A 56890-nucleotide genomic window follows, 5' to 3' on the forward strand; every position below is an offset into this window, starting at 1 on the left:
GCCCTCCCGCATGGCCAGGCCGACCGACAGCAGGTCGAACAGGCCGGTGCCGGAGTCGACCTCGACCGAGTCGGCCGCGCTCAGCCCGAGCGGCACCGAGGTGAACGGGTTCAGCAGCGTGCCGGGGGACGCGGCCTTCTGCACCACGGCGGAGAAGAACTGGCGCTGGCGCTGGGTGCGGTCGAAGTCGGGGATGGCCCCCGTCGCCCGCGTCCGGACGTAGCCGAGCGCGGTGCCGCCGTCCATGTCCTGGCAGCCCTTCTTCAGGTTGATGCCGGCCTTCGGGTCCTTGATGTTCTGCTTCACGCAGATGTTGACCCCGCCGATGGCGTCGACGATGCCGACGAAGCCCCCGAAGCCGATCTCCATGTAGTGGTCGATCCGGATGCCGGTGACCCGTTCGACGGTCCTCGTCAGCAGCTCCGGCCCGCCGAAGGCGTACGCCGCGTTGAGCTTGTCGCTGCCGTGACCCTCGATGGGGACGTACGAGTCGCGGGGCAGGCTGACCAGGGTCGGCCGGCCGCTCTCCGGGATGTGGAGCAGCATCATCGTGTCGGTCCGCTTGCCGACGGCCTTGCCGGTGGCGAGCTTCCTGCGCTGCGCCTTCGTCAGACCGGCCCGGCTGTCGGAGCCGACCAGCAGCCAGTCCTGCCCGGGGGTCTCGGCGGGCCGCCCGCTGTAGTCGGTGAGCGCCTCGGTGTGCTTGAGCCGGCCGCCGATCCAGAAGTACAGGCCGATGGCGGCGACGATCAGGAGGACGAGCAGGGCGGCCACGATCCTGAAGATGATCTTCCCTATCGGCCGGCGCCGTCCGCCGTCACGCGCACGCTGATCGTCGTGACCGCCACCTCCACGGCCACCGCCACCGCCACCGCTACCACCGCCACCGTCGCCACCGTCGCCACCGAGTGGCCGTACCGGTGCCTGGCCGGACCGGGGCTTGCCGTACACCTTGGACCTGATCCTCGGGATCGTGTTGTCCCGGCGCTCCTGGCGGTCGTGACGGAGATCACCCGGTGGTCCCGGCGCGGGAAACGCCGAACGCGCGGGGGGCGTCGGCGCGGGGGACGGCTGCCAGGCGGGCGGCCGACCGGCCGCCGCGGGCGGGGGCGTCCCCGGCTGCCGCCGGATCGCCCGGGTCGCCTCGTCGTCCTCGGCCAATGTGACTCCCACGCTCGCACCCGAACGGCATCGTGCCGCCCGCCCCCGGCTTTGTCCTGCCTTTACGGTAACGCCATCGCCCGCAAAGTAGGTGCGTCGTCGTCAGCGGCCGATAAAACCACGATGGTCTTGACGATCCGCCACGAGCGCGAATGAATATGGGCAGATTGGACAGACCGGTTTCCTCGAACAGGCTCTGCGATTCGCCCCGGGCACGGGGCCGCGGCAGCGCCGACCGGTCCGTGCACACCGCCGATCCCGGTTCCGATCGGGATCTCGCCCCTCCCTTCTTCGATGTCGGCTCCCCGGCGAATGGACATGAGACATCACCGGCAAAGAAACAGAGGAGTTCCAACGTGCCGCAGACGACCAATACCGCCGCCTTCCGCGACGCCCGTGACCTGCTGCTGCGGCTCGGCGGCGACCATCACGGGGCCGTGACGGAGTTCGCCTGGCCCGTCTTCGAGGGAGAGACGTTCAACTGGGCCGTGGACTGGTTCGACGCGATCGCCAGGGGCAACGACCGGACGGCGCTGTGGATCGTCGAGGAGGACGGCGCCGAGCGGAGATACTCCTTCGACGAGATGGCCCACCGCTCCGACCAGGTGGCGGCCTGGCTGGCCGGTCTCGGAGTGGGCAGGGGCGACAGGGTGCTGCTGATGCTCGGCAACCAGGTCGAGCTGTGGGAGTCGATGCTGGCCATCATGAAGCTCGGCGCGGTCATCATGCCGACGACCACCGCCAGCGGCGGCGCCGATCTCGCCGACCGGGTCCACCGGGGCGAGGCGCGGTACGTCATCGCCAACGCGGCCGACGCCGGGAAGTTCGAGTCCGTCGCCGGCGACTACGTCCGCATCCGCGTCGGCGGCGAAGGCCCGGCGGGCTGGCACCGCTATCGGGGCGCGTACGCGATCGACGCCCCGGGCGCGTTCGAGGCGCGTACGGCACCGGACGACACGCTGCTGCTCTACTTCACCTCGGGCACGACGAGCAGGCCCAAGCTCGTACGGCACACGCAGGTGTCCTATCCGGTCGGGCACCTGACCACGATGTACTTCCTCGGCCTGCGTCCCGGGGACGTACACCTCAACATCAGCTCGCCCGGCTGGGCCAAACACGCGTGGAGCTCCTTCTTCGCGCCGTGGAACGCCGAGGCGACGATCTTCATTTACAACTACTCGCGGTTCGACGCCGCCGCGCTGCTCGAACGGATCCGCCAGGCGGAGATCACATCGGTCTGCGCTCCGCCGACGGTGTGGCGGATGCTGATCCAGACCGACCTGTCGGGCGGACCGGGCAAGCTGCGGGAGGCGCTCGCCGCCGGCGAGCCGCTGAACCCCGAGGTGATCTCGCAGGTGGAGCGGGCCTGGGGGCTGACCATCCGCGACGGGTACGGCCAGACCGAGACGACGGCCCTGGTCGGCAACACGCCCGGTTCGCCGATCAAGCCGGGTTCGATGGGCCGCCCGCTGCCCGGCGTCCCCGTCGTGCTCGTCGATCCGGTCACCGGGCGGCCCGCCGACGAGGGCGAGATCTGCCTGGACCTGTCCCGGCGCCCGACCAACCTGATGACCGGCTATCTCGGCGACCCGGAGCGCCAGGCCGAGGTGACGTCCGGCGGCTACTACCACACCGGCGACGTGGCCACCCGTGACGCCGACGGTCACATCACCTTCATCGGCCGTACGGACGACGTCTTCAAGGCGTCCGACTACAAGATCTCGCCGTTCGAACTGGAAAGCGTGCTCATAGAGCATCCGGCGGTGGCCGAGGCCGCCGTCGTGCCGGCCCCCGACCCGATCCGCCTCGCGGTGCCGAAGGCGTACGTGGCCCTGGCCTCCGGCTGGGAGCCCGATCGCGAGACCGCGCTGGCGATCCTGCGTCACGCCAGGGAGAACCTCGCCCCCTACCAGCGGGTACGGCGGCTCGAGTTCTACGCGCTGCCCAAGACGATCTCCGGCAAGATCCGCCGCGTCGAGCTGCGCACCAGGGAGGAGGCCGCGGCGGCCGCCGGCGCGGCAGTGCCGGGCCGCGAATGGCGGGACGACCAGTTCCCCGAGCTGAGGGGGTGATCGATGATCGGAATGCCATGACCGGTGACGGGGAAACCAACCGGGGGTGCCGAGCCGTTACGGTTATGTACCACCACACGAAAGGAATGACGTGTCCGCTCCGGACTCCTGGAGTACCGGCCCGTGCCTCGGCACGGGATCACGACTCCACCCGGCGGGTGCTCGATGAGCGCCGCCGCGGGCCTATTGGCCGTACTTCTTCTGACCGTCGCCACCGGATTCTTCGTCGCGCAGGAGTTCGCCTTCGTCGCGGCGGACCGTACGGCACTGCGCGAGCAGACCGCGGCCGGTGACACCGCTGCCAGGCGCGCTCTCGACGTCACCGGCCGTCTGTCGTTCATGCTCTCCGGCGCCCAGCTCGGCATCACCGTCACCACGCTGCTGGTGGGCTTCATCGCCGAGCCGGCCATCGCCGACCTGCTGCGCGACCCGCTGGAGCGCATGGGAGTGCCCGCCGCCGCCGTGCCCGGCATCGCCGTGGCCCTGGGCATCGTGATCGCCACGGTGGTCCAGATGATCCTCGGCGAGCTGGCCCCCAAGAACCTGGGCATCGCCCGCCCGGAATCCGTCGCCCGATTCCTGGCCGGCCCGACGCTCGTCTACCTCAAGGTCGCCGGGCCGTTGATCCGCCTGTTCGACTCCGCCGCGACCCGGCTGGTCCGGCTGGTGGGCATCGAGCCCGTCGAGGAGCTCGAACACGGCGCGACCCCCGAGGAGCTGTCCCGCATCGTGGCGGAGTCGGCCGCGGCGGGCGAGTTGCCGCCCCGGCTGGCCGACCTGCTGGAGCGTGCGCTGGAGTTCGGCGACCGCACCGCCGAGGACGTGATGGTCCCGCGCCCCCGCGTGGTGTCGCTGCGCGCCGGGCAGCCCGTCGGGGAGTTCCTCGAGGCCCTGCGCACCCACGGCCACTCGCGTTACCCCGTGCTCGGCGCCGACACCGGCGAGGTCGTCGGCATCACCGGCATTCCCGAGTATCTGCACGCGGGCTCGCCCCGCGAGGGGATGATCGGCGGCATCACCCGGGCCCCCGTGCTCGTCCCGGCCATGCTGCCGCTGCCCGCGCTGCTGAAGCGGATGGCCGAGTCGGGCGAGACGTTCGCCTGCGTCATCGACGAGTACGGCGGGCTGGCCGGCGTGGTCACGATCGAGGACCTCGCCGAAGAACTGGTCGGCGAGCTGGTGGACGAGAACGACCCCGAGCCCCTCGGCGTGGTCGCACGCGACGACGGGAGCTGGGAGGTGCCGGGCACCCTCCGCCTCGACGAGGTCGAGCGGGCCACCGGCGTACGCCTTCCGGAGAGCGACGACTACGAGACGATCGCCGGGCTGGTGCTCGCCGTCCTGGGCCGCATGGCCGAGCCCGGCGACGAGGTGGGCACCGAGGTGCTGCCGGAGGCCGACCCGTTCGCCGACGACGAGGCCGGCGCGCGGCGGGCCGTGCTCACGGTCCTGGGCGTGCGCCGCCGGGTCCCCGAATGGGTACGGCTGACGCTGCGCGACAGTGGCCACGGCGAGTCCGACGAGCCCGGAGAGGCCGGGAAGGCGGAGGAGTTCCGTACGGGCGACGAGCCCGGAAGGCGGGATTTCTCCCGGAAGCGACAGGCCTCCCGTAGGAGCCTGCTGCGGGAGAGCACGGCATGAGCGGCAATCTGAGCGCGATCCTGCTCGGGGTGTTCCTGCTGATCGCCAACGGGCTCTTCGTCGCCGCGGAGTTCGCCCTCGTCTCGACCAAGCGGCACCGGCTGGAGGAGCTCGCCCTCTCCGGGGGACGGCTGGCCCGGGCCGCCGCACGCGCGGCGGCGCGCGGCAGCCGTGAGCTGTCGCTCATGCTCGCGGGCGCCCAGCTCGGCATCACGCTGTGTTCGCTGGGGCTCGGCATGGTCGCGGAGCCCGCCCTCGAGCATCTGCTCGAGCCGGTGCTCGTGCTGCTGCCCGAGTCGCTGCGCACCCCCACGGCGTTCGTCGCGGCGCTCGCACTCGTGACGTTCCTGCACATGGTCGTCGGCGAGATGGCGCCGAAGTCGCTCGCGCTGACCCACCCCGAGCGGGCGGCGATGGGGCTGGCCCTGCCGTTCCGCGGGTTCACGTGGGTCGTGCGGCCCATCCTCGCCGTGCTGAACGGCCTGACCAACGAGACGCTGCGACTGTTCGGCGTACGGCCACGCGACGAGCTCGCCACCACCCGCACCCCGCACCAGCTCGCCCTGCTGGTGGCGGAATCCGGCCGGATGGGCATGCTGGACCGGGACGAGCACGACCTGCTCACCCGTGCGCTGCGGGTCCAGTCACAGCCGGTCGAACGGCTCATGCTGCCGCTCGACCAGGTCCCCTCGGTGCCCGCGGGCGCCGACGACCGGATGGTGCGGGAGACCGCGGTCCGCGGTGACACACGCCGCATGCTGGTGGTCTCCGGCGAGGACGTGCTCGGCGTGCTGCACGTGCGGGACGTGCTCCTCCGGCCGGACCGCCGCCCGGAGGAGATGGCGACCTCGGCGCCCCGCGTGGCGGAGGGCACCACGCTCCCCGACGCGGTGACCGTGCTCCAGGAGGCGCACGCGCAGCTGGGCCTGGTCACCGATGCGTCGGGCCGGGTCGTCGGGGTGATCGATCTCACGACCCTGCTCGGGGAGCTTCTGGCCGTGTGAGCGTCTCTCCGGTCCGATCGGCGGACCCGCGGTCGGCCGGAGCGGCGGCACGTGCAGTGGCGCATGTGGCGGCACGCGTGGCGGCCGGCGTGACGGCCGAGGCGGCGAGGGCGATCACGCCGGCCAGGGCGAACGCCGTACCGAACCCGGTGTGGGTGATGAGCGCGCCGAGCGCGGGCGGCGTGCCCGCCGCCACGAGGTTCTGGACGGTGTTCTGCACGCCCATCGCCCGACCGGCCCACGACGAGCCGGCGAGCTCGGAGACGGCCGTGAAGGCCAGCCCGTTGCCGCTCATCGAGATCACCAGCGCGGCGATCAACAGTGCCGGGGCCACCACGCCGCCCAACCGGGTGGCCTGGGCGTGTACGGCCAGCGCCAGGCAGATCATGGCCGCGGCGTTGACCAGCGCGAGCTGTCGCATGGGCCGGACCCGGCTGCCCACCCGGTCGGACCAGCGACCGCACAGCAGCCGTCCACCGGCCCCGGCGAACTGGGCGACCGTGATCAGGCCGCTCGCGGTGGCGGCCGGCCAGTTCCGCTCGGCGACCAGGTAGGTCAGCGCGAACGCCGCCGTGGCGAACTGCGGGACGACGAGCAGCATGCTCGCCGCGTGCACCCGCCACAGCGCCGGATTTCCGTACGGCGACGCGTTCCCCGGTCTCCTGCCGGGCGTGCCGGCGGACCGGGCGACCGCGACCGGGCGGGGCGGATCGACGATCAGGAAGCCCGCGCAGAGGGTCATGACGAGGCAGATGGCGGCCATCGCGAGCAGCGCGCCACGAACGCCTCCGATGTGGACGGCGAGCGGAGTGACCACCCCGGCGACGGCGACGCCGAGCGGCTGGGAGCACTGCCGCCATCCCATCGCCACCCCGCGCCGCTCCTTCGGGAACCAGCCGAGGACGACCCGGCCGCTCGCCACGTTCGTCGCGGCGCCCGCGGCGCCGGCCACGCCGAGCAGCGCCGCCAGCGCGCCGGGGCCGGTCGAGAACGCCGCGGGCACGAGCAGCACCGTGGCCAGGCCGAGGCCCACGGTCATCACGAGGCGTTCGCCGTACCTGTCGGCGATCCACCCCCACGCGACGAGCGTGAACAGCATGCCGGCAGAGGGCGCCCCGACGACGACGCCGGCCTGGGCGAGGGACAGGCCCTGCTCCGACTGGAACGTGGGCAGCAGGAACGGCAGGCCGTACATGAAGACGCACGCGGAGCCCTGGCCGGCCACGCCGAGGGCGAGCATCAGCCATGGATTCGGTCGTGCACCGGAAATCACGCCCCGCCGTGCGCGGCCGGACTTCGCGAAGGACTCCCCGACTCGATCCATATCCCGCACCATACGCCCATCTCTCATTTCAAGACAGATAATTCCGAATGGCGAGACAGTTGGGCATCGTGACAGTCGGCGGCAGAAATCCCCCGCGACCAACCCCATGTGGTGATCTTGCGAATACTCGCAGGTTCGGGTGCTGGTCAGGGAGGACACCTCTCGTGATCTTGGAGAAACTCGCATCCATGGGCGCTGACCTGGGTGGACCGTCTTGGTGATCTTGCAATGGAGTTCCAACTGCAAGATGGTCATCGGTATTTCCGCGGTTCAGCCGCCCGAACCACGAATCTGCAAGATCACGAAGGGTGAGAGGGCAGGTCAGAGGCCATCTCTGCGAGAAACTGCAAGATCACGGCGGGGGGAGGGGGGATGTCGCGGGAGAACACGCGTGGGTGGGACCTCCTCGCCCACGCCGCGTCAGCCGGGGCGTCCCCCGAGGGGACCGAAATCGATCCAGGGAGCGGTGCCGATTCCCGGAGGAGAAAAAGAGAAAGCCTCGTGGGGGAAGCTCTGCTTCCGACCGTACGAGGCTGCCTTCTGGTGGGCAAGGGGGGAGTTGAACCCCCACGTCCTCTCGGACACACGGACCTGAACCGTGCGCGTCTGCCATTCCGCCACTTGCCCGTCGCGGTTGCCCCCCAGTTGCTGGGTTGCGTGGAAAGGTTAGCACGTAACCGCCCGTGGTACCGAACCCGGATACGATCCTTCCTAAGGGACGTCGGCGACGGGCAGCATTTGTCAGAACATGACCTACGCAGCACCGGAGCGGTCGCGACCAACAGTGAGTGGAGGGAGGTATCCGGTGGGAGTCCTTCAGCGCTTCGAGCGAAGGCTCGAAGGGTTGGTTGAAGGGGCCTTTGCGCGCGCGTTCAAGTCCGATCTCCAGCCGGTCGAGGTGGCCAGCGCCGTACAGAGGGAGATGGACGAGCGGGCCGCGATCGTCGCTCAGGGTCGCACGCTCGTGCCTAACGACTTCGTGGTGGAGCTCTCGATCACCGACAGTGAGCGGCTGGAGGTGTACGCCGACAGCCTGAGTCACGAGTTGGCGAACCTTGCCCGGGAGTACGCGAAGGAGCAGGGATACTCGTTCGTGGGACCGGTCCGAGTGCGGTTCGAAACCGCCGACGATCTCGCGGTCGGACTGTTCCGGATCAGGTCGGGCGTCATCCGGGGGGCGACGGTCGAGCAGGACGAGATCCGCCAGCCGGTGAGCGACCTGCCCGCGAGTCGGCCGAGCGCGTTCGTGGGGCGCCCTCGCCTGCTGGTCTCCACCCAGGATGATCCGCAGGGGCAGCGGTCCTACGAGCTGACCACGCCGGTGACCCTGCTCGGGCGCGGCACCGATTGCGATCTTCGGCTCGTGGATCCGGGCGTGTCACGGCATCATGCGGAGTTAAGGGTGGAGGGGCAGCAGGTTGTGCTCGTCGACCTGGGGTCCACGAACGGTACCTTCGTCAACGGCCAGCCGATCCGCAGGATCGAAATGCAGGACGGGACGAGGGTGACACTGGGTCGAACGACTCTGGTGTTCCGGCGAGATTAGAGGTAGACAAGCGGTCCATGTCCGAGCTAACGCTGCTGCTGATCCGGCTCGCCTTCCTGGCGTTGCTGTGGTTCTTCGTGATTGCCGCGGTCGGCGTCATCCGGACAGACCTGTTCGGCCCGCGTACGGCTCCCGCGTCCGCACGGAAGCCGGCCAAGCAGGCCAGGCCCATGCCGAAGCCCAAGCAGAAGAAGGGCGAACCCCGCCAACTGATCGTCACTGGTGGCCCCCTGCAAGGGACCATCATCAACCTTACGGAGATGCCCATCACCATAGGCCGGGCGAACGACGCCACGCTGGTCCTCAGCGACGACTACGCCTCCAGCCGGCACGCCCGGTTGTTTCCCCAGGACGGCCAGTGGATCCTTGAAGATCTCGGATCGACCAACGGCACGTACCTTGAACGCTCTAAAGTGACCCGCCCGACCCCGGTGCCCCTCGGAGTTCCGATCCGCATCGGCAAAACCGTCATCGAATTGCGCAAATGACAATCGCACTCCGCTACGCCGCTCGCTCGGACGTCGGTCTCCTCCGTGAGGGGAACGAGGACTCGGCGTATGCCAGCGGCCGCCTGCTCGCCGTCGCCGACGGCATGGGCGGGCATGCCCACGGTGAGGTGGCCAGTTCGGTCGCCATCGCCGCAATATCGTCCCTGGACCGCGGCGCGGATCACGGGGACGCCTTCGGCGGTGACCTGCTCGGCGACATCGAGGCGGCGGTCCGGGACGCCAACCATCAGCTACACGCGATGGTGGCCCGGGACCCGACCCTCAAGGGCATGGGCACCACCCTTACCGCGATGCTCTGGCAGGGTTCCCGCTTCGCGCTCGTCCACGTGGGGGACTCCCGCGCGTACATGCTGCGTGGTGACGAGCTCTTCCAGATCACGCACGACCACACGCTCGTCCAGTCCCTGGTGGACGACGGCCGCATCACCCAGGAGGAGGCGGCCAACCACCCGCAGCGCTCGATTCTCCTCCGGGCGCTCGACGGGAGCGGTGAGGTCGACCCCGACCTGCAGGACCGGGAGGCCCAGGTGGGCGACCGGTACCTGCTCTGCTCCGACGGCCTGTCCACGGTCGTGAGCGCCGAGACCCTGCACCACACGCTCACGACGGTCGAAGACCCAGAAGACGTCGTGCGGCAGCTCATCGACCTCGCCAACCGGGGCGGCGGACCGGACAACATCACCTGCGTGGTCGCGGATGTGATCGACGTGGGCGACGCGCCGCCGCCCGCAGCCGCCGCCGCGATCGTGGGCGCGGCCGGTTCCGGCCGGGGGTTCGGACCGGCTTCGACGGGAGGTGAACCCGCCCCGGGGGCGATGGCCGCCACCGCGCCGCAACCCGTGATCACGGACGAGGACCTCGACGACGAACCCGTGCGGGGGAGCAGATCCTCCGCACGGCGGTCCAGGGGAGGGGGCTCGGGGAAGCGCAGATCCTGGCTGCGGCCGGCCACGGCGGTCGTGGTCGTCGCCGCGGTGGTGGGCGGCGGTGGCTACTTCGGCTACCAGTGGACCCAGAGTCAGTACTACGTCGGCGCCAGCGGAGACGAGCTGGTGGTCTTCCAGGGCGTCGACGTCGAACTCGGGTCGGTCTCGTTCAAGAAGGTCGCCTACACCGAGCAGGACGCCCGCGTCTCCGCCCTCGCCCCCGTGCTCCAGGACCAGGTGCGCAGCGGCATCCCCGTGGACGACCTCCAGGCGGGCATCGCCCGGATAAAGAGCTTCAACTCCGCTGACGGCGCCAAGCAGAACGCCGAGAAGCAGGACACCCCCGGACAGGACGAGACCCCCGGACAGGACGACACCCCCGGACAGGACACCGTCAACCAGGACGTCGCGACGACCCCGACCTCCGCGAGGTCCGGTCCGTGAGTGCTGTCGAAGCCACGCCCGTACCGATGACCGCGAAACGGCGCGGCGCCCAGCTCGGGATGCTCGCCTTCGCCGTACTCATCGTGATGGGCGCCTACGCGAGCGTCGGTCTCGGACTCGACGGCGAGATCCCGTCGGGCATGCTCACGTACGGCCTCGGCCTCGGCGGGCTGATGCTCGCCGCCTACCTGGTGCTCGCGAAGTTCGCGCCGTGGGCCGACCCCCTTCTGCTTCCCCTCGTGACGCTGGTCAACGGCCTCGGGCTGGTCATGATCTACCGGATCGAGCAGACCGGTCAGGACGGGGCGAACGCCACCAACCAGCTCATGTGGACGGCGCTCGGCGTCGTGATGTTCGCCGCGACCGTGATCGTGCTGAAGGACCATCGCATCCTTCAGCGCTTCACGTACACCGCCGGCTTCGCCGGCCTCGTGCTGCTCGTGCTGCCGGTGCTGCCGCTCCTCGGCACGGAGATCAACGGCTCCCGCATCTGGATCCACATCGGCGGCTTCTCCATCCAGCCAGGTGAGTTCGCCAAGCTCGCCCTCGTGGTCTTCTTCGCCGGCTACCTCGTCGCCAAGCGAGACGTGCTGGCCCTGGCCGGGCGCCGGCTGCTGTTCATCGACCTCCCGCGCGCCCGCGACCTCGGCCCAGTGCTCATCACCTGGGCGGTGAGCATCGTCGTCCTCATCCTGGAGAAGGACCTCGGGACGTCGCTGCTGCTGTTCGGCACGTTCATCGCGATGCTCTACATCGCGACCCAGCGCACCTCGTGGGTGCTCATCGGGATCCTGCTCTTCGTCGGCGGCGCCCTCCTGGCCGGGCAGGTCTTCAGCCACGTCCAGGTCCGCTTCCGCGGCTGGCTGGACGCCGAGTCGAACGACCTCTACTTCGACGGGGTCAGCTACCAGCTCATGGAGGGCCTGTTCGCCATGGGCTCCGGTGGCATCCTCGGCACCGGGCTCGGCATGGGGCATCCGCGCCGGATCCCGTTCTCCTTCTCGGACTTCATCTTCGCGGCCACGGGGGAGGAGCTGGGCCTCACCGGTCTGATGGCCCTGCTCATGGTGTACGCGCTGATCGTCGAGCGAGGGCTGCGTACGGCCCTGGCCTCCCGTGACCCGTTCTCCAAGCTGCTGGCGGGCGGGCTGTCGTTCATCCTGGCCTGGCAGCTGTTCATCATCGTCGGCGGTGTGACGCGGCTGATCCCGCTGACCGGCCTGGTGACGCCGTTCATGTCGGCCGGCGGGTCGGCGCTGCTGGCCAACTGGATACTGATCGCGTTGCTGGTACGGATGTCCGACGCGGCCAGACGCCCCCCACCGCAGGCGATCCAGGACGAGGGACTCACCCAGGTGATGCAGCGATGAACGGCACGCTCAAGCGGATCGCGGTGGCCTGCCTGCTCATGTTCGGCCTGCTCATGGCCAACGTGACCTACCTGGGCGCGGTGAAGGCCGAGGGGTTGCGGAAGGATCCGCGCAACGTCCGGGCCTTCTTGGCCCGCTACAACGTCGACCGCGGGTGGATCACCGCGAACGACGGGAAGGTCACGCTGGCCAAGACCGTCGACACCGGGAGCAAGGATTTCCGGTTCGCCAGGGAGTATCCGGAAGGAAAGGCGTTCGCGCACGTCGTCGGGTTCTTCGCGCCGGAGAGCTCGTCCGGCATCGAGGGCGCCGAGGGCCGCTATCTCGACGGCAGTCACCCGGACATGGTCGTACGCCGCGCCGTCGACATGATCAGCGGCAAACCGGCCAAGGGCGCCAGCGTCGACCTGACCCTGAACGCCGAGGCACAGAAGATCGCCTACAAGGATCTGGCGGGCACCGGCAAACGGGGCGCCGTCGTGGCGCTGAACCCGCAGACCGGGGCGATCCTCACCATGGTCTCCGTGCCGTCCTACGACCCGAACCCGCTCGCCCTGGCGGACAAGTCGAAGGTCAACGACGCCTACCGGAAGCTGGACAAGGACAAGGACAAGCCGCTGCTCAACCGGGCCATCGATCTGACCTACGCGCCCGGCTCCACCTTCAAGGCCATCACGGCCGCCGCCTACCTGGAGGACGACAGCTCCCGGGACGAGAACACGATGCTCGACGCGCCGGACGCGCTGCCGCTGCCGGGGACCAATCTCCAGCTGCGCAACTACCACGGCGAGTCCTGCGGCGGACGCGCGACGCTGCTCGCGGCGCTGACGATCTCGTGCAACACGCCCTTCGCCCAGATGGGCATGGATCTCGGCTACGACAAGATGAAGGAGCAGGCCGAGAGGTTCGGCATCGGCAAGCCCCTGGAGATCCCGCTGATGGTGCAGCCGAGCGACATCGGCCCTGAGGAGGACAAGGCCGCGCTGGCCATGACCTCGATCGGCCAGCGCAGCAACCAGATGACGCCGCTGCAGATGGCCATGGTGGCCGCCGGCATCGCCAACGGGGGCACGGTCATGAAGCCGTACCTGGTGAACAAGATCCTCGGACCGGACGGCAGCGAGATCGACGTCACCCGGCCCAAGGAGCTGAGCGAGGCCGTCAGCCCCGAGGTCGCCGCCGAGCTGACCAAGATGATGATCAACGTGGTCCAGAGCGGCACCGGAAACAGGGCCCAGGTTCCCGGCGTCACCATCGCGGGCAAGACGGGCACGGCGGAGACCGAGAAGAACAAGCCCTCCCACGCCTGGTTCATCGCGTTCGACGCCGACGAGGACCCGCAGGTCGCCGTGGCGGTCTTCATCGAGGCCGGCAGCGCGGGGAACGACGCCACCGGCGGTGTGATCGCGGCGCCCATCGCGCGTGACGTCATGCAGGCGGTGCTCGGCCGGTGACCTCAGCGGACTCGATGCTCAGCGGACGTTACCGCCTGACCTCTCCGATCGCCGCCGGGGGGATGGGAGAGGTCTGGCGGGCCGTCGACGAGTTGCTGGGCCGTGAGGTCGCGGTGAAGCTGCTGCGCAGCCATGTCGCGGCCGACCCGTCGTTTCGCGACAGGTTCCGCGCCGAGGCGCGGATCACGGCGGGGCTGGCCGACCCCGGCATCGCCCAGGTCTTCGACTACGGCGAGTCGAACGGCGACGCCTACCTCGTCATGGAGCTGGTGATAGGTGAGCCGCTGTCGGCGATCCTGGCCAGGCACGGGGCGCTCGACCCGCAGGTCGCGCTCGACGTGGTCGAGCAGACCGCCAGGGGGCTTTACGCGGCGCACCGGGCCGGGGTCATCCACCGCGACATCAAGCCGGGGAACCTGCTCGTCACCGAGGACGGGCAGGTGAAGATCACCGACTTCGGCATCGCCCGCGCCCTGGAGGCGGCGCCGCTGACCCGGACCGGGATCGTGCTCGGCACGGCGCAGTACGTCAGCCCCGAGCAGGCGTCGGGCAGCTCGCTCACGCCGGCCTCCGACATCTACTCGCTGGGCGTCGTCGCCTACGAGTGCCTGGCGGGACGCCCCCCGTTCGCCGCCGAGACCCAGGTCGCACTCGCGATCAAGCACATCAACGAACCGCCGCCGCCGCTGCCCGCCGCCGTGCCGCACCCGGTGCGCGCGCTCGTCCTCGACATGCTGGCCAAGCAGCCCGGCCTGCGGCCCGCCAGCGGTCCAGACCTGATGAACCGCGTGGCGGCCCTGCGTGAGGCGCCGGCGGGTACGGTCACCGCCCTCCACACGCTGACCGACCCGGACGGCTTCCCCATGCGGGGCGTCCGTACGGCGACGGCCCCGACACCGGTCATGCCGGGCAGGCCGGCCGAGATGGCGCCGACGGCCCCGCACACGGCGTCCATGGCCGGTCGTACGCGCCCGGCGGCGGGGCGAGCGGTGCGGAACGGGGCCGGACGTCGCCGCCGGGTGACGGCGATCGGGGCCGCGGCGGGCTGTGCGGCGGCCGTTGCGGTGGGCGGAGTGCTGGCGCTCAGCACGACCGGGTCCGAGACGCCGACGGTGCCGGTGGGAACGCCGAGCCGGTCCCCGGTCGCGCCCTCGCCCTCGTTCTCGCCCTCGGCACGGGCGACCATTCCGGCCACCCGTCCGACGACACCGAAGACGACCCATCCGGTTACTCCGGTGGCGTCGGCCGAGCCGAGCGCCGTTCCGTCAGCTACCGTAAGCACGTCGGCACCACCCACCCAGCAGCCCTCGCCGGCTCCGTCTTCGTCCCCTACCCCTTCTCCGACGCCCACCCCGACCCCCGCGCCCAGTGAGTCTCCGGCCCCCTCGGTCAGCCCGACCGACACGGGACCTCCGGATGAGGTGGGCACGTGAGAATAAGGGCCGATGATGGACACCGGCGGCACCCCAAGATGAACGGCAAGGGACAGTGCAGGAAATGACTCAGCCACGACTGCTCGGCGGACGCTACGAACTCGACGGCGTCGTCGGACGTGGCGGCATGGCCGAGGTGTATCGAGCCCGGGACATCCGGCTGGACCGAATTGTCGCGATTAAGACGCTTCGCTCGGATCTCGCCCGGGATCACACCTTCCAGGCACGTTTCCGCCGAGAGGCCCAGTCGGCGGCCTCGCTGAACCATCCCTCGATCATCGCGGTCTACGACACCGGCGAGGACATGATGGACGGCACGCCGGTGCCGTACATCGTGATGGAGTTCGTGGACGGGCGGACGCTGCGCGACCTGCTGCGGTCGGACCGGCGGCTGCTGCCGGAGCGGGCGATGGAGTTGACCGACGGCATCCTGCGGGCGCTCGACTACAGCCATCGCGGTGGCATCGTCCACCGGGACATCAAACCCGCCAACATCATGCTCACCGTGAACGGTGAGGTCAAAGTCATGGACTTCGGCATCGCCCGGGCCATGGCCGACTCCGCGGCGACGATGACGCAGACCGCCCAGGTGATCGGTACGGCGCAGTACCTGTCGCCCGAGCAGGCGCGTGGTGAGCGCGTCGACGCGCGCAGCGACATCTACTCGACCGGCTGCGTGCTGTACGAGCTGCTCACCGGCCAGCCGCCGTTCACCGGTGACTCTCCCGTCGCGATCGCCTACCAGCATGTCCGGGAGGACCCGATCCCGCCGTCGCGGATCGACCCCGAGATCCCCAGGTGGGCCGACGCGATCGTGCTCAAGGCCATGGCCAAGGACCCGCTCCAGCGCTACCAGAGCGCGGCCGAGATGCGGGCGGACATCCAGCGGGTGATGTCCGGCATGCCGGTCGACCCGCAGACGATGGCCATGGCCAACAACTTCAACTCGTACGGCGGGCCGGCCGACCGGACGCAGACGATGACCTCCGCCGGGGGCCCGCCTGCCCAGGGCACCCGGGCCATCCCCGCCTACGAGTACGGCGACGAGGAGCGGGGCAACGGCCGCTACGACGGGCGGCGGCGCAGCGGCGGGCGGAAGGGCAACACGGCGCTGAAGACCGCCGCCTGGATCCTGATCCCGCTGCTCGTCATCGGCGGCTTCATCGGCGCGGGCTACGCCCTGCTCAGCTCGGGGGGTTCCTCCGCGGCCGACAAGGTCAAGGTGCCGGAGGTCCTCAACCTGACGAAGGAGGCGGCCGAGAAGGCGATCAAGGCGGCGGACCTCCAGGTCGCGTACGGCGAGCCCGAGTTCAACAGCGACGTGCCCAAGAACTCGGTGGTCAGCACCGATCCGCCCCCCGGCGACGAGGTCGACCCGAAGAGCACGGTCACCGTCGTCCTGTCCAAGGGTGAGGAGACCGTCACCATCCCCGACGGGCTCGTCGGTCTGTCACCCGACGAGGCCAGGGCGCAACTGGAGAACATGGGCCTCAAGGTCAGCATCGTGTCGAAGGTCGCCCCCGGTAAGCCGGAGAACGTGGTCTACGACACCAACCCCAAGGCCGGCAAGGAGGTCTCCAAGGGCTCGGCGGTCCGCCTCTACGTGCCCAAGGCGATGCAGGAGGTCCCGAGCGTGCTCGGCCTGACCGCCGACGACGCGAAGAGCCAGCTCGAAGGGGCCGGATTCAAGGTCAAGACCGTGGAGCGGGCGAGCAACGAGGTCGCGAAGGGCAACGTGATCGACCAGAGCCCGACGCCGGGCAGCAAGGTCCAGCCGGGCACCACGATCACGCTGACCGTCTCCACCGGACCGGAGCAGCAGCAGACGCCGAACGATCAGCCGAGCGACTGGTTCCCGACCGATGACCCGGGCAACGGCGGCGACCCGGGCGGCGACATGGGCGACCCCGGCGGCGACGACGGTGGCATCGAGCTCCCGGACGGCGACAACCCGTTCGGCAACTGACCGGGCCCGTTGGGCGGCAGGACGAGTGTCACGGGAGCCGTGACCGGCAGCGGCGTAACGCCGCCGGTCACGGCTCTCGCCGTACGACGATCCCGTTCTCGAACATGCGGATCACGGCGGCGGTGACGCCGTGCCGGGGCAGCAGCCCCTTCTCCGCGGCCTCCCACCCGGTGTAGGTGAGCGCCCACAGCATCTCCTGGATCCACTCCGCGCTCACCTGCGAATCGAACACACCCTGCGCCTGACCCCGCTTGATGAGGTCGATGGTGGTCGGCACCGACAGGTCCGGTTCGAAGCAGTCGGTGTACTCCTCCAGCACCCGTGCGTCGCCGAACAGGAACGCGAGCCGGTCGCCGACGTCGACCATGGCCGCGATCAGCCTGCGCAGGGCCTCCAGCGGAGGGCCGTGGTCGATCGCCGCCTCGGCCACCGAGCGCTCGACCGCCTGGAACGAGTCGGTGACCGTCGCGTTGAAGAGGTCCCGCCGGTCCGGGAAATACCGATGCAGGGTGCTGCGGCCGACCTGGGCGGCCTCCGCGATGTCGGCCAGGGTGGCGGCACGGTTGCGGGCGAGGACCGAGGCGGCGGCACTGAGAATGGCACGTCGCGTACGGCTGCGGGTCCCGGTTTCGGGGGTTGTGCTCATCAGCGGAAGGCTATCAGCGCATCTGTATGGGACATTGGCGGTTGAGTATGGGACGTTCATGTCCCATTATGGAGGGCATGACTTCCTTTTCGGTTGTGGCCGAGGGGCTGCGTAAGCGCTACGGCGACACCTGGGCACTCGACGGACTCGACCTGGCGGTGCCCGAGGGCATGGTGTACGGCCTGCTCGGGCCGAACGGCGCGGGCAAGACGACGGTCGTCCGCATCCTGACCACGCTCGTGCGGGCCGACGCGGGCCGGGCCACGGTCGCCGGGTTCGACGTGGCGACGCAGTCGGCCCAGGTCCGCCACCACATCGGCCTGACCGGCCAGCAGCCGACGGTCGACGAGATCCTCACCGGCAGGGAGAACCTGGAGATGTGGGCCAGGCTCCACCATCTGGGCGCGGCGGCCGCCCGCCGCCGGGCCGGCGAACTGCTCGACCGGTTCGGGCTGACGGAGGCGGCGGGCAAGCGGGTCAGGCACTACTCCGGCGGAATGCGCCGCCGCCTCGACCTCGCGATCGCGTTCATCCTGGCCCCGCGGGTGCTGTTCCTCGATGAACCCACGACCGGGCTGGACCCGCGCAGCCGTACCGAGGTGTGGCAGTCGGTCCGCACGCTGGTGGCGGACGGCGGCACGGTGGTGATGACCACGCAGTATCTGTCCGAGGCCGATCACCTCGCGCATCGGATCGCGGTGATCGACGCGGGCCGGGTCGTCGCCGACGACACCCCCGAGCGGCTCAAGTCGCAGATCGGCGGTGACCAGATAGATCTGGTCGTGCACGAGGCCGGCGACCTGACGGAGGCGGCGGGCGTCCTGCTCCGGGTCACGGGTGCGGAACCCGCCGTCGACGCGGACACCCGCCGCCTGATCGCCCCGGTGCGCGACCGGATCGCCGCGCTGACCGAGGTCATGCGGGAGCTGAGCCGGCTTGACATCGCGGTGGAGGACGTCGCGCTGCGTCGCCCGACGCTGGACGAGGTGTTCCTGAACCTCACGAAGGAGCGCACGGCGGCATGACGACTCTGATCAGCCCGGCCATGCCCCGGACCCGGATCGAACGGCTCCGCTGGACGCTGGCCGACGGATGGGTGATCGCGCGGAGTTACCTCATCCACCTCGTGCGCAACCCCACCGCGATCCTCAACCTGCTGTTCTATCCGATGGTGATGGTGCTGCTGTTCGGCTACGTGTTCGGCAGCGCGATGAACGTTTCAGGGGGTGGCGACTACCGGGAGTTCCTGATGCCCGGCATGTTCGGCCAGACGATGGCGGTGGGCGTGATGACCACCATGATCGTCGTCGCCACGCAGGCCACACGCGGCGTCACCGACCGATATCGCTCGATGCCGATCTCGCAGTCGGGGGTGGTGCTCGGGCGTTCCTTCGCCGACCTGGTCGGCTCGGTGCTGGAACTGGCCGTTCTGCTGGGCTGCGGCCTGGTGGTGGGCTGGAGTTGGCATCGCGGGATCGGCGCCGCACTGGCGGCCGTCGGCCTGCTGCTGCTCCTGCGCTTCTCGCTGATCTGGGTGGGCATCTATGTCGGGTTGATGCTCAGCCCGGAGTCGGCGAGCGGCGCCTGGATCGTGCTGCTGCCGCTCACGATGCTCGCCAACACTTTCGTCTCGCCGGATCTCATGCCCGGCTGGATGGGGGCGATCGCCGAGTGGAATCCGCTGTCGGCCACGGTCGCCGCGTGCCGAGAACTGTTCGGCAACCCCGGCTGGGGCGGTGGCTCCTGGGCCGCGGAACACGCGCTCACGCTGGCGATCTGCTGGCCCGTGCTGATCACGCTGATCTTCCTGCCCCTGTCGGCCCGCCGTTACCGCCGGCTGGACCGATGACAAGAGAGGGCTTCCGCCACTCGGGGGCAATGGCGGAAGCCCTCATTCGGTTGTCGTCTCAGGGGTGCCGGGCGTTACACGATCTGGGCGAGCCAGTTGCCGAGAAGACGGTGGCCGTGCTCGGACACGATGGACTCGGGGTGGAACTGGACCCCCTCGATGGGCGCCGTACGGTGCCGCAGGCCCATGATGACGCCGTCCGGCGTGGTGGCGCTGACCTCGAGGACGTCCGGCACGGTGCCGGGGACGACCGCGAGCGAGTGATAGCGGGTCATGGTGACCGGTGACGGGATGGATCGGAAGACGCCCCGACCGTCATGGGTGATCGGGCTGGTCCGACCGTGCATGAGCTCGGGCGCCCGGCTGACCGTCGCGCCGTAGGCGACCGCGATCGCCTGATGGCCCAGGCAGACGCCGAGCAGGGGCAGGCCGCTTCCGGCGCAGTGCCGTACGAGCGAGAGGCTCACCCCCGACGCCTCGGGAGTGCCGGGACCGGGGGAGACGAGGACGCCGCCGAATCCCGTCGCGTCGTCGACCGTGACGTGATCGCGGGGCCGGACGTCGCAGTCGGCGCCCAGCTCCCGCAGATACTGCACGATCGTGTGGACGAAGCTGTCGTGGTTGTCCACGACGAGCACACGAACCGCTGTCATATCCCACCGCGACAAAGGACGGATTATGGCTTTCAGGCTACGCGAATCGGAAACAGGGGATCGCCGCCGCGTGACCGCGCCGACTATCCTTGCTCGGGACTTCATCGCAAGAGCGACTACGCTGTTACCCAGAGCCCGCACGTCCGCGCGGGTGCCGACCAGGAGATAGTCCCGTGCCCAAGTCGAAGACTCGGAAGAAGGCCGTCTACACCCCGCCGCAGAAGGCGCAGACGGTCAAGGTGAGCCCCCGATGGCTCGCCCCACTCATGGTCACCTGCTGGATCGTGGGCGTCGCGTGGATCGCGGTCTACTACATCGCACCCGACCTGCCGGGCATCGTGACGCTGCAGAACTGGAACCTGCTGGTCGGGTTCGGCCTCATCATCGTCGGTGTGGTGCTGTCCACCAAGTGGCGCTGATTTTGCCCGGCACCGGATGAAAACTTTCCACAGCCTTTATCCACAGCCTGTGGGCAGGGCTGATTTCAGCCGGTGACGGACAGGACCGCGTACGGTGGCAGCGAGGCGACGATCAGGATCAGGACGAACAGTACGGCGGCCGCCGATCCGAACTGGACGGCGGTCCGGTTCCGCGCCGGCGCGTAGGCGAAGGCGGCTGCGAGCAACGTGCCGATGACCAGGCCGCCGAGGTGGCCCTGCCAGCTGATGCCGGGCACGACGAAGGTGATCACGACGTTGATGCCGATCAGCCACAGGACGCCGCGCGCGTCGTAGCCGAGCCTGCGGGCCACGACGAACAGCGCGCCGAACAGGCCGTAGATCGCGCCGGAGGCCCCGACCGCCGCTATGCCGAACAGGTAGACGGCGACCGACCCGCCCAGGGCGGACAGCAGGTAGAGCACGCCGAAACGCACCGAGCCGAGCCGCCGCTCCAACTCCGGGCCGATCACGAAGAGGGCCCACATGTTGAACAGGATGTGCCAGAACGACGGCGGCGGCGCGTGCAGGAACGCGCTCGTGATCAAGCGCCACCACTGACCGTAGTAGACGCCGGGCGACCACATCTGGAAGCGCGCGAGAACCTCGTCCCGGGCGAGGACCTCGGCGCCGTAGGCCAGCACGTTGACGGCGAGCAGCGCCCAGGTCACCCGGGGCGTGACGACGGCGGCGCCGCCGAAGACCGCCCGCGTGCGCCGTACGTCGCGGTTGCCCTCACGGACGCACTCGACGCACTGATGGCCGACCGCCGCCTCGCGCATGCAGTCGGGACAGATCGGCCGCTCACAGCGCTGGCAGCGGACGTAGGTCTCGCGGTCGGGGTGCCGGTAGCAGGTCGGTACGGCCTCGGCCCCGGGGGGCGGGATGTTCGGCGGTGGGGGCGGCGGGCTCGGCGGCGGAGCGCTCATCTGGTCCTTCCGGGAGTAGACGCGGGTCCACTGCCCGCCAGCCTATAGCGACGCCCCGGCCGCCCGGCTCGTTCTCAGGCGCGGGACGAGGTCCGTACGCGGCACGTGAGGACGGGACGCGGGCGGACCGGGGCGAGGCGCGCTCAGGAGCGTTCGATGGTGACCTCTTCGAGGACGACGTCGTTGACCGGGCGGTCGTTCCTGCCGGTCGGGGTCTTGGCGATCGCGTCGACGACCTCGGTGCCCTCGATCACCTCACCGAAGATCGTGTGACCCTGGTTGAGGTGCGGCGTCTTGGACACGGTGATGAAGAACTGCGAGCCGTTGGTGCCCTTGCCGAACCGCTTGCCCGCGTTGGCCATGGCGAGCAGGTAGGGGCGGTTGAACTGGTTCTCGGGGTGGATCTCGTCGTCGAAGCTGTAGCCCGGGCCCCCGGTGCCCTGCCCGAGCGGGTCGCCGCCCTGGATCATGAAGCCGTTGATGACCCGGTGGAAGATCGTCCCGTCGTACAGCTTGTCCTTGGTCTTGGCCCCGGTCTCCGGGTGCGTCCACTCCCGGGTGCCCTCGGAGAGTTCGACGAAGTTGCGCACGGTCTTCGGCGCCTTGTTCGGGAAGAGCTGGACCCGGATCGTGCCGTGATTGGTACGGAGATTCGCGATGAGGTTGTCAGCCACGAGGGCCGCCCCCTTATGTCTTGGCGTTAGTTGTCCGGTCAACAGGGTATCCAGCATGCCTCCGAGGGCCGGTCCTGATTGAGGCACGACCCTGCGGGAAGGGGTCGTCACGGGGCCCATCTATAGGGGAGGTGGATCGTGTCCCTGACAATGAGGAAAGGGCGGCGCGCCGAGATGATGGTTCCGCAGTCGTGGCTGGGCCGGATGAGGAGCCGGGCCAGGAAGGCCGGCGTCCGGATGACCCCGATGGCGGGCAGCGCGCGTGACCTGGCGGTGAACCGCATCGAGGACGCCCGTCTGTGGGCGGCGCCGAAGCTCGACCAGGCGGCCCAGTCGGTGGAGGAGCAGATCGCCCCCATCGTGAGCGCATTCCTCGCCGAACTGGCCAGGCGGATCGACGTGTCGGCGGCCAGGAAGACCCGGCGTCGCTGGCCGATCGCGGCGCTGTGCACGGGTGCGGCGATCGGTGCGGTCGGCGTGATGATGTACCGCAACAACGCCCAGCGCTGGAGTGACAACATGCGCGAGGGCGTGCGGGACACCCGGGAGAGCATGCGGGACACCGCAGCGGACGCCGGCAAGTGGGTCGGGGACAAGGCTCAGGAGACCCGCGAGAAGGCCGACAAGGCCACCGACGAGATCAAGGGCAAGATGTCCTAGCGCAGCGCCGACGACCACAGAGTCGGTCACTGCGCCGGGAGGAAGCCCCGGTCCACCGCGAAGCCCGCTTGCCGCGGGCTTTCGCGTGCGGTCCTCGCTCTTTCGTCGTTCCCCCGTGGCCCGGATCGTGCCACCCGCCCGCGCCCGTTCTGCACACCATGGCCCGTTTCGCGTAGCGGTGAACCGTTTCCCGGCGCCGGGCGTCTTGGAAACAGGGAGGCCCGGATGGACGTCCTTGACGGCCTCGTGGACGAGGAATTCCGGCTGGAGCTCCTCCTGATCGAGGCACTGCATGAAGAGGCGGAACGGCTGGCCGCCCCAGCCGTCCGTTCGATCGGTTGACCGGCCACCCCGCTCACAGAGCGGGGTGGCCGGACGCGTGACCGGGGCGGCTCAGGGGCGGAAAACCACCCGGACGCACCCGTCCTTCTTGTGCTTGAACATGTCGTAGCCCCTGGGCCCGTCGTCCAGCGTCATCGTGTGCGTCGCCAGCTGTGCGGGCCGGAGCTCGCCCCTGGAGATCCGGTCGAGCAGCATGGGGATGTACCGCTGCCCGTGCTGCTGCGCCCCGCGCAACGTCAGCCCCTTGTTCATCAACGCACCGAGCGGAAACTTGTCGACGAAGCCGGTGAAGACCCCCAGCACGAAGACGGTCCCGCCCTTGCGGCAGGCGTGGATGGCCTCCCGCACCGCGATAGGACGGTCCTGCTCCAGGTGGAGCTGCTGCTTGACCTCGTCGTACACCCGCATGGGCCCGGCGCTGTCCGCCTCCAGGCCGACGGCCTCGATGCAGACGTCCGGTCCCCGGCCGCCGGTGCGCTCACGCAGTTCGGCGTCGACGTCGGTCGCCGTGTAGTCGATCGCCTCGCAGCCGGCCTGCCGTTCCACCATGCGCAATCGCTCCGGGTAGCGGTCGATCGCGATGACCCGCTCGGCGCCGAGCAGTACGGCGGCACGCGCGGCCATCTGGCCGACCCCGCCGCAGCCCCAGACCGCCACCACGTCGCCGGGCCGCACCCCGCCGAGGTCGGCGCCCATCCAGCCGGTGGGTACGGCGTCGGACGCGAAAAGCGCGTCCATGTCGTCGACGTCGTCGGGCACCGGGAACGCGTTGTGGTCGGCGAAGGGAACCCGGATGTACTCGGCGTGGCTGCCCCGGAAGCCGCCCATGGCGTGGGAGTAGCCGTATATCCCGGCGGTCGAGCCGCCCCAGAGAAGATCGGTGATGCCCGCCGTGGGGTTGCTGTTCTCGCACAGCGACCACATGTCGTGGCGGCACGGCCAGCACCGCCCGCAGCCGATGATCGAGCAGACCACGACGCGCTCTCCCGGCCTGCGTCGGCGCACCTCGGAGCCGACCTCGACCACCTCGCCGATGAACTCGTGGCCGATGACGTCTCCCGACTTCATCATCGGGATGTAGCCGCCGAGCAGGTGCAGGTCGGAGCCGCACGTGGTGCTCGCGATGACCTTGACGATCGCGTCCTGGGCGTTCATGATCCCGGGGTCGGGCACCTGCTCGACCGTGAGTTCGTCGACGCCCTGCCAGCACAGTGCCTTCACAGTCGTCCCTCCCCGGGGGCTCGCCGGGCGGCCAGCGTGAGAACCCGGTCGCGCAGGCCGGGCTGACGGCGCTCACCGGTCTGCTCGGCCCGCACGGGCTGAGCGACGCTCTCCGTGCGTGCCTTCGGCGCGGTCGGTGTGGTCTTCGCCTTCCGGACGGCCGAGGCCCTGCCGTGGACGCGTACGGATTCCGGCTCGGGCCGGAGCACCTCCCCGGTCTCCAGAATGGACTTCGCGTCGCGGAGCGCCTTGCGCACCTCCTGCCGCGGATCCGTACCGCGCAGCCGCGCCAGGACGGCCATGGGGCCGGTCGGTACGGCACGGCGCGGCCGTGCGTAGAGTTCGGTGCCCCGATCTCCGGGGGCCCGCTCCGCCCGGACCTCGGCGTCGAGGCGGGCCAGCGGTTGCGGCGGCGCGCCGTCCGGCATGACCTCCTCACGGGGAAGGTTGATCGTGACCCCCAGCCAGCGCAGTGACTCTCTCGGGTCTCTGACCGCGGCCGGTGCGCGGCCTCGTGAGGCGAGCCATCGTGCCACCGCCGCTCCGGTGGCCAGCAGGGTCGCCGCGCCGAAAACGACACGTTTCATGACATTCCCCCCAGACGGCTTTCTGGGAGGACTACCCGTGAGGGCTCGCGACTACCTCGGCGGCCCCATCGGTGCGGGCTGTGCCGTACGCGGGCCGTCCCTCAGCGGTCGGTGCCCCTGGCGGCCGCGAGCGACTCCTCCATCGTGGCGAAGACCGGGATGTGCGCCGTCAGGCCGGCTATCCACAGGACCCGGGTGGCCCCTCGTTCGAGGGCGACCAGCGACAGCCGGCCGCCCTCGTCCACCGCCCGTTTCCAGCAGGCGATGAGCAGCCCGGTCGCCCGGGAATCGAGGAAGTCGACGTCCAGCAGATCGACGACGAGGTTCGGGCCGTACTCGGCGAACGCCTCGTCGAAGAATTCGGCGACGAGTTTGTGCGTGGTGTAGTCGATCGTGCCCTCGAGCGTCAGCACTCCGATGTCGCCGTCACGCTCTGCGGCGAACTTCGTCTTGGCGGTCGAGATGTGCGGGTCAGGCATCAAGACACTTCCAGGGTGTTCGGCGTAACGCGGGCGACCAGAATGCAGGTGTCGTCGCTGGTGTTGCTGGGCACCAGGCCGTCCATGATCGTGGACAGCCGGTCGCGCGGTGCCGCCCGCACTACCTCGGTGATGGTGGCGCTCAGGGCGTCCAACCCCTCGAAGAGGTCGCGACCGGGACGTTCGATGAGGCCGTCGGTGAACATCAACAGGAGATCGTCCGGATCGAGCCGGATGCTCGCACAGCTGTACTCGACGTCGTCGAAGACGCCGAGCAGTACGCCGGGGTGGTGGAGCCGTTCCACCGTGTCCCCCCGGACCAGCAGCATCGGGGGATGCCCGGCGTGGCACCAGGTCAGCACGCGGTCGGTGCTCCGGTAGTGGGCGACGACGGCCGTGGCCAGCACGTCCGGGCGCATCCGGCGCAGTAACCGGTTCAGCGCCACGAGGATCTGGTCCGGCTCGTGGTGCGCGAAGGCCAGCCCGGTTATCGCGTGACGGAGCTTGGCCATGGCCGAGGCGGCGGGGAGGCCGTGCCCGGCGATGTCGCCGACGGCGAGCAGCGCCTCGTCGTCGTCCACGCGGATCGCCTGGAACCAGTCGCCCCCCAGCGGAGCCGTCTCGGCCGGGTCGTACCGCGCGGCGACCCGCAGGCCCGGCACGGTGAACGGCTCGTCCTGCACGGGCAGGATGATGTTCTGCAGCCGTGCCGTGAGCTGCGACTCCTCCTCCAGCCGCTGGCTGACGGCGGCGAGTTGGTCGGCGGTACGCCGCCAGTCCGTGATGTCCTGAAGCACCGCGTGGACCTCGACCAACCGGCCGCTGGAGTCACGACTCGCCTCTGCCCTGGCCACTATCAGGCGCGGATTGCCGCCGACACGGACCCGGAACTCGAACTCGTGCGGCCCGTCCTCCTCCTCCAACACCCGCAGGGCGCCGTCGAAGACCGACACATCGTCCGGATGGACGATCGCGCGGTATCGCTCCAGGTCGAGCGGGCCGTCGGCCGGGTTCAACCGGTGGATGACGTAGAGCTGGTCAGACCATTCGACGTCGCCGTCGCCGATGCTCCAGCGGGTCCAGCCGAGATTCCCCAGACGTTCGGTGTGCGCCAGTCTGGTGTCGAGGCGCTCCTCGTCGTCCTGGCGGACCCAGGAGATCAGCAGGCCGTCCCCGACCCGCGCCAGCCGTACCCTGAAGATCATGAGGCGCGGGACGCCCTCGACGCTCTCCTCGTGCTCGTATCGATCGAGCTCCACCGGATCACCGGTCTCCATCACGCGCAGCGCGCCCTCCCAGAGGGAGCTTCCACGGACGGACGGGTAGGCGTCGAGCATCCTGACGCCGATCAGTTCCTTGCCGATCCGGCCGTGGAGGTCCCGGGCCTCCGATCCTGCCGCCAGGGTCACGAAGTCGACGATCTCGCCGGCCGCGTTCCTGATCGGAGTGGACCAGACGATCTCGCCGGGGACGGCGTCGAGGAGAGATTGGATCATCACGGCGAGGCCACTACCGTGGGACGGGCCCGCCGCATCGCCGGACGGTATGGCGATGGGAGCCGAGCGCGAAATATCGTCACCTCCACCCACTTGAACCGCCTGCCACCCTCCACGGAACACATCCCCAAAGCGCGGTGCCGGCGCGTAGCCGACGCAAGGCCGGTCCAAAGTAGATCCGGGGCGGGGAGAGGACACCCTCACCTACCCGGGGTGTCACTCACGTTGGTGAAAGCCAGGCACTCCCGTTCTGGCAAAGCATAAGCGCCCATGCAACCACCTGATACCCGACCCCGGCACACTGACGATCGAAGAGGTCTGCTTCCCGGTGGAGACCGGTTCGAAACCAGGGCGCTCCCGCCGGATCAGGAGTGCGGGCCCATCACGGTGACCGGCCCACGCGCCAGCTCCGAGAGGGCTTTCTCGACGTCATCGAGCTGCGGCAGCCTGTTCAGATAGCGACGCCAGACACGGGTGTCCTCCCGCCAGGCCTCGAGATAGGCCACGCAAAGCCCGGGCTCGATGAGCGCCAGCCGGCCCTTGGCCGCCCGCAGTGCCTCCGCCATGCGCCGTTTCTCGTCGGCCTTCTCGTCCAGCCCGGGGATCAGCCCGAGCACGTGGTCGATGAAGCGGCGGCGCCTGGCCAGGAACAGCTCCCAATGCCGTGGATCCGCCGTGTGGTCGAGCGTCTTCCCCTCGTCCAGCAGCCAGAAGATGCCCTCGGCCAGGACATCGCCGAACTCCTCCGACCTCGCGCGATCGGGAGTGCGGTACGGATCGTACGGATGCTGGATCACCTTTCCGGTGACGGCCAGCCGGCGCAGCCCTTTCTCCTCCAGCAGATAGAACCAGTCCTCGTTGTAGATGTCGGGAAAGAAGGAGCCGGCCGCGGAGATCCGTACGGCCAGCGCGCCTCCGCCGACGAACGACTCCTGGGGTCCGCCGACCGCACGGTAGGCGTGACACACGACCGAGTTGTCGGGAAACCCGCCCACGGACAGGCCTACGGTGTCGTACTGGCCCAGCAGCCCGGCGGCCCTGCGCAGGTCGTCCGGCGCGCCGACCGTGATGTCGTCGTCGAGGAAGACGATCCGCTCCCAGCCGATGATCCTGGCCAGGGCCAGGGCGAAGTTCCGCTTGGCCGCGGTGTCCGTTTTGCGGCGCAGCCACCGCGGCGGCACCTGGGTCGTACCGAACCTCGGCAGCCTGAGCGCGTGCGCGCCGGGGAAGTCGACGGCGATGATCTCGTCTCCGGGAAGGGCGCAGCGCACCGTCTCCGCCGCGCTCGACCAGCGGCCGCTGCACAGTGTGAGCAGCGGGCAGGCCAGATCCCGGGCCAGCGACACGGCGTGCCGCAGATAGGGGGCCGGACGGGCGGTGGGCACCACGATCGCGTCGATCCGCGCCGCGCTGACCGGCGCGTCCAGATGCCACAGCAGGTGCCGATGCGAGGCATGGTGATCATCACTCTCGATGGCGGTCATGGCGAACCGGCGGCCACTCGTGCAGCCGTGACTCCTCTTTCGTCCAGTCCGGCGTCAGCACCACACCGTTCACCACGGCGACCCGGGTGAGAAGGGCGTAGGACTCCTCGCCGGAGAAGCGGTTGGCCAGGTATTCGGCGTTCCTGTCGCGGAACCTCTCGTCGGTCAGCGCCCTGACCACGCCGTACGTCCCACGGGAGTGCATGCCGTTGCAGATGGAGATCGTGCGCTTGCGGTTGAAGGGGTTGGGACCGCGGGAGAAGAGCGCGACGTCCTCGATGAGACTCCGGCCGGACAGCAGGGGGTAGTGCCGCTCCCGCCGGTCGTCGTTGACCTCGAAATAGGGCCCCTTGTCTCCGTCCCAGTCGCCCACCTGCTGCACCGGCAGGTCGAGCCGGTGCAGCACGTCGTCGGTGACCTCGTTCCAGTCGACCCCGCCGAGCAGCACGAGATGCGACGTGTAGTCGTCGGCGGTGAGCCGCTGCGCGGCCTGATAGGTCACCCTGCTGCCGGGATTCGCCGCGCGGATGTGCCCGTGCAGTTCCAGCAGCGCGTCCAGGTCGGCATAGGAGTAGAGCTCGGCGAAACCGGGATCGTCCGGGTCGTTGTACGGCAGACCGGCCACGGTGTCGGCCGGTAGCTCGGCACAGACGAGCGTGATGGGCTTCCCGTCCGGGAAGTGCCACGGCCCGCCGACGGCGGAGACGGGCGCCGGGGCGTCCTCGCCGGGGTCGGCGCCGCGGAGCGCGGCCGCGCGGAGCTTCAGCAGCTCGCGCCGCAGGTCGTCGCGCCTCCTGAGCTCGTCGGAGGTCAGCTCGTGGATGTCGAGCAGACGTGGTTCCCCGCCGCGTATCGAACGCTCGGTCGCGAAGAACGTGGCGTACGCCTCCAGCCGCGAGACCGGGGGGATGTGCGGTTTACGCTCGGACTCCCAGGAGGAGATGAGCGGCACACTGAGGCCTCCCAGCGCCCTGCCGAGCATCTCCTGGGTGAGCCGCACCCCGGACCAGTGGCCGTGGCGCAGAGACCGCAAGCGTCGTGCGAGGATCCGCTGAGGGTTCTCCCTCGTGTCCATCGACGCTCCTTCACCTTCATCTGAAGTTCAGAAAACCAGTAAACATCTAAGCACGTTCAGATGCGATCGAATAAAGTGGCAGGTCAGCCCGACCGATGCGTGATCACGCAGGTGATGGCGTCATACTCTAGCGCCAAGACCCGCCCTTAAGAAGGGGAATAAGGGCGTCTGGCAGCGGGAACCCTCTGATTCAGTAGGTTCTTTTGAAGTGCCACAGAACTTCACTGTTTTCCTGAAGTTCATGGAAGGGGGCGGCCGATGCCTGGGGCTCGGATGAGGGGACCGCCGCCCGGCTCCCGGATCGATCAGCGGTCGCGAACAGATCGCGTTCGACCCGCTCCCCGTCCAGGGAGCCGCTCGGTAACGGCAGACGGAAAGGTCCCAATCACGCAGACACATCGGGAATCCCCATGGCAACTGTAATGACGCACATCCTGCTCGCCGCGCCGGCCGAGGTCCCCAGCGCCGCGGCGGTGCAACTCGTCCTCTCTTTCGCCCTCGCCCTCTTCCTCGGCATCCTCGCCGTGTCGTTGCGGCTGGCCACGCGGGTGACGGCGCTGCTCGTCCGCATGCTCCTGCGACTGGTCGCCGGAGCCGCCGGAGTGGCCTTCATCGTGGTTCTGATCACCCAGGTGATCAGAACCATGGGACTCGGCATCTGAGCCCTGATCGGGTGGGGCGCTGCCGGCCGGCGGCGCGATGTCCGCCATGGCGGGCCTGCTGATCACGATGCCGCGCCTCACCCCCTCGCCGCTCGGGCGGCCCACGGATTATGGACACCTCCGGCCAAGTCCCCCGTATAGGGCAGGTAATGTTGCCGCCCGAACACGGGGAGGTGGCATGGCCGGGGTCAGAACAGGCCTGAAACGGCTCGCTCTCGACACCCGACCGCTCGGTGTTCCGGCGTACCGGCGGCTGCTGCTGGGGCAGGGCGTGTCGTTCATCGGTTTCCAGTTGACCGCGGTCGCGGTCAGCGGCCAGATGTTCGAGATCACCGGGTCGTCGCTGTGGGTGGGCCTGATCGGTCCGGTCAGCCTCGTCCCCCTTGTCGTCTTCGGGCTGTGGGGCGGGGCCGTCGCCGACGCGGTCGATCGCCGCCGGCTGCTGCTCGTCGGGTCGGCCGTGGCCTGGCTCGCCACGTTCGCCCTGCTGTTCCACGCCTGGTCCGGGAGGGGAAGCGGTTACGTCATCCTCGCGGTCGTGGCCGTGCAGGCGATCGGATTCTCGATATCATCGGCGACCCGCGGCGCGATCATTCCGCGTCTCGTCCCGCCCGAGCTGGTCGCCTCTGCCAACACGCTGAACTTCCTGGTGAGCAGCATCGGCTCGGTGCTCGGGCCGCTGCTGGCGGGAGTCGTGCTCGCGCAGGGCGGGTACGCCACGGCGTACCTGATCGACGCGATCCTGTTCAGCGCCGGCTTCTACGCGGCCGTACGGCTGCCGCGACTGGACCCGCTCGGTGAGATCTCCCGGCCCGGCCTGCGGTCGGTCTTCGAAGGACTCAGTTACATCGCCACCAAGCCGATCGTGCTGATGTCGTTCGCCGTGGACGTCATCGCCATGGCGTTCGCGATGCCGAGGGCGCTGTTCCCCGAGATGACGGCGGACAGGTTCGCCGGGTCCGCGGTCGCCTTCGGCTGGCTCTCCGCCGCCATCCCGATCGGTGCGGTCGTGGCGGGCCTGTTCTCCGGCTGGGTCGGCCGGGTCCGCAGGCAGGGCGTGGCGCTGACGCTCGTGATCGCGCTCTGGGGGGTCACGGTGGCGGCCGCGGCGTTCGCCGACCCGCTGTGGCTGATCGTGACCCTGCTGGCCATCGGCGGCGCGGCCGACCTGGTGTCGGCCGTGTGGCGGCAGACGATCCTGCAGACCTACGCCCCGGATGAGCTGCGCGGACGCATGCAGGGGGCGTTCATGGTAGTGGTGGCGGGAGGACCCCGCCTCGGCGACCTGCGGGCCGGTGCGAGCGCGACCGCGTTCGGCCTGGTCCCGGCCTGGGCGGGCGGCGGACTGGTCTGCGCCGTCCTCGTCCTGGTCACGGGCTTCGCCGTCACCGCGTTCAGGAGGTACGACGCGATGACGGACCGGGCCGTGCCCCGCTGAGCCCGGTGTCCGGCCGGAACGCCGAGATCGAGGGGTTCCGACTCAGAGGGGTTCCAACTTAATCGACTTGTGACCCAACAACTCGCAAGACTTCGGCGTAGGGTTGGCCTGCCACGGGAAACACCTAGAGTGATCGAAAGAAAACCGTGAGTGAGACTGGTTCCTGCCGTAGGTCGAGGGTTATCTTGACGGTCAGACGCGGATTCGGGTGGCTTGTCGAGCATCGGGAGGGAAATCCTCATGGCACTACTCCAGCGGGTGGCACACGAGCAGCCCGATGTGGAGGTCATCGAGTTGACGGCCGAGGAGTACGAAGCCGCGACGCGGCGGATGCTCGAGGACCTCGGGGTCACCTATGACGAGCTGGCTCGACAGGCTAAAGAACGCCGGTTCGACTCCCTCCGGCACCGCAAGGTCTGGCTCCTCGTCCGCGAATACTGATGCGCGGAAGATCTATCAGGAAGCCCACAAGTTCGGCCGGCACGTCCAGCACACCCTCAACACCAGCGTCTGCGACAACGTCAAGATTTCCGCCGTCGCCTCGCCCAGAACCCGCAACGTCGTCATCGTCGGGCGAGGACTGAGTAAGGCCGAGTTCGCCGGCGAGCCCTTCCCTCTCCGCTCCCGGCAGGGGAGTCCCGTCCGTGTCTGGATGGACCTGTCGTTCCGGTTCTGCTACGACCCCGAAGGCGAGTATTTCACCGTCCTGTCCTCCTTTGTGGCGATATACGGGGATTCCGATGGGAAGTGCTGCCTGTGTCATTTCGACTACGAGCGTGACAAGGTCGACGGCTATCCGGAGGCGCACATCCAGGTGTACGGCGAATCGCCGGTGCTCAGGATGTGGGGCGGCGAGCTCCTCGACCGCGGCCTCCACCGGCTTCACTTCCCTTCAGGGCACCGCCGGTTCCGCTGGTGTCTGGAAGACGTCATCGAGTTTCTCGTCATCGAGGGCATCGTGCCCGGCAAGCCCGGCTGGCAGGAAGCCATCGAGCCGGGCCGCCGCCGATTTCACGAGACGCAGCTGAGGGCGGCGATCCGCCGGGACATGACGACCACCATCGGCTACCTGGAAGAGGCGGGCTACCAGGTGGTCCGCCGGGACGACCGTGTGCGGCTCCCACGCCAGCGGCGCCCCTGAACCCGGCTGAGCCCGCGTCCGACGTGCGGCTCAGGGGCACGATGGGTGTGGCCGAGGTCTGCGGAAGTCAGCCGACGCTTGTGAATCCGTACGAACGGCGACTTTCGGAGGAGCCCGGTCGGCCCGACGTTTCGGCCATCGTCGGCTGCGTCTTCTCCCTTGTCGGTCTCGCCGTGCTGTACGCGTTCCAGGGCTGACGCTATGCTGATCACATGCGTCGTGCCCTGCACCTGAACTGGTGGCGCTCCTCGTAGGAGCGGCCACCTCGCACACGCACATGATCGGGCCGTTCGGATGGACGGCCCTTTGTGTTCTCCCCTGTCAAGGGGGCCGTCGTCTGAGCGGCGGACCACCTGACGAACAGGAGAGCCGGATGACCACTCATCTCGACACCACCGTCGCGGCCGATGCCACGGTTTCCGCGGATGCGCTCGGCGTGCCCGCGGCCCAACGCCGCAGTGCCGTACTGGAGGAATCGGTCCGCGCGAACCCCGGGCGGTTCCGCGTGCTGACCGGGGACCGTCCGACGGGGCGGCTGCATCTCGGGCACTACTTCGGCACCGTTCACAATCGTGTGCGGCTGCAGGAGTTGGGGGTGGAGATGATGGTGCTCATCGCGGACTACCAGGTCCTCACCGACCGCGACGTCGCCGACCGGCTCACCGAGCACGTGGCAGATCTGGTGCTCGACTATCTGGCGGTCGGCATCGATCCGGACCGATCGACGATCTTCACCCACAGTGCGGTTCCCGCGCTGAACCAGTTGCTCGTGCCGTTCCTCAGTTTGATATCGGTGGCGGAGCTGAACCGCAATCCCACGGTCAAGGAAGAGATCTCCCAGTCCCGCCAGGCCTCCGTCAGCGGACTGATGTTCACCTATCCGGTGCACCAGGCCGCCGACATCCTGTTCTGCAAGGCGAACCTGGTTCCGGTCGGCCAGGATCAGTTGCCGCACCTGGAGGTCACCCGCATGGTCGCCCGTCGCTTCAACAGGCGGTACGGCCGGCTGTTCCCCGAGCCCGAGGCACTGCTGTCGACCGCTCCGCTGCTGCTGGGCACCGACGGCACCAAGATGAGCAAGAGCAGGGGCAACGCCATCGCCCTGGCTGCGAGCGCTGACGAGACGGCCAGGCTGATCCGCGGGGCCAAGACCGACGCGGGCCGGCACATCACCTACGATCCCGACACTCGGCCCGAGGTCTCCAGCCTGGTCCTGCTGGCCGCGCTGTGTCTCGACCGCGATCCGCACCTGGTCGCCCAGGACATCGGTGGCCGGGGAGCGGCCGCCCTGAAGGGCCTCGTCACCGAGGCGGTCAACGAATACCTCGCACCGGTACGGCGCCGCCGCGCCGAGCTCGCCGAAGACCGCGGCCACATCCGCCGGATCCTGCGCGACGGCAACGAGCGCGCCAACGCCATCGCCGAGGCCACCCTCCGCCAGGTCCGTACCGCGATGAACACGGAATCGTCCCACTCTCAGTAGGTGATTTTCAACGAGTCGACCAAGGCGGCCAGATTACAGGACGGGTTGCGTTTACTCGGTACGCAACCATCGTCATGATGTGGTGGGGAACATGGACATTCACACTGCGAGACCAACTTCTCGGCGTTGGTCCGGGCTGTTACGTATCGTCCTTCCAAGGCTTCCCAGCGGGAGCGGGTCAGCCGCTTGTTCTTGCTCAGGCCATGGAAGGCATTCGTCGAGCTCAGGCCGCGGAGTTTTTTCTTGATGGTCTCCGAATCAGGCCGGCCGGTGACGATTTGGAAGTGCAACAACCACCACAGTTCCAGACAGGGATGGGAGAACCCGATGCGTACCCCGTCTTTGACCGCTCGCCGGAAAAGACCATCGACTCGGCCGTCGCCGTCGTAGTCGAACAGACACCATGCTCGAGGACCGTTGTCCCAGAGCGGACACGACCTGGACCGCAAGCTGGGCCACGAGTGCAGACTGTCGGCGTTCGGCGGCCTTCCTCACCTCGTTTCGACGGAGGTTGATTGCTTCGTCCACAAGGCGTTCCCGATCGGTGTGCCGGAGCTGGACGAAAAACTGGAACTCCGTCGTCAGAGCACCCAGATGGCGGACGTAATCCTCCTCGGTCTCACCCTCGACGAAGAAGTAGACGGGGGTTCGCCGCGGCGACGTCCGCCGACGGGGTGAAGAGGAGTTCCAGGGCTGGGGCGCGCCATCAGGAGTCATCCTCCGTGGCCTTCACCAGCCCGAGCCGCCAGGCGAGGTCTCCAGGAGTTACCCGTGGAGTGCCTCCGTACCGGCCCTGAAAGTACCACTTCTCTAGATTCTCTTCCGGGCGTGGCCTGGCGGCGGCGAGTGGGAAAAGTTCGGTCGCGCCATCGCCTCGCTTTTCGGTGAACCACACCTGCGTCCGATCCAGCGGACGGCCGCCCGGAAGATTGCCGAAAAGACTGGTGTCGTGCGAGGTGAAGACAAGCTGAGCCTTCTCCGGATTGGCCACCGGGTCACTGAACAGTCGCACGACCTCTGCCGACATCGTGGGATGGAGGCTGGCATCAAGCTCGTCGACAAGTAGAACCGCGCCTCGTTCCAAGCTTTGCAGTATCGGCTCCAGCATCATGAACCAGGTGCGCGTGCCGAGAGACTCATCCTCGTAGTCGAGTGTGACGCGGTCTGACCCGGTTCTGTGGACGAAGCGTATCTCCGGCGGGTCTGGATCCCTGGGGATCACCTTGATGCTCTCGATGCCCAGATCGGCATGACGGACGAGTTCTTCGATCCTGGATTTCAGCGGACCCAGCATCTCGCGTCGGGTGCGGCTCTCGCGTGCTCCGCGCTCCCGCTCAGGTGTCAACAGTTGGAAGTTGTCGGCGAACCAGCGGTGAATGGCGGCAAGCTGTTGCTGGTTGTTGGACGCGGCGCTAGAGAGGAAGAGTGCGTTGTCCCGCGTGAGCTTGGCGAGAGTGGCCTTGGGCCCCTTGAGGTGATCCCCTGGGAATTCGAAGGACACGGTCTTCTTTGCGTCGCGGACGAACCATACCTGGCGGGAATGCCGTTGTGTGCCCGGATATGCGTACAACCACTCTGATTCGATCCGCTCATCGCCCAGGGTGAACCCGTATGTGTAGTGCACAGGCGGGTGGCCCAACACCATATCGACTTCAAAAAACGAGGGTTCCTCGGCGCAAATCGAATCAAAGAACGGTTTGCGGGGTATTCCCTCTCCCTTCGCCCACTCCGCATGCGAGTCGAGTACGGCACGCTGCATGAACCGCATGGCTCGCAGCACGTTGGACTTGCCCGAGGCGTTCGCGCCGTAGAGCCCCAGGACGGGTTGCGCGAACACCGGTTTGCCGTCTATCACCACTCCGCTGTCCCTGGCGTCCCCTGTCTCAGTCCGAGTCGCCACGAACGACAGGACCTGCTCTTCGCGTAGCGACAGGACGTTCGCCACCCGGAACCTGAGCAACATCCCGACCTCCTCTACAAGCAGGCTACCTCTCCTCCAAGCGTCTTTCATGGAAGAACCTGGCCCATCGTGCTCCTAGAGAGGACATATGACCGATGCAGTCCTTCCTCCCGGGACATCGTCGACGGTCGCTCGAGATCAGGGGATGAGGATGGTGCTGAACGACGGGGGGGGGAGCGGGCATCGTTGGTGTAGCCGGGCGGTCGGCGCTGTGCGGGGGAGTCGCGAGGGAGGCGGTCGGGCTCCGCCCGCGATAGCTTTGGAGAGGAGGCATGAGGGGGTGATCGCATGCCTGACACTCGAGATCTCGTGGACCTCATACTGGGCGCCCTGAACGATCACGATGTGGAACGGGCGTTGCGACATTTCAGTCCGGACGCCGTCCTGGTCAGCCCGATCGGAGTAGCGGAGGGGCATGGGGAGATCGCCTGGTACTTCGAGCACCTGATCAAGGGGTTTCCGGACCTCGGCATCACGGTGTGGCACAAGGTCACGTGTGGCGATCCCGTGTTCACCGAATGGACGATGACCGGCACGCACACCGGTCCGTTCCTGCTGCCGAGGGGTGAGGTGTTCGACGGGAGCGGGCGCAGGATCGCCGTCCGCGGCTGCGGAGCCTGCGCGATAGAGGACGACCTGGTCATCACGTATCGCGACTACTTCGATCAGCTCGAGCTGTACGCCCAGCTCGGCCTCTCGCTCACGCTCGCCGACGATGTCGAATGATTCGGTCCACCTTTTGGGGTTATTCGTCCCGGCATGGGTAGCTCTGTCGGAAGATGGGGGGACGTGATGCCCGATCCAGTGGACGCGAGCGTGTTCTTCGTGGGAAACGCCACGATGATCATCCGTTGTCATGGGTTCACCCTGCTGACCGACCCCAACTTCCTCCATCGTGGTCAGCGGGCGAAGCTCGGCTGGGGGCTCGGCACGCGGCGCCGTACCGATCCGGCCATCGACATCGGAGGGCTTCCGCCGATCGATCTTGTCGTTCTTTCTCATCTGCATGGCGACCACTGGGACGACGTGGCCCGGGACGGCCTCGACAAGGACGTGCCGATCATCACGACTCACCACGCGGCACGGCGGCTGCGGCGCCAGGGGTTCCACCGCGCCGTCGGCATGGACACCTGGGAGGAGCACCGGGTGCGCCGGGGAGACCGGCTATTGAAGATCACCGCCACCCCGGCCAGACACGCGCCGGGCCCGGTGCGGCGCCTGTTGCCGCCGGTCATGGGCACTGTGCTCGACTTCGGCGGAGATTTCAGCGGAGACCTCGGCAGAGAGGGAAGGCTCCGCGACGGGGGACGGCCGGACCTGCGCCTGCACATAAGCGGTGACACGATCATGCACCCGTGCCTGTCGGAGATCCCCCGGCGCTTCCCGGACATCGACGTGGGCATCGTGCACCTCGGCGGCACCCGCGTGCTCGGCATGCTGGTCACGATGGACGGTGAACAGGGGGCCGAGTGGCTGCGGTTGATCGATCCGTTCACCGCCCTGACCGTGCACTACGACGACTACGAGGCGTTCACCTCCTCGCTCACGGACTTCCAGCGGTACGTCCGGCGCCTGGGGCTGTCGCATCTCGTGCATTACCTGATGCGCGGTGAGACCTATTCCCTCCCGTTGCGCCGCCACGGCATCGGGCCTGTCCCGCGCGCTTTCTGAGCCGACGATCTGAGCGGCTCCGCTCTCCTGCCTGCCATAGCGGCGGATACATACCGCATTTCAATGGGTTGCGCCCGGTTTAGCCGTCAATGAGGCTTTTTGTGAGATTGATCTATATCTCTGAGTTATAGAAACTTGGAGGGTACACCGCACGCGCTCTTGGTGTCAGCTTGGGGCAAGTCCGACTGCTCGGACTTTTCACCCCCCATGCAGAGGAGTCACCGAGAGTGAATCCCACGAAGAGGTCGGGTGCCGTCGCGGTGCTGGCGGCGGTCACCCTGGCCACCGCCTCGCTGACGGCGGTGCCCACCGCCGCCTCGGCGGCGCCTGATGCGGCGGCCGGCCAGGCCGGCGCCCAGAAGCCCACGCCGCCGCCGGCGTTCGCGCCGCCGGACGCGCAACAGCGTAAGAACGCGGTCGCCAGCGCGAACAACGCACTGCTGGCCGACGCGCCGGCGTTGCGTGCGTCGGCCGATGACGAGTTCCAGCTGGTACGGAGCATCTCCGGCACGCGCGGCCTGCAGTACCTGACCTACCAGCGCACCTACCGCGGCCTGCCGGTCTACGGCGGCGACGTGATCGTGTCCACCGACAAGACCGGCCAGGTCGTCGACACCGTCGTCACCGGCCAGCAGACCACGGTGAACGTCGGCATCAAGGCCAAGGTCACCGCCGAGGCGGCCGCCCGCACGGCCCGCGCCGAACTGGCCACCGCCGAGGACACCGGCACCCCCGAACTGCTGGTGCACGCCACGACCACGACCCCCCGCCTGGCGTGGGAGACCGTGGTCAAGGGCACCGGCAAGCACAACACCCCCAGCGTGCTGCACGTCTACATCGACGCCCGCACCGGCAAGGTGATCGACACCTGGGACGAGGTCCGCGCCGGCACCGGCAACGGCCACCTCAACGGCCAGGTGACCATCGACACCGGCCGCTCCGGCAGCTCCTACACCCTGGTCGACCCCAACCGGCCCGGCCTGCAGTGCGGCGGGCAGAACGGCGCCGCCTACACCAAGAGCACCGACACCTGGGGCAACGGCTCGGGCACCGACCTGGAGACCGCCTGCGTCGACGCGATGTACGCCGCGCAGAAGGAATGGAACATGCTCCGCGACTGGCTGGGCCGCAACGGCCACAGCGGCACGGGCCGTTCCTTCCCCATGCGGGTCGGCCTCAACGCGGTCAACGCCTACTGGTACGGCTCCTACACCGCCTTCGGCTACAACCAGGCCCGCACCAAGCAGCTGACCTCGATGGACGTCGTCGGCCACGAACTCGGCCACGCCATCTTCCAGTACTCCGGCTCCGGAAACGGCAGCGGCAACGAGGAAGGCGGCCTGAACGAGTCCACCGGCGACATCTTCGGCGCGCTGACCGAGCACTACGCCAACAACCCCGTCGACCCGCCGGACTACCTGGTCGGCGAGGCGATCAACCTCGCCGGCAGCGGCCCGATCCGCAACATGTACAACCCCGGCGCACTGGGCCACCCCAACTGCTACAGCTCCTCGATCCCCAACACCGAGGTCCACGCGGCGGCCGGCCCGCAGAACCACTGGTTCTACCTGCTGGCCGAGGGCAGCAACCCCGGCGGCGGCAAGCCCTCCAGCTCGACCTGCAACGGCTCGACCGTGACGGGCATCGGCATCCAGAAGGCCGGCCAGATCTTCATGGGCGGCCTGAACACCAAGACCGCCCCCTGGACCCACGCCAAGGCCCGCGTGGCCACCCTGCGCGCCGCGCTGTCGCTCTTCCCGGGCAGCTGCACCGAGTTCAACGCGGTCAAGGCGGCCTGGAGCGCGGTCAGCGTCAACGCCCAGTCCGGCGAGCCGACCTGCACCGCCCAGCCCGGCAACGACTACTCGCTGTCGCTGAGCCCGACCTCCGGCAGCGTCCAGGCCGGTCAGTCGGTCACGACCCGGGTCAACACCGCGGTCACCGGCGGCAGCGCCCAGTCGATCAACCTGAGCGCCCGTTCGCTGCCCAGCGGTGTGACCGCGTCGTTCAACCCGGCCACGATCACCGCGGGCCAGTCGTCCACGCTGACCCTGTCCGCCTCCTCCGTCGCCCCGGGCGGCACGTACCAGGTGACGGTCGTCGCCGACGGCTCCAGCGTCGACCGCGAGGCGACGTACTCCCTCACGGTGGGCAACGACCAGCCGCCGCCGGGTGGTGAGGCGCCGGACATCTCGATCGGCAACGTCACCGCGCACCTGAGCCAGCTGCAGTCGATCGCCACGAGCAACGGCGGCAACCGGGCGAGCGGGACCGCGGGCCACACCGCGTCGCTGAACTACATCAAGGGCAAGCTGGACGCGGCCGGTTATCAGACGCGGGTCCAGAACTTCTCCTACGGCGGCAGGACCCACGCCAACCTGATCGCCGACTGGACTCGCGGGCCCAGCAGCCCGACCGTGATGCTCGGTGGTCACCTCGACAGTGTGTCGGCCGGCCCCGGCATCAACGACAACGGCTCCGGCTCCGCGGCCCTGCTCGAGGTCGCGCTGGCCCTGGCGGCTAAGAACCCGACCCTCACCAAGCACGTGCGATTCGGCTGGTGGGCCGCCGAGGAGTCGGGCATGATCGGGTCGCAGTACTACGTCCAGAACGGTGGGGCGTCCGGCGTCGAGTCGTACCTCAACTTCGACATGCTCGGCTCGCCGAACCCCGGGTACTTCGTCTACCGGGACGACGCCACCATCCAGAGGGCGTTCAACGACTACTTCGCCTCGATCAACGTGCCGACAGAGCCGGAGACCGGTGCCGACGGCCGCAGTGACCATGCGCCGTTCAAGAACGCCGGCGTGCGGGTCGGTGGACTGTTCAGCGGGGCCGAGGGACGCATGACGTCGGCGCAGGCCCAGAAGTGGGGCGGCACGGCCGGCCAGGCGTACGACTCGTGCTACCACTCCTCCTGCGACCGCTACCCGAGCAACATCAACACGACGGCGCTGGACCGGAACAGCGACGCCATCGCGAACGTGTTGTGGAAGCTCACGGTGGACGGCACGTCTCCGTCGCCGTCCCCGTCGCCGTCCCAGAACGACTTCTCGGTGTCGGTGAACCCGGCGTCGGCCACCGTGCAGGCCGGTCAGTCGGCGACCACGACCCTCAGCACCCAGGTGACCCGCGGTAACGCTCAGTCCTTGTCGCTGTCGGCCTCGAACGCGCCCTCCGGGGTCACCGTGTCGTTCAGCCCGTCCACGATCAACTCGGGGCAGAGCGCCACGGTGACGGTCGCCACGTCGGCCAACACCCCGGCGGGTACTTACGCGATCAGCCTGAACGCCTCCGGTGCGTCGGCCGGCCATGCGGCGACGTTCTCGGTGACGGTCAACGGTGGTGATGGCGGGGAGACCACCTGGGCGGAGTGGACTCAGTACAACGCGGGCGACATCGTGACCTACAACGGCGTGCGCTACCGGTGCCTCCAGTCGCACACGTCGCTGCCCGGCTGGGATCCGCCCAACGTTCCCGCTCTCTGGCAGCGACTCTGAGAGCCGGGCGGCGACGCCGATAAGCGAATCCGACCGATGACAGGGCGGGCGGCCATCCGGGGGGTCGCCCGCCCTCGTCCGTTCTTAGCCGTCTTCTCCGAGTCGTCTTCTCCGAGTCGTCTTCTCCGAGTCGTCTTCTCCGAGTCGTCTTCTCAGTGGGGCCTTCTCAGAGTTGGCCGAGCAGCCAGCGGGGGCCGGTGACGAGCGCGCCGAGCGCGGTGACCCGCTGCCGCAGCCCGCGGTCGGCGGTGACCACGAGGACCTTCTCCCATGGCCGTCTGTCGCGGACGGCCGCCACGATCGCGTCATCCCCGCTGCCCGATGCCCGCACCACGGTCGTACGGTCGTCCCGGACCACCGGATCGATCCCGCGGGCCGCGCCCTCCAGCACGACGACGATGCGGGGGAACCAGCGAGCCAGATCGGGCAGCCCTTCGGGCGTACGGCGCAGCCCACCGGAGGTGAGCGGGACCAGTTCGTCGAGCAGGCGACCGGCGGCCCCGGCCCGGTCCCGCCACCAGCCGTGCTCGGCGCGGGCTCCGATGATGTTGGCCAGGTCGAGGACGACGACGAGCGGATTGAGCGCGGTCCGGATGCTCGGCCAGGAGTCGGCGAAGCCGGGGTGGAGCACCTGGGCGGTGACCTCCTCGGCCGACATCCAGCGCATGTCGGTGCTCTCGCCGTTGGCGGGTTCCGCGTCGAGCAGTCCGTCCGCCTGGGCGATCACGGTCTGGTACGACCAGCCGCCGTGGTCGTCGACGTACAGACCCTGTACGCGGACGAGGTCGGCCGTGAGCGCGGCCTCCTCGTGCGCTTCGCGCAGCGCACCGGTGATCGCGTCCTCGTGGCTGTCGCACGCGCCGCCCGGAAGCCCCCAGGTTCCGCCGTGATGGCTCCACCACGCGCGTTTCTGCAGCAGGACGTACGGCATGCCGTCGAGCGTGTGGTGGACGGCGAGCAGACCGGCCGCCCCGTGCAGACCCCAGTGCCGGTGCCCGCGAGAACACAGGATCCAGCCGTCTCCGTCGTTCTCCGCCATGACCCCATCTTGCCCTGCCGCGCGCGGCCCGGCCGGTGTCCGGGCCATCCCATCTGGATCCGCGCTCGGGTCGGGCGTGATGAGCCCGATGACCGATCGTTATGAACAGGTAAGCAGTTTCCGTGATTAGACGAGCCCCGGACCGTTAGGTTGTGACAACCTCACTCTTGATTCCCCCCGCTTTCGGTGAATCAGGAGATGTCATATTCGGCGGACACGCGCCCGCCTCCTTCCGGCCGGAGGAGCGGGCGCTGTTCTTTTCTTCCGCTTCGTCCTTGGCGTACGGGCCATCGCGCCGGCAGGCCATGGCGTGGACCCCCGGCGGAGACCGCGATTGCGATCTTCGCCGGGTGCCAGGCTTTTCTTGCGCCGGGTTCGAGATAGTTCGGTACGGATTACCGCCGTGTGATCGATCGGCTCGTCCAGCCGTTATCCGAGACGATTCTCCAGTGGGGTGCCTGCCACTGTTCGACTCGCCGCCCCATCCGGGTGGCGATCTGGGCCGGTCGGATTTCGCCGCCCATCGTCTGCGCCACATCGGTCCTGATGCGGGGCAGCGGCCTGCTGGGAAGTCGAGGGGTCACCTCGATGATGCGGGCCACGGCCACGCCGACGGGTCGGCTCCCGGCTCCCGTCGGGACGGTGGCGATGACGGTGTCGGTGGTCGTGTTGATCACGGACACGTTGTTGGACGCGAAGTTGGTGACGTAGGCGTGGGTGCCGTCGGGAGTGATCGCCACGTCCAGTGGAGCGGTCCCGACGGGGACGGTGGCGACGACGGCGTTGGCGGCCGTGTCGATCACTGACACGTTGTTCGAGACGTTGTCGGCCACGTAGGCGCGGGTGCCGTCCGGTTTGATCGCCAGCCCGACGGGATTGGTCCCGACGGGGATGGTGGCGATGATGGTGTCGGTGGCCGTGTCGATCGCCGAGACGGTGTCCGTGCCGATGTCGGCGACGTAGGCGCGGGTGCCGTCCGGAGTGATCGCCACATCGACCGGAACGGACCCGGCGCCGATCGGGATCGTGGTGGTGACGGTGTTGGTGGCCGTGTCGATCACGGAGACGGTGTTCTTGCCGGTGTCGGCGACGTAGGCGCGGGCGCCGTCGGGAGTGATCGCCAGGCCCTCGGGATTGGTCCCGGCGCCGAGCGAGATGGTGGCGGCGATGGTGTTGGTGGCCGTGTCGATGGCCGACACGTTGTCGGACGCGAAGTTGGTGACGTAGGCGCGGGTACCGTCGGGCGTGACGGCGACCGCGAACGGGCTGTTCCCGACGGGGACGGTCGCGGTGACGGTGTCGGTACGCGTGCTGATCACCGAGACGTCGTCCGAGCCGTTGTTGGTGACGTAGGCGCGGGTGCCGTCGGGCGTGACCGCAACCCCGTTGGGGCTGCTCCCGACCGGAATGGTCGTGGTCACGGTGTCGGTGGTGACGTCGACGACCGCCACCTTGCTCGCGCCCGAGTCGACCACGTAGGCCTTCTGCCGGGTCCGCTGGGCCGCGGTTTCCGCCCCGGCGGGCGGGGGCGCCAGCGGTGTCAGGCCGATCGCGACGACCGCCGCGGCCGCCGATGCCCGGACCAGGGACCGCCACCCCCGCCCGCGTGACAGGTCCGTCATTTCGGTCGCTTCGGTCGCTTCGGTCGCTTCGGTCGCTTCGGTCGCTTCGGTCGCTTCACCACCCGAGATATTCTCGGATCTTCTCGTCCAGCGTGTAAGCAATTGGACCTCCCCTAGAGCTGTCAAATCCCGTTCTACGACTGGAGGGCTGCTCGTCCTGGAATCGGCACACCGGTTTGGTGCTCGCGGCTGGTCACTTGATGCATTCCTGGTCATCATTCCGGTTGAATCTCCGCGTGATTCGCTGACCCCTCCTCGGGTTTCCGAGATCACATCGCTCACATCCCGACAAGTGCGGCATGAGCCGAGAAGAATGGAAATTCGCTCAGGTCGGGAAAAGCCGGGGCCCCCGGCTCGGCGGAATTCGCCGGGGGCCTCCGGCCTCGGGTGCGCCGGCCGTCAGCCGGCGTTGGTCGCGTCGGCCTCGACCGTTACCGGTCGCCGGGTGACGGGCGGCCGGGTCGGCACGGTGCGGACGCGCTTCACGGCCACTCCCTCGGGGAAGGTCCCGACGGCGACGGTGGCGGCGACCAGGTTGGTGCGGGTGTTGATCACCGACACGTTGTTCGAACCGGAGTTGGCGACGTAGGCGCGTGTCCCAGCGGCGGTGAAGGCGACTCCGTCGGGCTCGTTCCCGACCGGAATCATGGAGATGACCGCGTCGGTGGCGGTGCCGATGACGGAGACGATGCCCGGTACGGCACCGGGCCGGGGACTGGTGACGTAGACGCGGGCGCCGCCGGGCGAGACCGCCACGCCGACGGGACCGCTGCCGCAGAGGAGCTCGATGGTGCGGATGACCGTGCCGGTGGCGATGTCGATGACGGAGACCGTGTTGTCGCCGTTGTCGGTGACGTAGGCGCGGGTGCCGTTCGGCGTGATGGCCACCTGCCTGGGGTCGGCTCCGACCGTGATGACGTCGATGCGCGTGTTGGTCGCGGTGTCGATGACCGAGACCTCGTTGTCGCCGCCGGCGACGACGTACACCCGGTCGCCGTTCGGCGTGATGGCCACGCCGTCGGGAGCGGCCCCCACGGAGACCGTGGTCAGAACGGTGTCGGTCGCGGTGTCGATGACCGAGACGTTGCCCGAGCCCTGGTTGGTGACGTAGACCCGGTCGCCGTTCGGCGTGATGGCGACCCCGCGTGGGTTGGCGCCGACGGGGATCGTGGCGATGACGGTGTCGGTCCGGGTGTCGATCACCGAGACGGTGTTGGACTCGAAGTTGGTGACGTAGGCGCGGTCGCCGTTCGGTGTGACGGCCACGCCGATGGGACCGGTGCCGACGGGGATCGTGGCGACCACTCTGTTGTCCAGGGTGTTGATCACAGAGACGGTGTTCGAGCCGAAGTCGGCCACGTAGGTGACCTGCCGTGCCTGCCACGTCGTGTTGGTGGCCGCCCCGGTCGCGGTCTCCGCCACGACTGTGGCGGCCGTGGCAGTGGTCGCCGTCGGTGCGGCCAACGGTGCCAGACCGGTGACCGTGATGGCCGCCGCGGCCACCGTCGCCCGGAAGCGGGTCTTCCAACTCCGCTTCTGCGACATGGCCGGATTTTCCCGGCCGCCGTCATGGGCGGACTTTCTCGTCCAGCGTGTAAGCAATTGGACCTCCCATAGAGATGGCAGATCCCGTTCTAGGTCGGGGCGGAGTCGCATCCCGCGACCGGCGCGGCGGTTTGGCACTTCCGGCTGATAGCTTGATCGTTTCCTGGCCATCATTCGGATTTCTCCCATTAGGATCGGCGAACGCGGCTTGGGTGCTGTTCGGGGCGTAATTCACGAAAAGCGATGGTGTGAATCCGTACGAACGATGGGAAACGCTCCCTGTGCTGGGGCATGCCGAGGCCCCCGGTCGGCACGCGGTTCTCCCGGGGGCCTTCAGGACTTTTCCGAGCGCTCCGTACGGCCTGCCGGGCACATCGGCCACCGCTGTCCCAAGGCGTACGGACGGGCGTCTCACATGATGTTGTCCACCCTGGCCTTCACCTTGGCCGGCCTGCGGGCGATGGGCGGCTGGGGCGATGCGGTGCGGATGGGTGCCACGGCCACGCCGACGGGAGCGTTCCCGACCGGGACGGTGCCGACGACGGTGTCGGTGGTGGTGTCGATGACGGAGACGTTGCCGCTGTCGAGGTTGGTGACGTAGGCGCGGCTGCCGTCGGAGTTGACCGCCACCTCCGCGGGGGTGACTCCGACGGTGACGGTGTCGATGACCGTGTTGGTGGTGGTGTCGATGACCGACACGGTGTTGGACTCGAAGTCGGTGACGTAGGCGCGGGTGCCCTCCGGATTGACCGCCACTCCCCGTGGGCCGTTCCCGACGGGAATGGTGTCGATCACGGTGTTGGTCGCTGCGTCGATGACCGAGACGTCGTTCGTGCCGAAGTCGGTGACGTAGACGCGGGTGCCCTCCGGGTTGACCGCCACTCCCTGTGGGAAGCTCCCGACCGGAATGGTGTCGATGACCGTGTTCGTGGCGGTGTCGAGGACCGAGACCGTGTTCGCACCGTTGTTGACGACGTAGACGCGGGTGCCGCCGGGCGTGGCCGCGACGCCGAGAGGCGCGCTCCCTACGGGGACGGTGGCGACGACGGTCCTGCCGATGGTGTCGATGACCGAGACCGTGTCGTCATCGCCGTTGGTGACGTAGGCGCGGGTGCCGTCCGAGCCGACCGCCACCTGCACGGGGCGGTCTCCGACGGGGATGGTGTCGATGACGGTGTTGGTCGCGGTGTCGAGGACCGAGACCGTGTTCGCACCGTTGTTGACGACGTAGACACGGGTGCCGTCCGGGCCGACCGCCACGCCCCGGGGAGTGTCGCCGACCGGGATGAGGGCGACGACGGTGTTGGTGCGGGTGTCGATCGCCGAGACGTCGTCCGAGGAGGAGTCGGCGACATAGGCGATCTCACGTGCCTGCGCCGTGTCGGCATCGGCCGTGGCGGGCGGTGCCGCCGACGGGGCCAGCCCGGCGGCCATGGCGATCGCGGCCGCGACCGTCAGGATGCGGGTCTTCCAGTGGTGCGTCCGCGACATGGCCATCGCCTCCCGGCCATGGTCGTCGGCGGACTTTCTGAGCCGGCGCGTAATCAATGGGACCTCCCGTAACGACGACAGGGTCCCGTTCTATTTCCGGGTGGCGTAACGCCCCGGAATCGACGCGCTGACTTGGTGCTACCGATTGATCGTTTGATTCATTCCTGGCCATCTATCCGGCAGACCGGATCGAAATGGAATAACGGTCGTTTCGGCGACGGAAACGGTCATTATCCTTTCTTCCGCCGGTGGTGCCATCGTTGCCCGGGTCCTATCGGCCGCTGGCGGAGAAGTGCTGGTAGTCCTTGTAGCCGGACCAGTAGCCGCCCCAGCCCCAGCCGATCTTCTCGAACGCCCGCACCACCTTGTCGCCGGCGTGGATCACACCGGGCTTTTCCGGTCTGCCGACGTACGCTCTCGCGTTCTTGTGCGCGTACGACCCGTCGCCGTACACGAAGGGGTTCTCCCGCGGGTTGAGATCGACCGCCCGGCCGTAGGCGTGCTCGGACCAACTGCCCGAGCCGGTCGCCCTCCGGCAGTTGAAGGCCGAGGTGTTGTCCGCCTCGATGGAGTCGTAGTCGCTGCCCTTGTACACATCGACCGATTCCATCCGCCGGATCGGATAGCGCTGGTCGTACAGCTTGCGGAAGACCGAGACGACGTCGTCGGCGACGTCCCGGTTCACCACCATCTCGCCGGTGTGCGCCCGGTCGTCGAAGCCCCAGTAGGTCATCGTGATCTTCCGGAGCCGGCTCAGCGGCACCGGGCAGTTCGGCTGCCATGAGTACGGAACCTCGTCCCGCGACACCGACACGATCGTTGCCGAGAACTCGGGCGGCTCGGCCGAGGCCGACGGTGTGGGCGCCGGCGACGGGCCAGGAGACGTGGTGTAGGTAACGGCGGACGAGGCGGTGGCGGCGGGCACGCCGGACGCGGCGGCCCCGGCCGGGCCTCCCGTGGTGTCTCCCCCCGTGGTTCCCGCCGTGTTTCCACCCGCGCAGGCGGTGACGCCCACGATGGTCATCGCCAATATCGCTGACCTGGGATTTCGTAAGCGTGCCATAGGCGCAGGCTACCTCCGCCCCGCCCGTACGACGCCCCACACCCCCCACCCCCTGGGCGTGATCTTGCAGTTTCTCGCAGCCATCCGCCGCGACCAGGCGATTTCCCTTCGTGATCTCGCAGAAACTCGTAGGCCGTGCCGTTGACCAGGTGTTTCACCAACCATGATCTTGCAGTCGTCGGCTGACGTTCGCGTCACGTGGTCGGCGGAGTCGGCCGCGGAAACCGGGGATCGGAATCGTCGGAGGGGGCCGCTAGGGTGAGCGTCGTGATCCCTGAGCTGCGCTTCGGCGCGCTGACCATCCCGACCCACGACTTCTTCGTGGTCCTCGGGGTGGTCGTCGCGAGCGTGGTGTTCGTGCTGGAGGCGCGGCGCAGGGGTGCGCTTCGGGAGGAGTCGCTGTTCGCCGTCGCCGGCGCCCTGGTCGGCGGCGCGATCGGGATGCGTGTGTCCGGATGGGCCGAACATCTCGATCCGGCGCTCAACCCCACGCTCCTTGAGGCGTGGATGTTCGGCTCCCGTAGCGTTCTGGGCGGCCTGACCGGGGCGTACGCCGGCGTGCTGATCGCAAAACGGCTCATCGGATATCGGGAGAAGACCGGCGATCTGTTCGCACCGGCGGTGGCGCTGGGCATGGCCGTGGGCCGCATCGGGTGTTTCCTCACCGAGGCCCCGGGGCGTCCCACCGAGTTGCCGTGGGGGATCCGAGCCCCGGCGTCGGTGCCGGAATGCCTCGGCTGCCTGACCGGGCAGCCCATGCATCCCTCGTTCCTCTACGAGATCGTCTTCCAGCTCGCGATGTTCGGTGCGCTGGTGTGGGCGCGTGGCCGGGTCAGCCGACCCGGCGAGCTGTTCACCCTCTATGTGGCGGCGTACGCCGGGTTCCGGTTCCTCGTCGAGTTCACCAGGGCCAACGAGACGGTCTGGCTCGATCTGACCCGTCCGCAGTGGTTCCTCCTTCCCGGGCTCGTGCTCGTCGCGATCCGGCTCACGTACGGCTACCGCAGAGGGTTCTACGATCGCCTGCCGGCGGTCGGTTCCCTTGGGAGAGGGCCGGCACGCCGCGATCCCGACGGCGGCACCTTCCGCGAAGAGGCGGCGGGTGGCACGGTTGGTGACCACACGGATGACAGCGTGACGATTCGTCAGGAGAGCAAATGAACCCACCCCCCGGGCCGCCGAATCCCCCCACTCCACCCGGACGTCCGCCCGGTCCTCCGCCCGGCCCCCCATGGCCGCCGCCGGGTTGGCGGCCGCCGCCGTCGTCGGGTTCCTCCGGCGGTGTCGTCGTCGCGCTGACGTTCGTCGGCATCATCGTGTTCGTATTCATCAACCTGATGGCGTTCTTCGCCACGATCACCGTGGCCGACTCGGTGCGCGGCGACGGCAAGCTGGTGGTCGTCGGGGTCGCGGCGGTGCTCCTCGCGGCCATCGCGCTCGTGGGCGGCATCGTGCTGATCATGCTGCGCAAGCCGTGGAGCAAGGGTCTCGGTCTGGGTTTGATGATCGGCTGGGCGCTGGTCTCCATTGGCACCGCGGGGTTCTGCACCGGCGTAAACCCCTCGATCTATGTGGACGGCGCACTGTGACCACTGGAATGTCTCTTCGTGGCGACCGGATCCTGCGTTACGTCAACGCGTTCTGCCCGCGCTGCCACGACGAGCACCCGGACCGGCCGCTTTCGGAGGTCGCGCGTCTGTCAGGCCGCCTCGTCGCCAGAGACGACCTGGTCTATCTGGAGCGCGGCTGCCGTACGCACGGCCTGGTCCGCACCCTCTACGACGAGGACCCGGAGATCCTCGCCTACCTGGAGGAGTGGACCGCGCCCACGAAGGCACACCGGCCCGACGTCCCCGGGAACTTCGACCCGGTTCCCATGGCGTACCTGCGGGGACTGCCGGAGATGCAGACGCAGCACACGTGCATCCTGCTGGAGGATGTGGCGGAGGTGTGCAACCTGCGCTGCCCGACCTGCTTCACCGAGTCGTCTCCCGACCTGCGCGGCGTCGTGCCGGTGCCGGAGATCCTGGCCAACGTCGACCAGCGGCTCGCCCGTGAGAACGGCCGGCTCGACGTGCTCATGCTGAGCGGCGGCGAGCCCACCCTGCATCCACGCCTGTCCGAGCTGCTCGCCGAGCTCGTGACCCGGCCGATCACCCGCATCCTGATCAACACCAACGGGCTGCTCGTCGCGAGGGACGACGCGCTGCTCGACCTGCTGACCGGGCATCGCGAGCGGGTCGAGATCTACCTGCAGTACGACGGGGTCTCCGCCGAGGCCTCCCGCCACCACCGAGGTGGAGACCTGACGCGGCTCAAGGCGGACGCGCTGCGGCGGCTGTCCGAGCGGGAGATCTTCACCACGCTGGTCATGACCGCGGCCCTCGGCGTGAACGACGGGGAGATCGGCGATGTGGTACGGCTCGCGCTCGACACCCCCTTCGTCGGCGGAGTGTCCATCCAGCCGCAGTTCGGCTCCGGGAGATCGGGACCGATCGACCCCTTGGACCGCCTCACCCACACCGGCGTGCTCAAGCGGCTCGGCCCGCAGACGGACGGGCTGGTGACCTGGCGGGATCTCACCGCGCTGCCCTGCTCGCATCCCCACTGCTGCTCGGTCGGCTACCTCATCCGCGACGACTCCGACCGGTGGCGGTCGCTGACCGCGCTGATCGGGCACGACCGGCTCAAGGAGCATCTCGGCCTGGTCGCCAACCGGATCGCCGACTCGGAGATCCCGCGTGAGTTGCGCCTCGCCGTACAGGAGTCGCTGCTCGGTCTGCTGTCGGAGCAGTCGTCGCTGTCGCATCCCGAGATCGGCAAGATCTGGCGGAACATCGGGGCGAACTGCGACATCGGCCTGCCGACGCTGCTGACGCTCGCGTCCTCGGCGCTGCCCGGCCGGCGTCGCCGGCTGCGGCGGCTGCTCGGCGAGCGGATCGTCCGCATCACGATCAAGCCATTCATGGACATGTCCACCATGATCGAGGAACGTCTCGTGCAGTGCTGCGTCCATGTCGGCACCCGCTCGGATCAGGATCAGTGCGCGCCCTTCTGCGCCGTCCAGGCCTGGCCGGCGCTGGCACGGCAGCGGCTGTCCGCGGTCGCCTCGGCCGACTCCGGCGTACGGCTCCCGCTCGTGGAGATCACCTGACGCGCCGGGGGTTCTCGCCCCGGAGAGATCACCTGACCTGGGAGTTCGCCTCATAGATCGGTTGGAGATTTTCCGGGAAAGCGTCGCGCATGTGTTCGAGGAGGCGCTACAGTCTTGGGCAGCGGATCGAACACGGGTTCGGTCCATGTTCTGACTGCTGAGGGGTGTCCCATGGCTGTGCCGACGGCTTGCGCACCCGCTCCCGCCGTCCCCTCTCCCCGGGTTCCGGTCGATTCGGCTCGCGTGCGACGTGCTCCGGCCAGGCCGCCGGCGACACGCCGTAGCGCTTTCTACGGAAATCTAGGGCGGCCGCTATACGCCGTCATAAAGTCCGAGAGCGTGGACCCTGTGCGCAATCCCTACGCCCCCGGCGCGGGTCAGCGACCTCCGGAGCTCGCGGGGCGCGACCGTGAGCTGCAGCAGTTCGAGATCGTGCTCGAACGGGTGGCCCGTGGCCGCCCAGAGCGGAGCATGGTGCTGACCGGCCTGCGTGGCGTCGGCAAGACCGTCCTGCTCAACACGTTCAAGTCCATGGCCATGCAGCGGTTGTGGGGCACCGGAAAGATCGAGGCCAGGCCGGATCAGTCGATCCGCCGTTCGGTCGCCGCCGCGCTGCACATGGCCACGAGGGAGCTCGCCCCCCGGCATCGGGCGCCCGAGCGCATCGAGGAGTTCCTCGGCGTGCTCAAGGCGTTCGCGATGCGGGACCCGGCCGCCGCCAAGGGCACCTCCCACTGGTCGCCCGCCATCGACGTGCCGGCCTCGCGGGGCCGGGCCGACTCGGGCGACCTGGAGATCGACCTCACCGAGCTGTTCGTCGACGCCGCCGGTGTCGCGACCGATCTCGGCGTCGGCATCGCACTGTTCATCGACGAGATGCAGGACGTGCGTGCGCCGGACATCTCGGCCCTCTGCGCGGCCTGCCATGAGCTCTCCCAGAGCGGCGGGCCGCTGATCGTGGTCGGCGCCGGTCTGCCGCACCTGCCCAGCGTGCTGTCGGCCAGCAAGAGTTACTCGGAGCGGCTGTTCCGATATGCCCGGATCGATCGGCTGGACCGGGACGCCGCGGACATGGCGTTGATCGTGCCCGCCGCGCGGGAGGACGTCGAGTTCACCCCCGACGCGCTCGACGCGCTCTACGAGGCGGCCGACGGCTACCCCTACTTCGTCCAGGCGTACGGCAAGGTCGCCTGGGATCTCGCGCCGCGGAGCCCGATCACCGCCGACGACATCAGGGTCTCGGCCCCCGAGGCGGAGGAGGAGCTCGCCGTCGGCTTCTTCGGCAGCCGTTACGAACGGGCGACCCCGGCCGAGCGCGACTACATGCACGCGATGGCCCAGCTCGGCGATGACCCCGTGCCGACGGCCGACGTCGCGGTGTCGCTCGGCCGTAAGCCGTCCAGCCTGTCCCCGGCGCGGGACAGCCTCATCAAGAAAGGGCTGATCTACAGCGCGGAGCGCGGGCTGATCGGGTTCACCGTCCCCCATTTCGGGAGGTTTCTGCGTGCTCAGCCGATTTAGGGTGAAATGTCCCATCCCCTGATCGAGGGGATCCCATAGACCTCTCTACGGCTTTCTAGAGGGGAAGCTAGAGAGCCGTAGAGAGCCGAATTGAAGCCGGCTCGAATCGCAGTGGGCGGGGTCGGCGCCTCGATGCGGGAATCTATGCCTGTATAGCCTCAGGCCGATACAGGCATAGATTCCCGCAGAGAGGGGAGTGGGGGCTCGCCATCGCTGACGACGGCGGACCGGACGGCCGGACGGCGACCGCTCAGCTGGACGGCGAACACGACATCGGTGCCGTCTCCGGCGGGGAAGACGAAGAACCGCCAGCACAGCTCACGCCAGGTGTCGGTGGGTTCATCCGCTTCGAGCATGCCGACATATGCCCGCCATGCCGTACTGGACTTCAGGCGGGCCAGGGCCCGGGCGGCGGGCTGCGGGCGCTGCTCGCACGGCAGGCGGTGGCGCAGCCGGGCCACGGCCGCGTCGATCTCGGGAGACAGGGCGAGCAACAGGACCACGAGGCCGCCGAGCCAGAAGACCGCCGACGGTGATGATGCCGGTGAGAAGGCGTGCATCGTCCCGGCCCAGGTGACGTTCTCCACCGCGACGGCGATCGCCATGGCCGTGAAGATCACGGTCCGCCCGATCGACCGCAGCCCGACCGGCGCCGAGCTGACCTCGCCGAAGCAGCCGCAGCCCACGTCGGGCCGGCGACGACGCAGATCCAGCAGGACGTACGTCGCGACCGCGAAGAACGCCACGGACGGCCAGCGCGCGACGGGGTGATCGACGAGCACCAACCCCGCTGCGAACCCGAACTCGGCCGTCGCGCAGAGGACCGTCATCGTGGTAGCGAACCGCTCCGGCACGAGCGCCGCCGGGCCGAGGCGGCTCAGCGACCCCGGTGAGACCCCGGAAGCATCCTGCCGACGACTGGCGAGCATGGCCAGTTTGGCGACGCCGCTCAGGGTCAGCACCACCACCAGGATCGGCAGGGCGGCCACCGCGATCACCTCGAGACCGGCATGCTTCGAAGGCACTTCGAGCATCGTTCACCCCAATCCGACGCGGGCATTGAAGCAGCCCTTGGTCAAGTCTCCACCGAGTTCGACGTACGCCGCTGGGGACAGCTCCACGAGCCTCCCGCGAGGCGAGGTGCCGCATTCCAGGCATCGGTCGCAGAACCGACCGGCCACGCAGCCGCAGGCCACGATCGGCAGCGTGCTCGACCGGCCGTCGCACACGTTGCGCACGTTGAGCAGGGAGCCGAGCGCCAGGTACGGCAGGCCGGCGCAGGCGCCCCCGACGTCGTCGCAGCCCACGTCGGCCGCCTCCAGCATCGGATAGGCCACGCCGTGCTCGTCGAGATCGGCCCAGACGGCGGTTCCGGAGATCGCCGACCGAGTTCCTCCGTACGCCGGGGGCGGCGGCACGGACCTCCCTCGATAGGGCGGCTGCGAGGTGGCGGGCAGATGCGCCAGCGCGGTGCCGTCGTCCAGCACGCCGATCGCGTCGAAGAGATAGCCGGGCGTGAGCTGCGGATGCCGCACCCGGATCCTGCCGGAGAAACGGTAGGGGACCACGACGGAAAGCGGCCTCCGGTGGGCGCCGCCGTCGAGCTCGATCGTGAGGTCTCGGCTGCCTCGTACGTCGCGGATGATCCCGGTCATTCGGGTGATGTCAGCCCAGATCCGCTCGGCGACCGTGCCGGAGCGCAGTGCTCGGATGACGACCCGGGCCCCGATGGGGAGGTCTGCGGGCGGCAGCGGGGAGCCCCGCCATGCGGTCGCCCACGGAGCGATGACCAACCGCCGTTCCTCCCCGGTGTCGTCCTCGACGATGATCAGGTGCGGGCTGATGTCGAGGATCTGACCGCTCACCGCGATGAGCCGGACCTGGTCGTTTCCCGTGCCGGGACTCCCGGCGCCCCCGTCCTCCACGCTCTCGTCTCCGGCGCCCTCGTCCCGTCCGTCGAGGTCGGGGGTGGGAGGCCGGAGGTCGCGGCCCAGCACGGCCGCCGCCAGCATTCGCCTACGTTCCACGTCCTGGTACGGCATCGCCCCTCCTGTTTCTACCTTCACATGCCGTGCGATCCGGCACGGATGGATCCATCGGTGAGAAACAGTCGGGGGAGAAACATTCCTCCTCCCGGTGGAACGTGTTATCTCCCACTTCGGGGCAAATCCCGCCCGTGGCCTGGCCGCTTCGCTAGAGATCCCGCTGTCGAGCTTGCGTGATCTTTGCCGATGGCAGTGCGAAACCAGGATGTCGGTTCGGTCGGATTCCGGAGCGCGGCTGCGATTCTGGCACGAGACGCCCTCCAGGCCAGGCTGGTGATCGCATGATCGTGGAGCACGAGGAGTTCCGTACATACGTCCTGTCCCGTGGGACGGCCCTGCTGCGTGTCGCCAATCAGCTCACGGGGAACCCCAGCGACGCCGAGGACCTGCTCCAGTCCGCCCTCACGAAGACGTACCTGGCCTGGGACCGGATCAAGGACCGGTCGTCCCTCGACGGCTATGTTCGCCGGGCCATGGTGAACATCAACATCTCCTGGTGGCGGCGGCGCAAGTTCGAGGAGTATCCCTCGGAGGAGCTTCCCGAGGTGCCGGTCCAGCACGATCCGCGGCATCGCTACGACGAGCTGGAGCAGGCCATCGAGCGGCTCCCGGCCCGACAGCGGACCGCCATCGTGCTGCGCTACTACGAGGACATGACCGAGCCCGAGATCGCCAGGACGCTCGGAATCAGCGTGGGCACGGTCAAGAGCACGGTCTCCCGGGCGATGGCCAAGCTCCGCGGCGACCTGGTGGTGTGACCGACCCACCGGGACCGGGCTCGGCCGTCGCCGAATCAGGGACGCCGGCGCCCGGTGGATGTCGGCGTCCCGGTGGATGTCCGCGTCGGGTGGTGTCGGTGCCGGTGGGTGTCGGTGCCGGTGGGTGTCGGTGCCGGTGGTGTCAGAACTCGCAGACCACGCCGTCGTTGTCCCTGTCGTGGTACCAGACGTACTCGGCGTCGCGGCCGCGGACGTAGTTGCCGTAGCCGTTCTTGTTGGCCTCGGCGCAGGTGGCGAAGTGGGGATCGAGGCCGGGTCCGTCCGGCCACGGGCCCGGCGTCACCGCCGGGGCGGGGGTCGGCGTGGGAGTCGGGGTCGGGGTCGGAGTCGGGCTGGGAGCCGGCGCCGGAGTGGTGCCCTGCGGGTTGCCCGTGCCCGGCTGGGGGATCGGCTCGGGTGACGCGTGCGTACCGGGCGGCACGGGCGAGGGGTCGGCCGGCTGGACGGGGACCGTGGACATGTCGAGGCCGGCTCCTGGGGGGACCTCGATCGTGTCGCGCCGGTCATAGGTGTCGGGTGCCCAGCACGGGCCAGACCACATCCCCCGCTTCTCGATCTGGGCGCGCAACTGCTCGTTGAACTGCCAGTCCGTGTATCGGTGCTCGGGGTAGCTCACCACGGGCTGGGCGTAGCCGTTCCGGACCATGTCTCCGTTGACGTACGCGCCCTGGGGGCCCCAGACGTAGAAGAAGTAGCGACCGTCTTCGGCCTCGATCTTTCCGTCACGCTGCAGGTAGGCCGGCTTGCCGGCGGGAAGCAGGGCGGACAGGCGGGCGAACGCCTCCTCGTACCAGCACAGGCCCTGCTCGGGAGCGTCCGCCTCCAGGAGCCCGACGAGCGCGGTCGCTCCGTTCGATGTGGTGACCTCGACGGTGTCTCCGTCGACGATCTTCTTCACGGTCACCTCGATCGCGTCCTTGGGCACGTTCTTCGGCCGGGTGGCGGCGGCCGCCGGGGAGGCGGTGACCACGGGGATCGCGATGGCGACGGAGGCGAGTACGGCGGATGCGGCGCGCGGGAGGAAACGCACGGGGTTCTCTCCAGAGGCTCGATGGGGGACGGCGGGGTCGCCGGTGGTGCGCGACTCGGTGCTTGACTGCGGCGGACTCCTGCGGATTACGCAGTTCACCAGAATTTCATGATTCGCGCCAGAGTGACGCACCGTTTCGCGTTCTTCTTCCGGAAATTTCGGTCCCCACTTGTACGGCTCTCGCCGTGGGTGTCGCCGTTCTGTGCCGATATGGCGGTACGGCACGGCCCGGCGGCGTGCTCGGCGTGTTCCGCCGATCAGCTCACGGACGCCTTGCCGGGCACGCCGGCGGTGGCGCCTGGCCGTACGACATCGCGGATCACACGTAGTGCGGCCAGGAATCGGTCGAGTTGCTCCGGAGAGA

At 68.8% G+C, this 56890-nt stretch carries 52 protein-coding genes and 1 tRNA gene (2 of these 53 running past the window's edge); 29 read left to right on the forward strand and 24 right to left on the reverse strand.

All coding sequences use genetic code 11. The features are described 5' to 3' along the window. Positions 1-1173 carry the 5' portion of an LCP family protein gene (locus AP234_RS18415; protein WP_235558235.1) on the reverse strand. Its footprint begins 144 nt before the window's first position, so only the first 1173 of its 1317 coding nucleotides appear in the window; it begins with the start codon at positions 1171-1173; the stop codon falls past the left edge of the window. A gap of 344 nt (positions 1174-1517) precedes the next feature. Between AP234_RS18415 and AP234_RS18420 the strand changes: the two genes are divergently transcribed. From AP234_RS18420 to AP234_RS18430, 3 genes are all read left to right on the forward strand, one after another. Further along, entirely contained in the window at positions 1518-3233 is a 1716-nt protein-coding gene (locus tag AP234_RS18420) for an AMP-binding protein (RefSeq protein WP_055480908.1), read from the forward strand. A 165-nt stretch (positions 3234-3398) separates the two neighbouring features. Continuing rightward, the gene (locus tag AP234_RS18425; protein WP_083502217.1) at positions 3399-4874 is read left to right on the forward strand and encodes a hemolysin family protein; all 1476 of its coding nucleotides are present in this window, start codon (positions 3399-3401) and stop codon (positions 4872-4874) included. After that, complete coding sequence (locus AP234_RS18430) at positions 4871-5878, forward strand: CNNM domain-containing protein (protein ID WP_055480909.1); 1008 nt, start codon at positions 4871-4873, stop codon at positions 5876-5878. The genes AP234_RS18425 and AP234_RS18430 overlap by 4 nt, the downstream gene beginning before the upstream one ends. Here the strand turns inward: AP234_RS18430 and AP234_RS18435 are convergent. Continuing rightward, positions 5844-7202, reverse strand: a complete 1359-nt coding sequence (locus AP234_RS18435) for an MFS transporter (RefSeq protein WP_063842980.1) — start codon at positions 7200-7202, stop codon at positions 5844-5846. The genes AP234_RS18430 and AP234_RS18435 overlap by 35 nt on opposite strands. Positions 7203-7743: 541 nt before the next feature. Next, positions 7744-7829, reverse strand: a tRNA-Leu gene (locus tag AP234_RS18440). A gap of 178 nt (positions 7830-8007) precedes the next feature. Here AP234_RS18440 and AP234_RS18445 point away from each other — a divergent pair. From AP234_RS18445 to pknB, 7 genes are all read left to right on the forward strand, one after another. Continuing rightward, positions 8008-8748 (forward strand): FhaA domain-containing protein, encoded by a 741-nt coding sequence (locus AP234_RS18445; protein WP_055480910.1) that lies wholly within the window; start codon positions 8008-8010, stop codon positions 8746-8748. 17 nt (positions 8749-8765) lie between these two features. Beyond that, the gene (locus AP234_RS18450) at positions 8766-9236 is read left to right on the forward strand and encodes an FHA domain-containing protein FhaB/FipA (RefSeq protein ID WP_055480911.1); all 471 of its coding nucleotides are present in this window, start codon (positions 8766-8768) and stop codon (positions 9234-9236) included. Then, the gene (locus tag AP234_RS18455; RefSeq protein ID WP_083502218.1) at positions 9233-10627 is read left to right on the forward strand and encodes a PP2C family serine/threonine-protein phosphatase; all 1395 of its coding nucleotides are present in this window, start codon (positions 9233-9235) and stop codon (positions 10625-10627) included. The genes AP234_RS18450 and AP234_RS18455 overlap by 4 nt, the downstream gene beginning before the upstream one ends. Positions 10628-10653: 26 nt before the next feature. Next, complete coding sequence (locus AP234_RS18460) at positions 10654-11997, forward strand: FtsW/RodA/SpoVE family cell cycle protein (protein WP_055480912.1); 1344 nt, start codon at positions 10654-10656, stop codon at positions 11995-11997. Further along, on the forward strand, positions 11994-13451 hold the full coding sequence (locus AP234_RS18465) for a peptidoglycan D,D-transpeptidase FtsI family protein (protein WP_055480913.1): 1458 nt from the start codon (positions 11994-11996) through the stop codon (positions 13449-13451). The genes AP234_RS18460 and AP234_RS18465 overlap by 4 nt, the downstream gene beginning before the upstream one ends. Continuing rightward, positions 13448-14884, forward strand: coding sequence for a protein kinase domain-containing protein (locus AP234_RS18470; protein ID WP_431998784.1), 1437 nt, complete (start codon positions 13448-13450; stop codon positions 14882-14884). Before AP234_RS18465 ends, AP234_RS18470 begins: the two co-directional genes overlap by 4 nt. Positions 14885-14948: 64 nt before the next feature. Further along, a complete protein-coding gene (gene pknB, locus AP234_RS18475; protein ID WP_055480914.1) occupies positions 14949-16850 on the forward strand; it encodes a Stk1 family PASTA domain-containing Ser/Thr kinase in 1902 nt (633 codons plus the stop codon). Positions 16851-16917: 67 nt separating this feature from the next. Here the strand turns inward: pknB and AP234_RS18480 are convergent, their stop codons facing one another. Continuing rightward, on the reverse strand, positions 16918-17496 hold the full coding sequence (locus AP234_RS18480) for a TetR/AcrR family transcriptional regulator (RefSeq protein WP_200926583.1): 579 nt from the start codon (positions 17494-17496) through the stop codon (positions 16918-16920). Between the two features lie 77 nt (positions 17497-17573). Between AP234_RS18480 and AP234_RS18485 the strand changes: the two genes are divergently transcribed. After that, complete coding sequence (locus AP234_RS18485; protein WP_055480915.1) at positions 17574-18521, forward strand: ATP-binding cassette domain-containing protein; 948 nt, start codon at positions 17574-17576, stop codon at positions 18519-18521. Then, positions 18518-19345, forward strand: a complete 828-nt coding sequence (locus AP234_RS18490; RefSeq protein WP_055480916.1) for an ABC transporter permease — start codon at positions 18518-18520, stop codon at positions 19343-19345. The genes AP234_RS18485 and AP234_RS18490 overlap by 4 nt, the downstream gene beginning before the upstream one ends. Positions 19346-19419: 74 nt before the next feature. On the opposite strand, the gene AP234_RS18495 is transcribed toward AP234_RS18490, so the two are convergent. After that, positions 19420-19998, reverse strand: coding sequence for a glutamine amidotransferase-related protein (locus AP234_RS18495; RefSeq protein WP_055480917.1), 579 nt, complete (start codon positions 19996-19998; stop codon positions 19420-19422). 173 nt (positions 19999-20171) lie between these two features. Here AP234_RS18495 and AP234_RS18500 point away from each other — a divergent pair, with 173 nt between their 5' ends. Continuing rightward, the gene (locus AP234_RS18500; protein WP_055480918.1) at positions 20172-20417 is read left to right on the forward strand and encodes a cell division protein CrgA; all 246 of its coding nucleotides are present in this window, start codon (positions 20172-20174) and stop codon (positions 20415-20417) included. 65 nt (positions 20418-20482) lie between these two features. Here AP234_RS18500 and AP234_RS18505 read toward each other — a convergent pair whose 3' ends face one another. Continuing rightward, positions 20483-21364 carry a rhomboid family intramembrane serine protease gene (locus AP234_RS18505; RefSeq protein ID WP_055480919.1) on the reverse strand — a complete coding sequence of 294 codons (882 nt, stop codon included), beginning with the start codon at positions 21362-21364 and terminating at the stop codon, positions 20483-20485. Between the two features lie 143 nt (positions 21365-21507). Continuing rightward, complete coding sequence (locus AP234_RS18510; protein ID WP_055480920.1) at positions 21508-22038, reverse strand: peptidylprolyl isomerase; 531 nt, start codon at positions 22036-22038, stop codon at positions 21508-21510. A 138-nt stretch (positions 22039-22176) separates the two neighbouring features. On the opposite strand from AP234_RS18510, the gene AP234_RS18515 reads away from it, so the two are divergent. After that, complete coding sequence (locus AP234_RS18515) at positions 22177-22698, forward strand: YtxH domain-containing protein (RefSeq protein WP_152990487.1); 522 nt, start codon at positions 22177-22179, stop codon at positions 22696-22698. A 393-nt stretch (positions 22699-23091) separates the two neighbouring features. Here AP234_RS18515 and AP234_RS18520 read toward each other — a convergent pair whose 3' ends face one another. The 6 genes from AP234_RS18520 to AP234_RS18545 form a co-directional block, all read right to left on the reverse strand. Then, a complete protein-coding gene (locus AP234_RS18520; protein WP_055480922.1) occupies positions 23092-24261 on the reverse strand; it encodes a zinc-dependent alcohol dehydrogenase in 1170 nt (389 codons plus the stop codon). Then, positions 24258-24848, reverse strand: a complete 591-nt coding sequence (locus AP234_RS18525; protein WP_055480923.1) for a hypothetical protein — start codon at positions 24846-24848, stop codon at positions 24258-24260. The genes AP234_RS18520 and AP234_RS18525 overlap by 4 nt, the downstream gene beginning before the upstream one ends. Positions 24849-24949: 101 nt before the next feature. Continuing rightward, on the reverse strand, positions 24950-25327 hold the full coding sequence (locus AP234_RS18530) for an STAS domain-containing protein (RefSeq protein ID WP_055480924.1): 378 nt from the start codon (positions 25325-25327) through the stop codon (positions 24950-24952). Further along, positions 25327-26823, reverse strand: a complete 1497-nt coding sequence (locus tag AP234_RS18535; RefSeq protein WP_152990488.1) for a PP2C family protein-serine/threonine phosphatase — start codon at positions 26821-26823, stop codon at positions 25327-25329. Before AP234_RS18535 ends, AP234_RS18530 begins: the two co-directional genes overlap by 1 nt. Positions 26824-27188: 365 nt before the next feature. After that, positions 27189-28307 carry a hypothetical protein gene (locus AP234_RS18540; RefSeq protein ID WP_055480926.1) on the reverse strand — a complete coding sequence of 373 codons (1119 nt, stop codon included), beginning with the start codon at positions 28305-28307 and terminating at the stop codon, positions 27189-27191. Continuing rightward, positions 28288-29382, reverse strand: coding sequence for a helix-turn-helix domain-containing protein (locus AP234_RS18545; protein ID WP_055480927.1), 1095 nt, complete (start codon positions 29380-29382; stop codon positions 28288-28290). The genes AP234_RS18540 and AP234_RS18545 overlap by 20 nt, the downstream gene beginning before the upstream one ends. A 410-nt stretch (positions 29383-29792) precedes the next feature. Here AP234_RS18545 and AP234_RS18550 point away from each other — a divergent pair, with 410 nt between their 5' ends. From AP234_RS18550 to trpS, 6 genes are all read left to right on the forward strand, one after another. Next, positions 29793-30044 carry a hypothetical protein gene (locus AP234_RS18550; RefSeq protein WP_152990489.1) on the forward strand — a complete coding sequence of 84 codons (252 nt, stop codon included), beginning with the start codon at positions 29793-29795 and terminating at the stop codon, positions 30042-30044. Positions 30045-30222: 178 nt separating this feature from the next. Next, a complete protein-coding gene (locus tag AP234_RS18555) occupies positions 30223-31482 on the forward strand; it encodes an MFS transporter (RefSeq protein WP_055480929.1) in 1260 nt (419 codons plus the stop codon). Between the two features lie 240 nt (positions 31483-31722). Then, positions 31723-31923, forward strand: a complete 201-nt coding sequence (locus tag AP234_RS18560; RefSeq protein ID WP_055480930.1) for a hypothetical protein — start codon at positions 31723-31725, stop codon at positions 31921-31923. 211 nt (positions 31924-32134) lie between these two features. After that, on the forward strand, positions 32135-32623 hold the full coding sequence (locus AP234_RS18565) for a hypothetical protein (protein ID WP_055480931.1): 489 nt from the start codon (positions 32135-32137) through the stop codon (positions 32621-32623). 41 nt (positions 32624-32664) lie between these two features. Next, positions 32665-32820 carry a hypothetical protein gene (locus tag AP234_RS37320; RefSeq protein ID WP_160330465.1) on the forward strand — a complete coding sequence of 52 codons (156 nt, stop codon included), beginning with the start codon at positions 32665-32667 and terminating at the stop codon, positions 32818-32820. Positions 32821-32996: 176 nt separating this feature from the next. Further along, the gene (gene trpS / locus AP234_RS18570; protein ID WP_055480932.1) at positions 32997-34106 is read left to right on the forward strand and encodes a tryptophan--tRNA ligase; all 1110 of its coding nucleotides are present in this window, start codon (positions 32997-32999) and stop codon (positions 34104-34106) included. Here the strand turns inward: trpS and AP234_RS39585 are convergent. Further along, positions 34100-34555, reverse strand: coding sequence for an RloB domain-containing protein (locus AP234_RS39585; RefSeq protein ID WP_160330466.1), 456 nt, complete (start codon positions 34553-34555; stop codon positions 34100-34102). The genes trpS and AP234_RS39585 overlap by 7 nt on opposite strands. On the opposite strand from AP234_RS39585, the gene AP234_RS37595 reads away from it, so the two are divergent. Continuing rightward, positions 34524-34784 carry a hypothetical protein gene (locus tag AP234_RS37595; RefSeq protein WP_055480933.1) on the forward strand — a complete coding sequence of 87 codons (261 nt, stop codon included), beginning with the start codon at positions 34524-34526 and terminating at the stop codon, positions 34782-34784. The two genes, AP234_RS39585 and AP234_RS37595, sit on opposite strands and share 32 nt — an antisense overlap. Positions 34785-34812: 28 nt before the next feature. On the opposite strand, the gene AP234_RS18580 is transcribed toward AP234_RS37595, so the two are convergent. After that, positions 34813-36069 (reverse strand): AAA family ATPase, encoded by a 1257-nt coding sequence (locus AP234_RS18580; RefSeq protein ID WP_055480934.1) that lies wholly within the window; start codon positions 36067-36069, stop codon positions 34813-34815. 285 nt (positions 36070-36354) lie between these two features. Between AP234_RS18580 and AP234_RS18585 the strand changes: the two genes are divergently transcribed. The 3 genes from AP234_RS18585 to AP234_RS18595 all read left to right on the forward strand — a co-directional run bounded on the left by AP234_RS18585 (position 36355) and on the right by AP234_RS18595 (position 41237). Further along, entirely contained in the window at positions 36355-36792 is a 438-nt protein-coding gene (locus tag AP234_RS18585) for an ester cyclase (protein WP_055480935.1), read from the forward strand. Between the two features lie 66 nt (positions 36793-36858). After that, on the forward strand, positions 36859-37737 hold the full coding sequence (locus tag AP234_RS18590) for an MBL fold metallo-hydrolase (protein ID WP_235558236.1): 879 nt from the start codon (positions 36859-36861) through the stop codon (positions 37735-37737). Positions 37738-37964: 227 nt separating this feature from the next. Continuing rightward, positions 37965-41237 carry a M20/M25/M40 family metallo-hydrolase gene (locus AP234_RS18595; protein ID WP_083502220.1) on the forward strand — a complete coding sequence of 1091 codons (3273 nt, stop codon included), beginning with the start codon at positions 37965-37967 and terminating at the stop codon, positions 41235-41237. Positions 41238-41403: 166 nt separating this feature from the next. On the opposite strand, the gene AP234_RS18600 is transcribed toward AP234_RS18595, so the two are convergent. From AP234_RS18600 to AP234_RS18620, 5 genes are all read right to left on the reverse strand, one after another. Then, positions 41404-42276, reverse strand: coding sequence for an NUDIX domain-containing protein (locus AP234_RS18600; RefSeq protein ID WP_055480937.1), 873 nt, complete (start codon positions 42274-42276; stop codon positions 41404-41406). A 395-nt stretch (positions 42277-42671) separates the two neighbouring features. Then, positions 42672-43898 carry a beta-propeller fold lactonase family protein gene (locus AP234_RS18605; protein WP_063842981.1) on the reverse strand — a complete coding sequence of 409 codons (1227 nt, stop codon included), beginning with the start codon at positions 43896-43898 and terminating at the stop codon, positions 42672-42674. 399 nt (positions 43899-44297) lie between these two features. Continuing rightward, complete coding sequence (locus AP234_RS18610) at positions 44298-45443, reverse strand: beta-propeller fold lactonase family protein (protein ID WP_055480938.1); 1146 nt, start codon at positions 45441-45443, stop codon at positions 44298-44300. Between the two features lie 411 nt (positions 45444-45854). Next, positions 45855-46991 carry a beta-propeller fold lactonase family protein gene (locus tag AP234_RS18615; RefSeq protein ID WP_235558237.1) on the reverse strand — a complete coding sequence of 379 codons (1137 nt, stop codon included), beginning with the start codon at positions 46989-46991 and terminating at the stop codon, positions 45855-45857. Between the two features lie 214 nt (positions 46992-47205). After that, positions 47206-47958, reverse strand: a complete 753-nt coding sequence (locus AP234_RS18620; protein WP_152990491.1) for a M15 family metallopeptidase — start codon at positions 47956-47958, stop codon at positions 47206-47208. Positions 47959-48264: 306 nt separating this feature from the next. Here AP234_RS18620 and AP234_RS18625 point away from each other — a divergent pair, with 306 nt between their 5' ends. From AP234_RS18625 to AP234_RS18640, 4 genes are all read left to right on the forward strand, one after another. Further along, positions 48265-49158 carry a prolipoprotein diacylglyceryl transferase family protein gene (locus AP234_RS18625; RefSeq protein WP_083502240.1) on the forward strand — a complete coding sequence of 298 codons (894 nt, stop codon included), beginning with the start codon at positions 48265-48267 and terminating at the stop codon, positions 49156-49158. After that, positions 49155-49586 (forward strand): hypothetical protein, encoded by a 432-nt coding sequence (locus tag AP234_RS37325; RefSeq protein WP_160330467.1) that lies wholly within the window; start codon positions 49155-49157, stop codon positions 49584-49586. Before AP234_RS18625 ends, AP234_RS37325 begins: the two co-directional genes overlap by 4 nt. Continuing rightward, positions 49583-51151 (forward strand): radical SAM protein, encoded by a 1569-nt coding sequence (locus AP234_RS18635; RefSeq protein ID WP_152990492.1) that lies wholly within the window; start codon positions 49583-49585, stop codon positions 51149-51151. The genes AP234_RS37325 and AP234_RS18635 overlap by 4 nt, the downstream gene beginning before the upstream one ends. Positions 51152-51490: 339 nt before the next feature. Next, on the forward strand, positions 51491-52672 hold the full coding sequence (locus tag AP234_RS18640) for an AAA family ATPase (protein ID WP_055480941.1): 1182 nt from the start codon (positions 51491-51493) through the stop codon (positions 52670-52672). Between the two features lie 158 nt (positions 52673-52830). Here the strand turns inward: AP234_RS18640 and AP234_RS18645 are convergent, their stop codons facing one another. Both AP234_RS18645 and AP234_RS18650 read right to left on the reverse strand, forming a co-directional pair. After that, positions 52831-53697, reverse strand: coding sequence for a MauE/DoxX family redox-associated membrane protein (locus AP234_RS18645; protein WP_235558238.1), 867 nt, complete (start codon positions 53695-53697; stop codon positions 52831-52833). Positions 53698-53709: 12 nt separating this feature from the next. Continuing rightward, positions 53710-54714, reverse strand: coding sequence for a hypothetical protein (locus tag AP234_RS18650; RefSeq protein ID WP_055480943.1), 1005 nt, complete (start codon positions 54712-54714; stop codon positions 53710-53712). A gap of 284 nt (positions 54715-54998) precedes the next feature. On the opposite strand from AP234_RS18650, the gene AP234_RS18655 reads away from it, so the two are divergent. Continuing rightward, on the forward strand, positions 54999-55475 hold the full coding sequence (locus AP234_RS18655) for a SigE family RNA polymerase sigma factor (RefSeq protein ID WP_055480944.1): 477 nt from the start codon (positions 54999-55001) through the stop codon (positions 55473-55475). Positions 55476-55617: 142 nt separating this feature from the next. Here AP234_RS18655 and AP234_RS18660 read toward each other — a convergent pair whose 3' ends face one another. Together AP234_RS18660 and AP234_RS18665 are read right to left on the reverse strand one after the other, a co-directional pair. Continuing rightward, on the reverse strand, positions 55618-56526 hold the full coding sequence (locus AP234_RS18660) for an excalibur calcium-binding domain-containing protein (protein ID WP_055480945.1): 909 nt from the start codon (positions 56524-56526) through the stop codon (positions 55618-55620). Between the two features lie 257 nt (positions 56527-56783). Beyond that, positions 56784-56890, reverse strand: partial view of a MarR family transcriptional regulator gene (locus AP234_RS18665; RefSeq protein ID WP_055480946.1) — the final stretch only. It continues 376 nt past the right edge of the window; 107 of the gene's 483 nt are visible here — the last part of the coding sequence; the start codon falls outside the window, past its right edge; its stop codon occupies positions 56784-56786.

The sequence above is a fragment of the Sphaerimonospora mesophila genome (assembly GCF_001417795.1).
Classification (GTDB): Bacteria; Actinomycetota; Actinomycetes; order Streptosporangiales; family Streptosporangiaceae; genus Sphaerimonospora; species Sphaerimonospora mesophila.

What these genes read in the sequence shown, in the direction of transcription:
- AP234_RS18425 (WP_083502217.1), top strand. Translation starts at nt 3,399, where the DNA reads ATGAGCGCCGCCGCGGGCCTATTGGCCGTACTTCTTCTGACCGTCGCC.
- AP234_RS18430 (WP_055480909.1), top strand. Translation starts at nt 4,871, where the DNA reads ATGAGCGGCAATCTGAGCGCGATCCTGCTCGGGGTGTTCCTGCTGATC.
- AP234_RS18435 (WP_063842980.1), bottom strand. Translation starts at nt 7,202, where the DNA reads ATGGATCGAGTCGGGGAGTCCTTCGCGAAGTCCGGCCGCGCACGGCGG.
- AP234_RS18450 (WP_055480911.1), top strand. Translation starts at nt 8,766, where the DNA reads ATGTCCGAGCTAACGCTGCTGCTGATCCGGCTCGCCTTCCTGGCGTTG.
- AP234_RS18455 (WP_083502218.1), top strand. Translation starts at nt 9,233, where the DNA reads ATGACAATCGCACTCCGCTACGCCGCTCGCTCGGACGTCGGTCTCCTC.
- AP234_RS18460 (WP_055480912.1), top strand. Translation starts at nt 10,654, where the DNA reads ATGACCGCGAAACGGCGCGGCGCCCAGCTCGGGATGCTCGCCTTCGCC.
- AP234_RS18465 (WP_055480913.1), top strand. Translation starts at nt 11,994, where the DNA reads ATGAACGGCACGCTCAAGCGGATCGCGGTGGCCTGCCTGCTCATGTTC.
- pknB (WP_055480914.1), top strand. Translation starts at nt 14,949, where the DNA reads ATGACTCAGCCACGACTGCTCGGCGGACGCTACGAACTCGACGGCGTC.
- AP234_RS18480 (WP_200926583.1), bottom strand. Translation starts at nt 17,496, where the DNA reads ATGAGCACAACCCCCGAAACCGGGACCCGCAGCCGTACGCGACGTGCC.
- AP234_RS18485 (WP_055480915.1), top strand. Translation starts at nt 17,574, where the DNA reads ATGACTTCCTTTTCGGTTGTGGCCGAGGGGCTGCGTAAGCGCTACGGC.
- AP234_RS18490 (WP_055480916.1), top strand. Translation starts at nt 18,518, where the DNA reads ATGACGACTCTGATCAGCCCGGCCATGCCCCGGACCCGGATCGAACGG.
- AP234_RS18495 (WP_055480917.1), bottom strand. Translation starts at nt 19,998, where the DNA reads ATGACAGCGGTTCGTGTGCTCGTCGTGGACAACCACGACAGCTTCGTC.
- AP234_RS18505 (WP_055480919.1), bottom strand. Translation starts at nt 21,364, where the DNA reads ATGAGCGCTCCGCCGCCGAGCCCGCCGCCCCCACCGCCGAACATCCCG.
- AP234_RS18525 (WP_055480923.1), bottom strand. Translation starts at nt 24,848, where the DNA reads ATGAAACGTGTCGTTTTCGGCGCGGCGACCCTGCTGGCCACCGGAGCG.
- AP234_RS18530 (WP_055480924.1), bottom strand. Translation starts at nt 25,327, where the DNA reads ATGCCTGACCCGCACATCTCGACCGCCAAGACGAAGTTCGCCGCAGAG.
- AP234_RS18535 (WP_152990488.1), bottom strand. Translation starts at nt 26,823, where the DNA reads ATGATCCAATCTCTCCTCGACGCCGTCCCCGGCGAGATCGTCTGGTCC.
- AP234_RS18540 (WP_055480926.1), bottom strand. Translation starts at nt 28,307, where the DNA reads ATGACCGCCATCGAGAGTGATGATCACCATGCCTCGCATCGGCACCTG.
- AP234_RS18545 (WP_055480927.1), bottom strand. Translation starts at nt 29,382, where the DNA reads ATGGACACGAGGGAGAACCCTCAGCGGATCCTCGCACGACGCTTGCGG.
- AP234_RS18550 (WP_152990489.1), top strand. Translation starts at nt 29,793, where the DNA reads ATGGCAACTGTAATGACGCACATCCTGCTCGCCGCGCCGGCCGAGGTC.
- AP234_RS18555 (WP_055480929.1), top strand. Translation starts at nt 30,223, where the DNA reads ATGGCCGGGGTCAGAACAGGCCTGAAACGGCTCGCTCTCGACACCCGA.
- AP234_RS18560 (WP_055480930.1), top strand. Translation starts at nt 31,723, where the DNA reads ATGGCACTACTCCAGCGGGTGGCACACGAGCAGCCCGATGTGGAGGTC.
- AP234_RS18565 (WP_055480931.1), top strand. Translation starts at nt 32,135, where the DNA reads ATGGACCTGTCGTTCCGGTTCTGCTACGACCCCGAAGGCGAGTATTTC.
- AP234_RS37320 (WP_160330465.1), top strand. Translation starts at nt 32,665, where the DNA reads ATGGGTGTGGCCGAGGTCTGCGGAAGTCAGCCGACGCTTGTGAATCCG.
- trpS (WP_055480932.1), top strand. Translation starts at nt 32,997, where the DNA reads ATGACCACTCATCTCGACACCACCGTCGCGGCCGATGCCACGGTTTCC.
- AP234_RS18580 (WP_055480934.1), bottom strand. Translation starts at nt 36,069, where the DNA reads ATGTTGCTCAGGTTCCGGGTGGCGAACGTCCTGTCGCTACGCGAAGAG.
- AP234_RS18585 (WP_055480935.1), top strand. Translation starts at nt 36,355, where the DNA reads ATGCCTGACACTCGAGATCTCGTGGACCTCATACTGGGCGCCCTGAAC.
- AP234_RS18590 (WP_235558236.1), top strand. Translation starts at nt 36,859, where the DNA reads ATGCCCGATCCAGTGGACGCGAGCGTGTTCTTCGTGGGAAACGCCACG.
- AP234_RS18600 (WP_055480937.1), bottom strand. Translation starts at nt 42,276, where the DNA reads ATGGCGGAGAACGACGGAGACGGCTGGATCCTGTGTTCTCGCGGGCAC.
- AP234_RS18605 (WP_063842981.1), bottom strand. Translation starts at nt 43,898, where the DNA reads ATGACGGACCTGTCACGCGGGCGGGGGTGGCGGTCCCTGGTCCGGGCA.
- AP234_RS18610 (WP_055480938.1), bottom strand. Translation starts at nt 45,443, where the DNA reads ATGTCGCAGAAGCGGAGTTGGAAGACCCGCTTCCGGGCGACGGTGGCC.
- AP234_RS18620 (WP_152990491.1), bottom strand. Translation starts at nt 47,958, where the DNA reads ATGACCATCGTGGGCGTCACCGCCTGCGCGGGTGGAAACACGGCGGGA.
- AP234_RS37325 (WP_160330467.1), top strand. Translation starts at nt 49,155, where the DNA reads ATGAACCCACCCCCCGGGCCGCCGAATCCCCCCACTCCACCCGGACGT.
- AP234_RS18650 (WP_055480943.1), bottom strand. Translation starts at nt 54,714, where the DNA reads ATGCCGTACCAGGACGTGGAACGTAGGCGAATGCTGGCGGCGGCCGTG.
- AP234_RS18655 (WP_055480944.1), top strand. Translation starts at nt 54,999, where the DNA reads ATGATCGTGGAGCACGAGGAGTTCCGTACATACGTCCTGTCCCGTGGG.